Raw genomic sequence first — 57003 nt, forward strand, 5'->3', positions numbered from 1 at the left:
GGCTTTCGGGTCCCGCGCCCCGTCGCCTTGACCGCGCGACCTCGCGCGAGCACCGCCTTGAGAAACCCGCCCGTGGCCGACGTGGCGCTCTGCGCGAGCTGTTCCGGTGTGCCCTGGGCGAGCACGTAGCCGCCCGCGTCGCCGCCCTCGGGGCCGAGGTCGACCACCCAGTCGGCGCACTTCACCACGTCGAGGTGGTGCTCGATCACGATCACCGTCGCGCCGCGATCGACGAGGCGCGAGAGCACCCCGAGGAGCTTTCGCACGTCGTCCATGTGGAGCCCCGTGGTGGGCTCGTCGAGCACGTACAGGCTCCGCGCGGCCTGCGCCTTGCCGAGCTCGCGCGAGAGCTTCACGCGCTGCGCCTCGCCGCCGCTCAGGGTGGGCGCCGGCTGGCCCAAGAGCATGTACCCGAGCCCTACCTCCGACAGAGTGCGCAGCACGCGAAGGAGCGCGGGGTAGGCCGCGAACAGCGCGATCGCGTCGTCGACGCTCATCGCCAGCACGTCGGAGATGCTCTTCCCCTTGTATTTTACATCCAACGTCGCCTGGTTGTAGCGCACGCCCGCGCACACCTCGCAGGTCACGAACACGTCGGCGAGGAAGTGCATCTCGACGCGCACGGTGCCGTCGCCCTGACAGGCCTCGCAGCGCCCGCCCTTCACGTTGAACGAGAATCGCCCGGCCTCGAAGCCCCGGGCCCGCGCGTCGGGGAGCTGCGCGAAGATCTCGCGAATGAGGTCGAACGCCTTCGTGTACGTGGCCGGGTTCGAGCGCGGCGTCCGGCCGATCGGCTGCTGATCGATCGCCACCACCCGGTCGAAGTGCTCGAGCCCCTCGATGGCGTCGTGAGCGCCCACGCGCCCGTCGCTCCCGTGGAGAGCGCGCGCGAGCGCCGGCAGCAAGATCTGCCCAACGAGGGAGCTCTTGCCCGCGCCGCTGACCCCGGTGACGCACGTCATGGCGCCGAGCGGGAAGCGCGCGGTGACGCCCTTCAGGTTGTTCTCGCGAGCGCCCGCCACGACGAGCGCTTCTTTGCTCTCCCGCCGCACCGACGGCACCTCGATCGCGAGACGCCCGGAGAGGTAGCCGCCGGTGAGGCTCGCCAGGTTCGACTCGAGCGCCGCGGCGGTGCCCTCCGCCACGACGCGCCCCCCCAAGTGGCCCGCGCCTGGGCCGAAATCGACCACGCGATCGGCGGCGCGGAGGGTCTCTTCGTCGTGCTCCACCACGAGCACGCTGTTGCCGAGATCGCGGAGGCGGTGGAGCGTGCGGATGAGGCGCGCGTTGTCGCGCGGGTGGAGGCCGATGCTGGGCTCGTCGAGGACGTACATCACCCCCGAGAGCTCGCACCCGAGCTGGCTCGCGAGTCGAATGCGCTGGGCCTCGCCGCCGCTCAGGGTGGGCCCCTTGCGCTCGAGCGAGACGTAGTCGAGGCCGACGTCGAGGAGGAACCCGAGGCGCGAGAGCACCTCCACCAGCGCGGGGCCTGCGACCTTGCGCCCCGCGGCGTCGAGCTCGAGGGCGCGGAGGTGCGCCGCGGCGTCGCGCACCGACAATCGCCCCACGTCGGCGATCGAGCGGCCGCCGAGCTCCACCGCGAGGCTCTCGGGGCGCAGGCGCCGGCCGCCGCACGCGTGGCACTCGCGCTCGCGGAAGAAGCGCCGGTAGCTCTCACGCTGCGACTCGCTCTTCGTCTCGTGATACAGCCGCTCGAGGTGGCGGACCGCGCCCTCGAAGCGCACCCCGAAGGTGCCGTGGCTGCCGGAGCCCTCCTTGCCCCACGAGACCATCAGCTTGTCGCCGTCGAGGCCATAGAGCAGGGTCTTCTTCTGGGCCGCCGTGAGCCGCTTGTAGGGCGTGTCGAGAGACACCTTCGCGGCCTTCGTGGCGGCCTGGAGGATGCGATAGACCCACCCCTCCTTGCGGCTCATCGCGCTCGCCCACGGCACGATCGCGCCCTCGGCGAGGGTGAGCGTGGGGTCGGGCACGACGAGCTCGGGGTCGACCTCGAGCCGCACGCCGAGCCCCGCGCACGCAGGGCACATGCCCAGCGGGCCGTTGAACGAGAACGCCTGCGGGGTGAGCTCAGGATAGCTCCGCCCGCAGCACGCGCGGAGCGCGGAGTAGCGGCGGGGGGCCTCCTCGCCCGGCACCGCGAGGAGCACCTCGCCCTGGCCCTCGCGGAGCCCGGCCTCGAGCGCCTCGGCGAGCCGGGCGCGATCGGCCTCGGACACCTGCACGCGATCGAGCACGAGGTCTACGGTGTGCTTCTCGTTCTTCTTCAGCGACGGCAGCTCGCCGTCGAGCCGCAGCGCGGCGCCATCGATCACGACGCGCACGAAGCCGCGCTTCACGAGCCCCTCGAGCACGTCGCGGTGCTCGCCCTTGCGGTGCTCGACGAGCCTCGCGCGGACATCGACGCGCTGGCCGGCGAGCGACGAGAGCACCTCGCGCGTGACGTCGTCGGCCGAGCGCGCGCGCACCGGCTGGCCGCACTCCACGCAGCGCTGCGTGCCCGCCCGCGCATAGAGCACGCGCAGGTAGTCGTACACCTCGGTGATGGTCCCCACGGTCGAGCGGGGGTTGTGGCTCGCGCTCTTCTGCTCGATGGCGATGGTGGGGGAGAGCCCCCGGATGCGGTCGACGTCAGGGCGATCGAGCTGCCCGAGGAACTGCCGCGCGTACGACGACAGCGTCTCGATGTAGCGACGCTGGCCCTCCGCGTAGATGGTGTCGAACGCGAGGCTCGACTTGCCCGAGCCGCTCGGTCCGGAGAACACCACCACGGCGCGCTTCGGGACGGCGAGGTACGGCACGTCGAGGTTGTGCTGCCGGGCGCCCTCGACCACCAGGCTGTCGAGCTCGAGGGCCGCGCGCGGCTGCTTCTTCACGGACATGCGGCGCGAATAGCGGACCCCGGCGGCCATAGGAAGCGCGAAGCAGCGACGGGCGCGCGGCGCGCCTCGGATGGGGTAGTCTGGAGACGCGCATGCATCCGTTCTTCGACCCCCTGGCCAAAGACAAGGTGAAGGCCGCGGTGAAGGCGGTCGAGGCCCAGAGCTCCGTCGAGATCGTGGTCGCGGTCCGCGATCGCTCCGACACCTACCGCGACGTCGACTACCTCGTCGGGTTCGTGGCCTCGGCGCTGACGCTCACGGTCGTCATCTTCCACCCCGCCGAGCTCGACGAGCACCTCTTCCCGCTCGAGGTCGTCTTCGCGTTCGCGTTCGCGGCGCTCGTCACCTCGCAGCTGTGGACCGTGAAGTCCCGCCTCGTGCGCGAGCCCCGCCGGCGGGCCGCGGTCGAGGCGGGCGCGGCATCACAGTTTTACCGCGGTAAAATTTCCGCGACTCGGGGACGCACGGGCATCCTCGTGTACGTCTCGGCCTTCGAGCGCATGGTGGCGCTGCTGCCCGACGTCGGCGTCCCCGACGCGCTCGAGGCCACCCTCACGGAGGCCCGGCGCGCCCTCGAGGCCGCGCTCATCCGGGGCGACGTCGACGGCTTCACGCGGCAGCTCGAGGCCCTCGGGCCAGGGCTCGCCGCGGCCCTGCCCCCTCCCGCCCGCGCCGCCGATAACGTGAACGAGCTGCCCGACGAGGTCGTATGAGACGCCGACTGCCGGGCGTCGCGCGCCTCGCAAAGCTCCCCACGTACCTGGCCGTGCTCGCGTGCCTCGCGCTGGTCGCGCCGCCCGCCCTCGCCCTCGGCCGACCCGGCGGCGGGCAGAGCTTTGGCGGCTCGCGCAGCTCCGGCGGCTCACGCAGCTCCGGCAGCTCGGGCTCGCGCAGCTCCGGGAGCTCCGGCGGCTCGCGCAGCTCGGGAGGCAGCTCGGGGGGCTCGCTCTCGCCCGCAGGCATCGTCGTGCTCTTGATCGTGATCGGCGTCATCGTGGTGGTGCAGGCCGCGAGCCGCCGCGGGCAGAGCAACTGGACGAGCGGAACCGGACCGCGGGTCCCGATGCCCCCGCCCCAGTGGCACCCGCCGCCGACGCGGCGACGACGCTCGCTGCGCGACGCGCTGCGCGGCCTCGAGGCCCACGATCCGACCTTCTCGGTCATCGTCTTCGAGGACTTCTTGTCTGCACTCTACACGGACGTCGTGCTCGCCGTCGGCCGGGGCAACCTCGGCGGGCTCGAGGCGTACGTGATGCCTGAAGCCGCGGCGGCGCTCACGGCTCGAGGCCTCGCCGGCACGACCACGGCGCTCATCGGCGCCCTCCGCATCGACGAGGTCGACAGCCTCGAAGACGCGGCCGCGCGCTCCGTCTCCGTGGCGGTCGTCGTCGAGGCCAACCTCTCGCGACGGGACGCCGCGGGTCGAGAAGAGGCGATCTACACCCGCGAGCGCTGGGTGCTGCGCCGGGCGAAGGGCGCGAAATCGCGCTCCCCAGACAAGGCCCGCGTGTTCACGTGCCCGAGCTGCTCGGCGCCGCTCGACGCGATCCTCGCCGGCCGCTGCAAGTACTGCAGCCAGGAGGTCGCCACCGGCGCGTTCGACTGGGTGGTGCAGCGGATCGACGTGCTCGAGACCGAGCGGCGAGGCCCCATGCTCACCGGCGACAGCCCCGAGGAGGGCACCGACTGGCCCACCGTCGTCGACCCGCAGGCGGTCGCGCGCCTCGACGCCCTCCGCGCCCGCGATCCGTCGTTCGCGTGGCCGGCGTTCACTGCCCGAATTCAGCACATTTTCCTCACGTTCCAGGGGGCGTGGTCGGGGCGCGATCTCGCCGGCATGCGCCCCTTCCTGAGCGACGCGCTGTTCACCACGCAGACCTATTGGGTCACCGAGTACGTGAAGCAGCACCTGCGCAACGTCACGGAGAACCCGCGGCTCCTCCACGTCGAGCTCGCGCGCGTCACCTCCGACACCTACTTCGACGCCGTCACCGTGCGCATTTACGCAGCGAGCCTCGACTACACCCTCGCCGACGCGACCGGCGCGGTCGTCGCCGGCGACCGGCAGACCGAGCGCCGCTACTCGGAGTACTGGACGTTCATTCGGAGCGCCCAGGCCAGGGAGCGCCTCGCACCGATCCGCACTGCCCACGGTGCGGCGCGCCGCTGGCGATCAGCATGGCGGGCGACTGCACGCACTGCCAGACGAAGGTCACCGCGGGGCAGTTCGACTGGGTCCTGTCCCGCATCGAGCAGGACGAGGTCTACGAGGGCTGACCTCGGGCGCTGAGCTCGAGCGTTGACCTCGGTCGTTGCGCCGAGGCCGACGAGCGGGCACATTCCACCGAAATGACTCGCCTTCGTCCGATTCGCCGCACCCTGCTCGTCCTGCTCTCGCTCGTGTCGGCCGGCGTCGCCGCCCAGGCGGGCTGCGGCAGCGCCGAGCCCGACTCGCAGTTCGACAGCGGCCTCGGCGAAGCGGGAAGCGTCCCCGTCCTCCCGCCGCCGGGCACGTTCGACCCGACGGGTGACAGCCAGCCGCCTCCGCGCGACTCCGACCCGGACGCGCTGGGGCGGCTCGTGGTCAGCCCGGCCTCGGCCACCATCAACGTCACTCTCGTCGACGGCGTCGCCACGTTGAACGCGCCGGTCGCCTTCACGGCCTCGTACAGCGGTCAGCCCGTCACCGCGACGTGGCTCTTCGACCGCGGCGAGCTCGGCGCGGTGAGCGCGAGCGGCGCATTCCAAGCGAACGGGCGCAACGTGGGCGAGGGCACGATCACGGCGCGCTTCGGCGCGCGCGAGGGCTCCGCGAAGGTCAAGGTAGTTGTCAATGCCACGCAGAACGGCGCACCGACCGGGGTCGACGCCGGCGGCGGCTCGGGCGGGCTCGGAGGCGTGGGCGGAGAGCCGCTCGGCCCGGCGGTCACGGCCGCGGTGCGGAACAAGCTGAAGACCGAGTCGAACGCGCCCGCGAGCCCCGCGGAGCTCGGCTACCTCTACCCGTACGACAAGACCGTCTGGCCCCGCGGGCTCCTGGCGCCGCTCCTCATGTGGCAGACCACGCGCGAAGCGGCGGCGGTCTACGTGAAGCTCTCGCAGGGCAACTACAGCTTCGAGGGCACGTACTCGTTCGCGGGGCTGCCGGTGGGGAGCGCGGCGCGCAAGCGCGTGCGCCTCGAGGACATCCCCTGGAAGACCGCCACCGGCGGCAACCAGGGCGACGACCTCGTGGTCGAGGTGAAGATCTACTCCGCCGCGGAGGACAAGGTATACGGCCCGATCCGCGAGACCTGGCGCGTCGCCTCGGGCGTGCTGAAGGGCATCGTCTACTACAACTCCTACGACTCGAGCCTCACCGGGGGCGGCACCGGCGAGAACGGCGGCGTCATCGCCATCAAGCCGCGCTCGCCCGATCCGGTGCTCGCGATCCCCGGCGCCGCGGGCAAGTGCCACGTCTGCCACACCGTGTCGGCCGATGGATCCACCCTCTGGGCCCAGGACGGCAAGCTCGTGTACCCGAGCGGCCCCGACGACTACCGGCGCGGCGCCTCGTACGATCTCCGCTCGTCGAGCTCGTACGCCACACGCACCGTGTACGACGGCGCCTCGACGCCCGCGCTCGATCGCCGCTTCAACTGGTCGGCGCCCTATCCGGACGGCTCGTTCGCGCTCGCGGGGTCCCGCTTTGCGCGCGAGGCGTTCCTGCAGTCCGACGCGGCGCTGTTCGCGCGCGCGGGCGGCGGCGTCGTCGCCAGCACTGGCCTCACCGGCGTCGTAAACAGCGCCGTGACCCCCACGTTCTCGCCCGATGGCCGCAAGGTCGCGTTCAACTTCTGGGAGGGCACCGGCGCCGGCGGCGTCACGGCCGGCGCAGGCCGCTCGCTCACGATCATGGACTTCAACTGCGGCGCGGCCGCAGGCTCCACGGCGTGCGCAGCCGGCGGCCCGCGCGCGTTCTCGGGCCTCCGCGAGGTCTACCGCGATCCGGCGCGCTACCCGTCGTGGCCTTCCTTCCTCCCGGACGGCAAGGCGGTGGTGTTCAACAACCAGGTGCTCGCCGGTGACTGCGGACCGGGCACCGCGGGCAACCGCACGCTGGACCGAACCAGCCTCAACAACTGCCAGATCTCCACGTGGTTCGGCGCGAAGGCCGAGCTGTGGGCCGCCCGCGACGGCGCTGCGCCGAGCGCTCGCAGACTCGACGCCGCCAACGGCGTGGGCTTCGCGCCGACGAGCCCCGACCACCCCAACGACTCGCAGCTGAACTACCAACCGACCGTCAACCCCGTGCCCTCGGGCGGCTACTACTGGGTCGTGTTCACCTCGCGTCGCCTCTACGGCAACCTGCTGACGGACAAGCCGTGGGGCCCGTCCGGCGACGGTGGCGGACCGCAGAAGAAGCTGTGGGTCGCGGCCATCGACATCAACGCTCCCGCGGGGAACGCCGATCCCAGCCACCCGGCGTTCTACATGCCAGGGCAGGAGCTCTCGGCGGGCAACACCCGCGGCTTCTGGGTGGTCGACCCGTGCAAGCCCAACGGCACCTCGTGCGAGACCGGCGACGAATGCTGCAACGGCTTCTGCCGCCAGGCCGGCGACGCGGGCGGGCTCGTGTGTGGAGACAAGCCGCCGGGCACCACGTGCGTCGAAGAGTTCGAGAAGTGCTCGGTCGATGCGGACTGCTGCGATCCGAAGCAGCGCTGCATCCTCGGCAAGTGCGCGCAGGAGTCGCCCGTCATTCGCTGAGCATTCACCAATCTTTTCGCGCTGTTGAGTGCATGCCAGGCGCAAGACCCGCGGCGCGCGAGCACGTGGTACCATGCCCGTCATGGTGGGTGTGCGTGCACGAGCCGTCCGAGCGATCGCGCTCTCGGCGCTGACGGCGGCGGTCCTCGTCCCTGCGGGGTCGAGCGCCCTCGCCGCGCCCAAGGCGCCGGTGGCCGAGCGGGTCCCCTCGGCGGCCGACGTCGCCGCCGTCGAGCAGCAGTACGCGAAGCTCGACTACGAACAGGCCAACGTCGGGGCCGAGCGCATCGCGCAGAAGGGGCGGGGCCTCTCGCACGACGAGCTCGTGCGCACGTACAAGGTGCTCGCCGTCACCCACGCCGTGCTGGACCACGCCGAGCAGGCCAAGGACGCCTTCATCGCGCTCCTCAGCTTCGACCCGAGCTACGCGGTCGACCCAAACCTCGGCCCCAAGGTGCAGACGCCGTTCCTCGAGGCGCGGGGCTTCTGGCGCGCGCAGGGCGCGAGGCCCGGGATCGAGATCACCGCCGTCGTGCGGGGCACCGAGCCGGGCACGCTGCGGGTGACGACGCGCGATCCAACGAGGGTCGTTCGCGCGGTCAGCGTCGGCTTTCGCTGGGGCTCGACGGGCGCCTTCACGCTCGGCTCCGTCGCCGTGGGCGACGGCGTCGCGGTCGAGGTGCCGACGGCGCCCCCGGGCAAGGCGCGGCTCGACTACTACGCCCAGGCGGTCGACGAGCGCGACAACGTCCTCTTCGAGGTCGGACGCGCCGCGGTGCCACGGAGCGCGTTCGTGGAGGCCCGCCCCGCCGCCGCCCCCGCAAAGGTCGAGGAGAGCTCGTCGCTGTTCGCGAGCCCCATCTTCTGGCTCGCCACCGCGGCCGTCCTCGCGGGCGGCGCGACCGCCGGGTACTTCGCGTTTCGGCCGGGTCCCCCGGTCGCGGCGACCTACCAGCCCTCGCTCGAGTGTGGCAACTCGCGGTGCCCATGAGGCGACGAGCGGCTTGAACGCCCGCGGCGGCGTGCCCCGTCGCCAGCGGGGCCCGCCGGCGGCCCAGCAGCCGAGGCTGACGCGTGGGGGCTCCGCGGCTACTCTGCGCGAGATGACCCGTCACGTCCCCGCGAAGCGCCTCGAGTTCTTCTTCGACTACTCCTGCCCGTACGCGTACGTCGCGTCACGGCAGCTGCCCGCGATCGCGGCCCGCATGGGCGTCACGCCCGAGTACCGGCCCTTCCTGCTTGGAGGCGTCTTCCAGGCCCGAGGGACTCCCCAGAACTTGATGAACCAGCTCTCGCCCCAGAAGAGCGCGCACAACCTCGCCGACATGGCGCGCGCCGCCGCCCGCATCGGCGAGCCCCTCGTCGTCCCCGCCGAGCATCCGCGCAAGACCGTCGCGGCGCTCCGAGCCACGATCGCCTGCGACGTGGACGTGCGCGTGGTCGACGGGTTCTTCCGCGCCTACTGGGTCGAGGGGCGTGATCCGAGCGCGAAGGAGACCATCGCCGACGTGGTCTCCGCGGCCGGGTACGACGCCAGCGACGTGCTCGCCCGCATCGAGTCGCAGGCCGTGAAGGACGCTCTCCGCGCCGCCACCGACGAGGCGGTGAGCCGCGGGGTGTTCGGCGCGCCGACGTTCTTCGTCAATGGCACCGAGCTCTACTGGGGCCAGGACCGGCTCCACTTCGTCGAGGGGGCGCCGTTCGTGCCCGGCGAGGACCGCTCGGGCTCGCCGAGCGGCCGGGTGGTGGAGGCGTACTGGGACTACTCCTCGCCCTTCGCGTACCTCGGCATGTCGAAGGTGGACGAGGTCGCGCGGCGCGCCGGCGCGACGGTCGTGAGCCGCCCCATGTTGCTCGGCGGGCTCTTCAAGACGATAGGTCAGGTGAATGTGCCGATGGCCTCGTGGAGCGCCGAGCGCCAGGCCTACGTCATGGCGGACATGCCGCGCTGGGCCGAGTACTGGGGAGTCCCCTTCACGTTCCCCACGCGCTTCCCCATGAACACGATCAAGGCGCTGCGGGCCACGCTCGCCGCGCCCCCGGCGCTGCACCGCGCAATCCGCGACGCGATCTTCCGCGCCTACTGGGCCGAGGACAGGGACATCTCGGACGACGCGGTGCTCGCGGCGCTCCTCGCGGGCGTGGGCGCCGACGCGGACGAGGTGCTCGCGGCGACGCAGGCGCCCGAGGTGAAGGCCGAGCTCATCGCCGCGACCCAGGCCGCCGTGGAGCGCGGCGTGTTCGGAGCTCCGACCTTCTTCGTCGACGGCGAGCTCTATTGGGGTCAGGACCGCCTCGACCTCGTCGACGGGCAGCTCCGCGCCAGCGCTGACGCGCGCTGATGGGCGCGCGGCCAGGGCAGGCGCTCACGCGCGGCGCACGCGGTACTCGCTCTGCACGAGCCCGCTCGGGAACCCGGCGCTGCCTACGAGATCGAGGCGCACGTCGCGCTCGCGAGAGCCGAAGAGCCGCACCCCACCGCCGAGGAGCACGGGCACGACCGAGAGCGTGAGCTCGGACACGAGGCCCGCGTCGAGGAACTGCCCAATCACGACGCCACCGTCCACGTAGACACGGCGCGCTCCCTCCGTCGAGAGCCGCTCCGCGAGGGCCTCGGCGGTGCCCGAGAAGGCCTCTTCGCCGTGGCGCGACGTGAGGGCGCCGTGGGTCAGGACCACGCACCGCTTTCCCGCGTACGGCCACTGCCCAAACCCGAGGACCGCGTCGTAGGTCGCGCGGCCGAGCACCAGCGTGTCGACCCCCTCGAGGAACGCATGAAAGCCGTAGTCCTCGCCGGGCGCCTCGACGAGCGAGAGCCAGTCGAGACCACCGTCGGCGCGGGCGATGAAGCCGTCGAGGCTCGTCGCGATGTACACGCAGAACCTGGTCATTCCACGCTCGTAGCTGGCGGTGTGCGCGCCGGCAAGAACCCTCGCAACGCGAGCGCGAACGCGCGCTCCCCGCGCGCTACGCTCTCTCGAATGAGCTCCGATCGTCTCCGCTCGCGTGTCCTCCTCGCCGTCGGCCTCTCCGCGCTCCCGACCGTCGCGTGCTCGCGCGACGCGACGCCCGCACCCGGCGACACGGGGCCGCTCGCCACCGCCCCCTTCACTGCCACGCCGACACCCACGCCGAGCGGCGTCGCGACGCCGACGAGCCCCGACGCGGCCGATCTCGGCGGGCTCATCGGTCGGCCTCCCGGCGGAGGGTGCGGCTTCACCGTGATGTGCGTGCCCGCGCCGACGGGGACCCCGAAGCACCCCGCGCCGGCCCCGTACGGGCACTGCGAGCAAGATGCACCAGGGCTGTCGACCGGCTCGTTGCCCCACCGCGGGGGGGTGTTTTCGTCCGAACAGACCGCGCTTCGCTCCGGAACGGCGCGAAAGGCGCGCCAGTGCTGCTACCAAGAGCCTCGCGCCTTCTGCGGCGGCGGGCGCCCCCTCCCGGGCGCCGAGGGGCCGCTCCTCGCGCCGCGCACCCCGCGGGACGACTGGCACGACGCAGCGCTCAGCGCCACGCGGACGCCCCCACCCGATGCGGCCCTCGCGGAGCGCTTCCTCGTCGACGCCGCGTTCGAGCACGCGTCGATCGCCGCCTTCGGGCGCGCGTCGCTGCAGCTCGTGGCCCTCGGGGCCCCCGCCGACCTCGTCCGGGACACCCACGCCGCCGCGATCGACGAGGTGCATCATGCACGCTTGTGCCTCGCGCTCGCTCGACGACGCGGCGCTCCCGCGGTGGGGCCAGGTCCGCTCCCGCTGGACACGGCGCCCATCGACTGGTCCGTCACGGCGCTCGTCACCGAGACGTTCCACGGCGGCTGCGTCGGAGAGACACGGGCCGCGCTCGAGCTCCGCGAGCGCGCCGAGCGCGGCGACGCGGTCGAGCGCGAGGTGCTCTCGCGCATCGCGGAGGACGAGGAGCGTCACGCCGAGCTCGCGTTCCGTACCGTCGCGTGGGCGCTCGACGCGCTCGGGCCCGAGGCGCACGACGCGCTCCGCGACGCCGTCGGCCAGGTGCACGGCGCGCGCGACGAGGCGGTGATCGCCGTCGCGCTCCCCTGCGTCTACGCGCTCCTCGCGTCTACGAGGTCGGCGCGCGCGACGTCGTGACGCTCCGCCGCGAGGCCTCGACTTCGACGGTCTAGAAGAGCCGGCGGCGCGCGCGCCGCGCCACGGCGACCGCGAGACCCATCACGCCCGCGAGCGCGCAGAGCCGGCCGCCCGCCTCGCGATTGGACGTAGGCGCGACCGCGCAGCCGCCCTCGTCGGAGCTGCCCCCGCCCGAGGCGCCCGGATCGGTCCCACCGGCGCCGCCACCCGGAAGACCCGGGAGGCCCGGGAGACCCGGAACACCGCCATCGGTCGTCGGATCGACGCCCCCGTCGGCGCCCGGTCCCGGGCCGGGACCCGGGCCAGGCGGCGCGCCGCCCGCGATCACGCCCGAGACCGCGAAGACGATGATACGCGGCCCCGGAGTGTCGAGCGCGGCCTGGAGCGAGCCGGCGTGCGGTTCAGCGTGGTCACCTTGATGACCCTGCCTCCGCGCCCGCCCGTGGCGACCGCGCCGAAGCCTTCCGCGCCTGGAAACGCGGGGACGGCGGCGCGCGCGACTCCGGAGAGCGAGAGCAGGGCGAGGGCTGTGGCCAGGGCCGGCGTGTGCTTCATTCGCGGACCATACATCGCTCCAACGATGCGGCAATCCAGGGAGCGGGCACTCCCGTTACGCCCCCGAGGTCCGCTTCGTTTGGCGATAGCGCGGGTTTCCGCTATGCCGTGGGCACCATGGCCAAGCCAGCCCAACCCGCGAAGCGTGTGCTGTTCTCCGGGGCTCGCGCGGCGCGCGCCGGCACCGCGGCGTTCGTTGGCGCCGCGCTGCTGCTGGCGGCCTCTGCTTCGGTCGCTGAAGGGCCCCACGCCGGCGGCCACAGGCCAGGCCACAAGCCGGGCCCCACCGCGCAGGCCTCCGCCGCCGCCGCGCCCAAGCCGCGACCCACCCTCGCGCCCGATCCCCCGGCCGAAGAGAGCCCTCGCCCGCTCCCGCCGCTCACCGTACAGGTCGACGGCAAGCCGATGCGCTGCCTCGAGCAGCCGCCACAGGCGTTCCTCATCCGTGGCAATTGGTTCAAGAAGGGCACCGACTCCAACAAGGCGCTCGCCGAAGCCATCAAGTACCGCACTGAGCACTATGGCTATTTCCCCGGCTTCGGCAGCCCCTCGGGGAACGCCCACCCGCCCCGGTTCTACGCCGAGCCCGTCTCGTTCATGGGCATGACGGCCACCGTGAACAAGCACGTGGGCGTCGCGCTCCGCTGCGTCGAAGCGGCCCTGCAAGCCACGCCCGCGAAGGACGAATATCACCCTCACTCGATGGGTGGCATTCGCTTCTCGAACACCTACCGAGGCAGCGAGATCTCGAACCACGTGTATGGCATCGCCATCGACATCGAGCCGCACCTCAACACCTGCTGCGGGTGCGTGGCCCCCTGGACCGAGCACCCCCTCTGCCAGCGCCGGGTGAGCAGCATCTACGAGCGCATGGCGATGCCCAAGAGCTGGGTGGCCATCTTCGAGCGCTTTGGCTTCTACTGGCTCGGTCACGACGTGCTCCAGGACACCATGCACTTCGAGTTCCTGGGCGATCCCACGAAGATCGTCGAGCCCGCGCCGGCCGCCCCCGCGAGCGCGCCGACCGCCTCTGCCTCGTCGTCCTCGAGCGCGCCCTCGAGCCCGCCCTCCGGCGCGGCCGCTCCCGGGCCGACCGCCGCGCCAGCCGCGCACGCGCCGCCCCGCCCACGCTGAGCGCCGCGCGCCACGCGCCACGCGACGCGCTCGCTCGACGCCGAGCGCAACGAAGCGGTGATAGTCTGCGGGCATGGGAACGCCCGCGACCCGCCTCGTGTTCTTCGGTCTGGCCTCGCTCCTGGTCGCCTGCGGCGGCTGTCGAGAGCGCTTCCCGCCGCCCTTCGGCACGAAGACGCCCGCGGCCGACGGCGAGGACGACCCCGGCCCCGGCTCGGGCACCCCGCGCGACGACAGCCGGGTGGTCCCCGTCGCCAACCCAGAGGGGCCGTGGCCCCACCCGCGCGTGCTCCTCTCGGCCGATCGCATCACCAAGCTGAAGGGCGCGGTCAAGGAGGACAACCCCGCCTGGGCGCGCCTCCAACAGGGCTGCGACGCCGCGCTGCGCGAGAACATCGAGGCGGGCTACGAGGCCGAAGACTGGGGCCACGCCGCCGCGGATCTCGCCCTCTGCGCCACCATGACAGGCAAAGAGACCTACGCGAAGGGCGCGGTGAAGTACGCCGTCGCGCTCGTGGAGGACAAGGAGAAGGTCGGCGACAAGAAGGGCGGCGACAACATCGTCAAGCACAACGAGGGCTACACGATCCGCAACCGCGGCGTGTTCCCCGCGCTCGTGTACGACTGGCTCCACGAAAATCCCGCCCTCACGGCGGCGGCGAAGAAGGTCATCGTCCAGCGCGTGTACACGTATCTGAAATGGTATCGGAAAGACGGTTATCGAAACGGCGACGCGATAGGCAACCATTACATGGGCCACTTCGCGACGGTGGCAGTCGCGGGGCCGGCGTTCTCGGGAGACGACCCCAAGGGCAACGAGCTCCGCGGCATCGCGCGCAAGATGTGGCAAGAGGAGGTCATCCCCGGGTACAAGAAGCACGCGGGCGGCGACTTCGCCGAGGGCTGGCAGTACGCGCGCACCATCGCGCCCTCGATCGCGCTCCACGTCGACGCCGAGTCGCGCGCCCCAGGCGGCAACCCCCGCCTCGCCGACGAGCTCCCGTGGCTCCGAGAGACCATCGCCTTCCAGGCGCACGCGCTGCACCCCGACGGCCTCACCATGTTCGACAACGGCGACTGGAACCACAAGCCCGCGAGGCCTAGCCCGGGGCCATTCCTCGCCCTCTCGGTCGCCCTGCCCGACGCCGACTCCCAGAAGCGCGCGCTCTTCCTCGCCCGCCTGACCGAGAAGCCCGACGATCCGCTCTGGCATTGGCTCGAGTTCATTGCCAACGACCCAAGCCGCCCGGACGAAGATCCGCGAAAGGGCAAGACAAGCCACTTCGCGCCAGGTACCGGCACCATCCTCGCGCGCACCGACTGGGGAAAAGAGGCCTCGTGGGCCACCCTCACCTCTTCTCCCTTCTACTCCGACCACCAACATTTGGATCAGGGTCACTTCGAGGTGGTGCGCGGCAAGGACCTGCTCATCACCGATCCCGGCGACTACGACTCGTACTCCACCATGAGCCACAACAGCCTCCTCGTCGACGACGCGAAGGAGCTCATGAAGAAGACCCCGAACCAGTCGATCTACGGGGCCACCGCCGGGGTCCCTCGCTTCGAGGACGCGCAGCGCTACGTGTACGGAATGGCCAGCTTCGGATCGGCCTACGACAACGACCCCGACGACAAGCGCGCCAAGGCCGTCCCTCGTGCCGAGCGCGAGTGGTTCTTCTCGCGCGGCGCGTTCTCGGTGCGCTCGCCTGGCGCGTCGCGCCTCGTGGTGTACGACCGCGTGACCGTGGCCAAGGGCAGCTACGGCGTCACATGGACTGGGCACGCCGGCGCGCAGCCCAAGGGCACCGGCGCGAGCCTCCGCATCGACGTGGGCGCCTCGAGCGCGCAGCTCACGGCGCTGCTGCCGAGCGGGAGCGCGTTCAAGCTCGTGAAGGAGCCGTCGCTCAAGACCGACGACATCTTCATGAAGAACGATCCGGCCGAGGGCGTGTTCGGGCTGCGGCTCGAGACCGCCTCTCCGAAGGGGGCCACCGAGCGACGCTTCCTGCACACCGTGGTCGTCGGCGCGAGCGGCGACGCGATGCCGGGCGCGGAGGCCGTGGCCGGCGAGGGGGTCGAGGGCGCGCGCGTCGACAACGAGGTCGTGGTGTTCACGAAGTCGGGGCCGTCTCGAGCAGGAGCGGCGCCCGAGAAGCTCTCCTACAAGGCGCCCTCGGGCCCCACCACACACTACGTGGTGGGCCTCGTCCCCCAGGGGAAATACTCGGCCGCGGGCGCGCCCGACGGCGGCGCGTGCAAGATCACCGTGACCCCCGGGGGCGCCCTCACGGCGAGCGCGGCCGGAGTGCTCTCGCTGGCCGCGCAGGGCTGCGCGGTCAAGTAGCGCCGCGCGCCTCCGCGTCGCCGCGCCTGCTGCGCCTACTGGGCACGCGCGAGCTCGCCGACCAGGTAGTCCACGACCCGCTCGAACGGATCGAAGCCGAAGGCCTGCGCGATCGCGGGCCGCAGGTTCGAGTTCGCGTTGATGTCGTAGAAGATGCGGCGGCCGTCCTTGGCTTCCAGGTATTCGATCCCCGCGACGTCGAGGCCACCGGCGGCGACGATGGCCCGGCCCTCTTCCACGGCGGCGGCGGGCACCTCCTGGAAGGGGAAGAACTCCACGGGCTTCACGGGCCGCTGCTCGGGGATGTGGCACGCGGCGTCGCCGCCGTCGCTCGGGTTGCATAGCTCCGAGGGGCACAGGTTGAACGCGCCGTGCGAGACGACGCGCATCGCGTAGAGCAGCTCGCCCCCCAAGAACTCCATGCGCACGATGCCGCGCGACGGCTCAACCTCGAAGTGCTCCTGCATCAACAGCAGGTGGTCGGGCTCCCAGAGCCCAGGCGTTAGCTCGAGCGTCTTCTCGAGCTCGGCCTGGCTCTCGAGCAGGAACATGCGCGCGCCGCTGCCGCCTTGCTCGGGCTTCAGGAGCGCGGGGAACAGATTCCACGCCCGGGCCACCGCGCTCACGTCGTTGAACGCGAGGGAGCGGGGGTGCGCGATCCCGAGCTTCTTCAGGAGGGCGCCCTGCGCGCTCTTGCTGAGCTCGAGGGAGAACGCGCGCGAGCCGTTGAGCACGCGCGCTCCAGCGATTTCGAGGGCGCGCATGAACGAGAGCGCGAACGGCACCGCCCGCGTGTTGCCACGCACGTAGGCGCTCGGGCTCGCTTGGTTGAAGTAGAGCTTGGCCGAAGGCGCGAGGTCGACGTCGAACGTCGCGGCCTTCAAGTCGAAGGCCGTGAACGGCACCCCCCGGCGCTCGAGCGCGGCAAAGAGAGGTTTCTGCCATTCGGGGTGCTCGTAGAGGACGCAGAGGTCGGTCGCCATGCGCTGCGGTATGCGATCGGGCGCTCAAAATAGCAATCGCGACGTCGCACGGGCGGGCGCGGCGCGCGGAGCGTCAAGTAAGTAATTAACGTTGAAACCCCTTTGCGGATGGGTAAGGGTTCCCGCATGGCAAGGCTCGGTACGTTCATCCTGTGCGGCGCGGCGCTCTCGTTCCCATGGCTCAGCTCGGCGTGCACCTCCGAGGTCATCGTGGAGGGCCCGGGCGCCCCCACCCCGCCGGCGAGCAGCGCGCCGCCGAAGGCCCCTATGCTCGGGAAGGGCGACGGCTCCCCAGGCTCGGTCACGCTGACCGAGATCGCCAACGCCGACGCGGGCCTGAAGGACCCCACCGACCTCGACTGGAACCCCATGAAGCCCACGGAGCTGTGGGTGGTGAACCGCGGCGACGACAGCATCGTCACCGTGAGCGAAGCGCCCACCGACGCGCGCGCCACCGTTCGTCGGCGCGATCCCGCCGCCGTTCACTTCATGCCCAACCCGACCGGCATCGCCTTCGGGGGGAACGAGACCACGTTCGGCGTGCCAGGCACGTTCGCGGCCTGCGGCGAGTCGCGCAACGAGCGCGCGAACGGCTCTGCCAACGACTTCATGGGCCCCGCGCTCTGGTCTTCGGACCCCACCATCTTCGCGAAGAAGGACCCCATCGGGCTCGGCTCGCACCTCGACATGCTCCACAACACGCCGCTGTGCATGGGCATCACCCACGAGACGGCGAACCGGTACTGGGTCACGGGCGGATTCAACAAGAGCATCGACCTCTACGACTTCAAGCGCGACCACAACGTGGGCCAAGACGACCACTCCGACGGAGAGTCGTTCCAGTACGCGCGCGGCGAGCTTGGCTACGTCGAGGGGGTGCCGAGCCACCTCGCGTACAAGGTCGACACCAAGATGGTGTACGTCGCCGACACGGGCAACAAGCGCATCCTCTCACTCGACGCCAAGACCGGCACGGAGGCCAAGAAGGTGCGCGCGAAGGAGAAGATGGCGGTCGCGGTGGAGATGGACGGCGCCACGCTGGCCGACGTCGTGCCCGCCACCTTCGGCCTCCAGGAGCCCTCGGGCATCACGCTGAACGCCGACATTCTCTACGTGACCGACCACGCCACGTCGAGAATCCACGCCTTCTCGCTCGACGGGAAGGAGCTGCAGCGCCTCGACACGGGCCTCGCGCCCGGCTCGCTCGGGGGCATCCGCGTGGGACCGGACAAGAAGATCTACATCGTCGACAGGGTGGAGAGCCGAGTCCTCCGAATCGATCCCAAGTAGCGCGCGATGAGCTCCAGACCGAGCTCCGAACGCCCGTCGGCAACCACGCGGTGGCGCGCGATCTCCGCGGGCCTCCTCGTGGCGGGCGCGGCGCTCTACGGCGCGTGCTCGCCCGAGCCGCTCGGCCAAGAGCTCGACGCGGGCAAAGACGCGACCGCGGCCGACGGGGCAGGAAAGACGCGGCGAAGCCCTCGCTCTGCGTCGACGGCAAGCCCTCGCCTTACCCGGCCGCCACCAAAATCGACCTGTTCGCGACGGTGCCGGCGCTCGAGCTCCCCAAGCTGGGGGGCGGGACCTTCTCGCTCGCGAGCCGGTACAATCCCTGCGCGCCGCGCTCGAAGATCCTGCTCTTCCGCACCACGGCGGCGTTCTGCGGGACCTGCCTCTGGTCGCAGCGGCACACCCAAGACGTGATCCCGAAGGGCCTCGAGGACCGCGTCGAGCTGGTCGACCTCGTGGTCTCCGACAAGAACAACGTGCTCGTGCACACGAGCGACGATCTCGCGCGCATGGAGGCGGAGCTCGGGCCCCACGCGCCCACGGTCGTCGCCGATCCCGCCTACCGCTTCCAGTCCGTCGGCCTCGGCGACAGGCGGCTCCCGTTCTTCGTGCTCGTGGACTCGCGCACCATGCTCGCGCGGCGGTTCGTCCCCGATCCGGAGCCCGAGATGCTCGACAGCATGGTGCGGCGCGAGCTCGCCCTGCTGGACGGCCAGACGCCGCCGCTGTTCGCCGACGTGAAGTACGTCGACCAGATCTTCCCCACGAACCACTTCGATCTGCTGAAAGAGATGACGCTCCCGGGGCCCCCGCCGAAGGACCCGACGAACGCGGTCGCCGACTCGCCGGTCGCCGCCGCTCTCGGCAAGGAGCTCTTCTCCGACACGCGGCTGTCCCCGACCGGGACCGTCGCGTGCGCGACCTGCCACGCACCGGACAAGGGCTTCGCCGACGCGAGGCCGCGCGGCCGCGGCGTCGCGGAGGGCGATCGCAACACCCCGAGCGTGCTCTACGCCTCCCACGCGCGATTTCAGTTCTGGGACGGGCGCGCCGACACCCTCTGGCTCCAGGCCACGGGCCCCTTCGAGGACGCGGGCGAGATCGGCTCCAATCGGCTCTTCATCGCACACGCGATCGAGGCCTTCTACAAAGCACGCTACGACGCGGTATTCCCCACGAGCCCGCTGCCACCGCTCGGCGACCGCGCGCGCTTCCCCGCGAACGGCAAACCAGGAGACCCGGCGTGGGACGCGATGGCGCCGGCCGACAAGGCCGCGGTCAATCAGGTGTTCGTGCGAGTCGCCAAAGCCATCGAGGCGTTCGAGCGCACTCTGTCTGCGAGGGGGAATGCCATCGACCGCTATGTCGCCGGCGACCTGTCGGCCCTCACCCCGGACCAGAAGCAGGGACTCCATATCTTCTTCACCGCGGGCTGCGCGCAATGCCACTACGGCCCGCGCCTCACGGATGACGCGTTCCACAATCTTCGAGCGCCCACGGGGCGCCGCGACGGAGAGCCCGACCCGGGCGCCTCCGTGGGGCTCACCCGGCTCCTCGCCCACGAGTTTCGCAAGCCCGAGTACGCCGACGGCCCGTTTCAGGCCCTGACCCTGCCGAAAGACCTCAGGGAGCTCGAGGGTGCGTTCCGCACGCCGCCGCTCCGGGGCGTGACGGCCACGGCGCCCTACGGCCACGGCGGCAGCTTCGCGACCCTGGACGAGGTGGCGAAGCACTACGGCCTCGCGGGGCTCGAGCGCGCCGATCCGCGCGCGGTCGGCGACGTGGAGCCGTGGGTACCGAACTTCGTCGACGAGCACCGCCGGGAGCTCGTACCGCTCCTCGACCTGCTGAAGGGTGAGCTGGTCGTCCCCTGAGGTCGCCCGCCGCGCGACCCCTCCCCGAGCCGGCGCGGTTCTGCTCGTGTCCGGGCGCCCGCCCGACTACACCGTCGCCGTGCCCTCGTCGCGCCGTGAGCCCGCCCTCGCAACGCCCCCGCCCGGCCCAACCCCCGGCGACGCGAGCGCCCCCCTCGCCAGCGCAAAGCGGCTCGCGCAGGTGGTGGTCCCGCTCGTCGCGGTGTTCGCGGGCGTGAGCGTGGGCGCTGCGTTCTTTCGCCCCGAGCTCCGCGCCCTGGGGGAGGCGTTCGTGCGGCGGTTCGGCTACGGCGGGATGGCCCTCGGCGCGTTCCTATCGGACGCGTTCATGTCCCCGATTCCTCCGCAGTTCTACATACTTACGTCAGTGGCTGCCGGCGCGCCCCAGGGGCCGTCGGTCGCCGTAATCTGCCTCTCGTCGGTGGTCGCGGCGAACGTGGCCTACCACGTGGCCGGCTCGCTCGCCCGCGTGCCCCTCGTTCGGCACCGCATCGAGCGCTCGCGGGGCCTCATCGATCCGCTCTTCGCGCGGTACGGCTACTACGCCGTCGCCGTCGGCGCGGTGCTGCCCGTCCCCTTCTCGCTGCTCTGTTATCTCGCGGGCCTCTACCGCGTGCCCTACCGCCTCTACGCGGTGCTCGTGCTCCTCCGCGTGCCCCGGCTGCTGGTGTTCTACGCGCTGATCCGCCTCGGCTGGGCTCCCTGAGGGCGCGCGAGAGCCCCGGCTGAGAGTCTCCTGCGAAGCTCGTAGGGCGCGCCTCGGACCTGCGGAGTACGGACAGTACGCCTCGCGCGCGCTGGGGCGCGAGGTCGACGCTGGAGCGGGACACGCCGCCCAGGTTCGTGTGCACCGGACGCCGCCGATGAAGCCGTCACCGCGTCGCGCTCTTTGTGCCTACGCGCTCAGAAGGTCGCGCCCACGCGCCAGGCTTCCCAGGCCTACCCGACACGGCGAAACGCGCGCGGCTTGCGCGCGAGCGGACCTGAGGGTACACGGTTCGGCCCGCACCGCGGGTCACGCCATGTCCCCTCACGAGTTCTCCGTCCCCATCTCCTCGCTCGACGCCGGCGGCAAGAGCTTCACCTTCCCCATTCGCCCCGCGTGGATCCGCGGCGCGATGGAGGGGTGTGAGGTCACGCCCTCGGAGCGCGACGGCACCCTCGAGGTGCGCCTGTCACCGAGCGGCGCCGACGTCGTCGCCCAAGGTACGCTCGAGGCCGACCTCGTCGTGCCGTGCGCGCGCTGCCTCGGCCCTGCCAACATCTCGATTTCAAACAGCTTCTCGGTCATCTTCGTGCCAAACGCGTCCACGGCGCGCGGCGACGACGAGGAGATCGTGGGCAGTGAAGAGGGCGACACGCTGCCCTACGATGGCGAGACCGTCGTGCTCGACGACTTCGTCCGCGACGAGCTGTTGCTCGAGTCGCCGATGATTCCCTTGTGTTCCGAGGGCTGCCCGGGTATGAGCCCTTCCCTCGTTTCCAACGGTCCCGAGGCCGACCCGCCGAGTGACCCGATTGACCCTCGCCTTCTCCCGCTCCTGCGGTGGAAGACCCCCCAGAAGTCCTGAAGAGACCTGACGAAGGAGCATCCCCGTGGCCGTCCCCAAGAGGCGAACCAGCCGATCCAAGCGCAACATGCGGCGCGCGAACCACGACAAGGTCGTCCCGGTGCAGCTCATCGCCTGCTCCAACTGTGGCGAGCCCTCGGTCCCCCACCGCGCCTGCGGCGCGTGCGGCTTCTACGGCGGACGCTCCGTCAAGAAGACCGAGGCCGCCGGCTGAGCGCACCCGCAGACCGCGCACTCCAACGGCACGGGCAGGAAGATCCCTTCTTGCCCGTGCTCGGTTTTGTGCGAGCCAGCAATTGACTTTTTTGTTAGTCAGTAGGCCAGCGCGCCCCGCACCCTCGAGAGTCCCATGCTGCAGCCCGCCTCCCGCATCCTCGGCACCGGCCACTTCCTGCCGCCGAACGTCCGGACGAACCACGACATCGAGCGGATGGTCGACACCTCCGACCAGTGGATCATGGAGCGCACGGGTATCCGCGAGCGGCGCATCGCCAGCCCCGAGATGGTCACGAGCGACATGGCGGCCGAGGCCGCTCGGGCCGCGCTCACGATGGCCGGCCTGAAGGCGTCCGACCTCGACATGATCATCGTGGGCACCGTCACGCCGGACATGCCCATGCCCGCGACCGCGGTCTTCGTTCAGCAGAAAATCGGCGCCGGCCACTGCCCCGCCTTCGACATCTCCGCCGCGTGCGCAGGCTTTCTGTTCGGCCTCACGCTGGCCGACGGTGTGATTCGCACCGGGGTCGCCAAGCACGTCCTCGTCATCGGCGTCGAGCTGCTCTCGCGCGTGGTCGACTGGGAGGACCGCACGACGTGCGTGCTCTTCGGCGACGGCGCCGGCGCCGCCGTGTTCGGCCCTTCGGAGGGTAAGGTCGACAGCCTCGGCCGCCCCCGCGGCGTGCTCGCGTCCAGTATCCACTCGGACGGCGAGCTCGCCGCCTCGCTGTGGATCCCGGGCGGCGGCAGCCGCACGCCGGCCTCGGCCGACATGCTCGCGACGAAGGCCCACAAGGTCCACATGCGCGGCCAGGACATCTTCAAGGTGGCCATCAAGAGCCTGTATTCTGCAAGTAAAGCCGCCGTGGAGAAGGCCGGCATGACCCCCGACGAGGTCGACTGGGTCTGTCCTCACCAGGCGAACCTCCGCATCATCGACCAGGCCACGACCCGCCTCGGCGTCCCGAAGGAGAAGATCCTCGTGAACCTCGAGCGAGTGGGCAACACCTCGAGCGCGAGCATCCCCATCCTCCTCGACGAGAGCCTGCGCTCCGGCAAGGTGAAGGAGGGCGACAGCGTCGTCATGTGCGCGCTCGGCGCCGGCGTCTCCTGGGGCGGCGCGGTCGTCCGCGTTTAGACGGTGCCCTCGGCGCAGGCGGGCGCCTGCGACGGCTCGCGTCCGCCGGACGCCTGCGTCTTGCGCGGGCTGCGCGGCCCCGCGCTGGGCATCTGAACGATTGTGAAGGTCACGCTTCCCCGAGGCCGGCAACCCCAGCTAAGCTGCACCCAATGGCGCGCAAACTCCGCGTAGGCATGACACTCACGTTCCTCGCCGCGGGGGCCGCGGCGACAGCCTCGCTCACGGCGTGCCCCATCGCGACCGCCGGCATCTTCGAGTCGTACATGTCGATCGACGGCGAGCGGCGGCGGAACGAGTTCTTCAGCGACACGACGAACATCGTCTGCGCGGTCGAGGTGCGCGGCGCGCGCACCAACGTGACCACCGAGATGTTGATCCGGCAGACCCAGATCCTCACGCTGGACCCGCCGGTGCGGGCGACCGACACGAACGTGATCCTCGCCTACGCCGACTTCCAAGGCGCCGGCAAACAGGTCCTCGAGCTCAAGCCCGCCGACCCGAAGGACGCGGGCGAGGCGCCGCAGGTGAAGCCGTTCCCGGTGGGTCGCTTCCAGTGCGAAATCTACCTCGACGGCAAGCTCGAGGAGACCCTGCCCTTCAACGTGAACTTCGCACCCTGCCCGCCCCAGCGCATCGAGCCCGGCGCGCGGTGCGGCGGCTTCTACGAGAAGAACCGCTCGTGCCCCGCGGGTGGCGCGGGCATCCCCGAAGCCGGGCCGCCGCAGGTCACGGCCGGCACCTGCACCTGCGACGGCAGCATTACGGCGGTCTGGGTATGCAAATGACCTCGCGGGAGAGCCTCATGGTGCAGCGTACGGCACGACGAACCTCGCAGTCTTCCGCTCCGCGGCGTGGCCTCGCCTGGCTGGCGGTCGTGGCGCTCGGCGCCTCGGTCGTCGCGTGCGTCTTCGACTCGGGTGGCGGCTACCAGGGCGGCGGGCGCGAGTCTCCCGTCAAGAAGGAAGAGAACTCGACCACGCCCACCGAGCCCACCACCACGACGACCACGACCACGCCCCCGCCCGACTCCGCGCCTCCTCCCCCGGTCGACGCTGGCGGCGGCTGACCGCGCCACGCTCGCGCGTCCGCGGTCGCGTTGGAGAGCTCCCTCGAAACGGAGGTGGGCCAGCGAGGCGCGCGAGGGCGTTGAACAGCGCGCGCGAGGGCTGCTAGGTTCCGCGCTCGGCGAGGCGAGGTGCTCCGCCGAGGAGACGAAGGAACGTGAAGACCGCGTGGCTCTTCCCCGGCCAGGGGGCACAAACCGTCGGCATGGGGCGTCGCCTGCACGAGGCTTCGGCGGCCGCGCGCGAGGTGTTCGCGGCGGCAGACGCGGCGCTAGATGAGCCGCTCTCGGCGATGATCTTCGAGGGCCCGGAGGAGGCGCTCACGCGCACCGCCAACGCGCAGCCCGCGATCGTCACGACGAGCATCGCCACGCTGGCCGCGGTGCGCGAGCGGTGGCCTGCCCTGCCGAGCCCGAGCTACGCCGCGGGGCACTCGCTCGGCGAGTACTCCGCCCTCGTCGCGGCCGAGGCGCTCGCCCTGCCCGACGCCGTGCGCCTCGTGCGCGCGCGCGGCCGCGCGATGCAGGAGGCCGTCCCCGAGGGCGCCGGCGCGATGGCGGCGATCATGGGCCTCGACGGCGAGACGCTCGAGGGCCTCTGCAAGCGAGCCGCCGCCGACACCGGCGAGACCGTCTCGTGCGCCAACTTCAACGCGCCAGGGCAGGTCGTCATCGCGGGCACCCAGCGCGCGGTAGCGCGCGCGTCGGCCCTCGCGTCCGAGGCCAAGGGCAAGGCGATCCCGCTCAAGGTGAGCGCCCCCTTCCACTGCGCCCTCATGGCGCCCGCGGCCACCTCGGTCGCGAGCGAGCTCGATCGCGTAGTGGTCAACAATCTTGTCTTTCCGGTGGTGGCGAACGTCGACGCGAAGGCGAACCGCGAGGCCTCGCGGGTGAAGGAGCTGCTCGTTCGCCAGGTCGACGGCGCGGTGCGCTGGGAGCAGGCCGTCCGGCTGATGCACGCCGAGGGCGTCACCCACGCCGTCGAGCTCGGGCCGGGCAAGGTGCTCGCCGGGCTCCTGAAGCGCATCGCGAAGGACGTGACCGTCCTCAGCGTGAGCGATCCGGAGGGCGTGGAGGCGGTCGGCCCGTTCCTCGGGCTCGCGTGAGAACGAGTAGGCCAGCAGCGAAGGAGACAGGATGTTTCGACTCGACGGAAAGGTTGCGATCGTCACCGGCGGCTCGCGCGGCATCGGGCGCGCGTGCTGTGAGGCGCTCGCGGCGCAGGGCGCGACCGTGGTGGTCAACTACGTCCGCGGCGAGGCCGCGGCGAACGAGGTCGTCGAGGGCATCGTCGCCCGGGGCGGCAAGGCCGAGGCGGCCGCGTTCGACATCGCCGACACGAAGGCCTCGGAGGCCGCCATCGACGCTATCGCCAAGCGGCTCGGGCGCCTCGACATTCTCGTCGCGAACGCGGGCATCGCCATCGACGGGCTGCTCCTGCGCCTGAAAGACGAGGACGTGAGCCGCATGTTCGACGTGAACGTGAAGGGCTCGCTCGCGTGCGCGAAGGCCGCGACGAAGGTCATGATGCGCGCGAAGACCGGGCGCATCATCTTCGTCTCCAGCGTCATCGCCGAGATGGGGAACGTAGGGCAGACCGCCTACGCCGCCACGAAAGCCGCCCTCCTCGGCGTCACCAAGTCGATCGCGCGCGAGTTCGCGTCGCGTCAGATCACGGTGAACGCGATCACGCCCGGCTTCATCGAGACCGACATGACCCACGCCATGCCGGAGGCCATGAAGGAGCAGGTGCTGAAGGCCATCCCGCTCGGGCGCATCGGCGCCGCCAACGACGTCGCCGCCGCCTGCGCCTTCCTCGCGAGCGACGAGGCCGCCTACATGACCGGCCAGGTGCTCAGGGTCAACGGCGGCATGTACGTCTAGCTAGCGATCCCCCCGGCGTGCGTCTCATCGGCGTCTAAAAAACGAGGTTCCCAGGCGACCGAATTGAGGTAGAACGCCCACGTTCACTTGGTGCACGCCCCCGACGGCGTCCGCACCGGCGCTCCGCGAGCCTGGCGCCTCGAGGGCTCCTCTCGCAGCAGGCGCCCAACCGACTCCCCGTTCTTTCCCACCTCTTCGTAAGAAGCATCGACCCCCGAGGGCACGAAATGGCTCAGGACATTCCCAGCGAAGTCAAGCGCATCATCAAGGAGCAGCTCGACGTCGACGACAAGGACATCAAGCCCGAATCGACGTTCATCGAAGATCTCGGCGCAGACTCTCTCGGCCTCGTGGAGCTCGTGCTGGCGTTCGAGGAGGCCTTCGAGATCGACATCCCCGACGAGGACACCGAGAAGATCCGCACCGTGCAGGACGCGATCGACTACATCGAGAAGAACGCCAAGAAGTAGCCTCTCGCGCGAGCGAGCGACATCCACTTGGTCCCTCCGCGGGCGCACGACGGCAGAGCGCCGCGTGCGCCCGTCGCGCATTCGGTCGCTTGCCTTCGAGTGCGGCTGGACGTATCTGGCAGCGAAGCGCCTCCACCTCACCGCGTCACCGTCGTCTTCACGCCTCCGGGCCCGAGGGAGCACATGGAAAGAGTCGTCATCACCGGGGTCGGCCTCATCAGCCCCGTCGGCATCGGCACCGAGCCCACCTGGAACGCCCTCCTCGAGGGCCAGAGCGGCGCCGGCCCCATCACGCTCTTCGACGCCTCCCAGTTTCGCGTGCGCATCGCAGCCGAGGTCAAGGGCTGGGACCCCCTTGGGGCGGGCTTCATCGAGAAGAAGAAGCTGAAGGAGATGGACCGCTTCATCGAGTTCGCGGTCGCGGCGGGCAAGCTCGCCATCGCCGACGCCGCCCTCGAGCTCGCCGAGGAAGAGCGCGATCGCGCCGGGTGTTTCGTGGGCGTGGGCCTCGGCGGCCTCGCGACCCTCGAGCGCACCAAGACCACGCTCATCGAGAAGGGGCCTACGCGCATCAGCCCCTACAGCATCCCGGGCATCATCGCGAACCTCGCCGCAGGCCACTTGTCGATGCTCTACGGCCTCCGCGGCCCGTCGTTCTGCACAACGAGCGCGTGCTCGAGCGGCGCCCACGCCATCGGAGAGGCCCTCCTGTGGATGCGTCACCGCCGCATGGAGGTCATGGTCGTGGGCGGCGCCGAGGCCACCATCACGGGGGTCGGCATCGGCGGATTCGAGGCCATGATGGCCCTCTCGAAGCGCAACGACGACCCAACCGCGGCGAGCCGCCCGTTCGACCGCGGTCGCGACGGCTTCCTCTGCGGGGAGGGCGCAGGCGTGCTGGTGCTCGAGACCCTGAGCCGTGCCCGCAAGCGCGGCGCCAAGATCTACGCGGAGGTCAGCGGGTACGGCGCGTCGAGCGACGCCCACCACCTGACGGCCATCGCCCCCGGGGGTGCAGGCGCGGTGCGCTCCATGCGCATGGCCCTGGAGGACGCGGGCCTCGCGCCCGACGCGATCGACTACGTAAACGCGCACGGCACCTCCACACCGATCGGTGACATCGCGGAGTCGCAGGCCATCACCACCACGTTCGGCGCGCGCGCCACGGACCGCAAAGCCGACGGGCTCTGGGTGAGCTCCACGAAGTCGATGACCGGCCACCTGCTCGGCGCCGCGGGCGCCTTGGAGAGCGCCGTGTGCGCGCTGGCCCTCGCGCGCGGGCGGGTCCCGCCAACCATCAACTTAGTTGACCAAGACCCCGAGTGTCGCCTCGACTACGTCGCGAACACGGCGCGCGAGCGCCCGATCCGGCACGCCCTCAACAACTCGTTCGGGTTCGGCGGCACCAACTGTTCGCTCGTGCTCTCTCGCGTCGGGGCCGAGTCATGAGCGCCGACACGCCCGCGCCGGCGCTCGCCCTCGCCGCCGACCACGGCGGCCTCGCCCTCAAGGAGGCCCTCAAGGCCGCGCTGCTCGCCAAGGGCGTCGCGCTCGTCGACCTCGGCACGCACACCCCGGAGTCGGTCGACTACCCCGACCTCGCCCACCGCGCGGCGCGCGGCATCGTCGCGGGCGAATTCCCGCGCGCGATCCTCGTGTGTGGCACGGGCGTCGGCATGGCGATCGCCGCCAACCGCCACCCCGGCGTCCGCGCCGTAAACTGCTCGGACACGTACACCGCCTCGATGAGCCGGTCGCACAACGACTCGAACGTCCTCACGCTGGGCGAGCGGGTCGTGGGCCCGGGGCTCGCCTTGGCGATCGCCGAGGCGTGGCTCGCTGCGCCCCACTCCGACGACGCGCGCCACCACCGGCGCGTCGGGAAGATCGAGCCGGCGTGAGCGCCACGCGACGCGCCGCGTGCCACGCGCCCTCGGGCGTGGTATCTCGCGCGAACGTGAAGATCCCCGCAGAACCGTGGCGACCGCGGCCCGCCTCCGGGGCCGCCTCGGAGCGTGCGCGATGAAGTGCCCCTTCTGCGCGAACGGCGAGAGTCGGGTGACCGACACGCGCGCCTCCGTACAGGGCGACGTCGTGCGCCGCCGCCGCGAGTGCGAGTCATGCGCCCGCCGCTTCACCACGTACGAGCGCGTCGAGGAGGTCCTGCCCCTCGTGGTCAAGAAGGACATGCGGCGCGAGGCGTTCGATCGCCAGAAGCTGCTCGGCGGGCTCCGCCGCGCCTGCGAGAAGCGCCCGGTCTCACTGGAGGCTCTCGAGGCGATGGCCGACGCCACCGAGCGCGAGCTGATGGACTCGGGCGAGAAGGAGATCACCTCGCGCGCGCTCGGCGAGTCCGTGATGCGCCGCCTGCGCACCGCCGATGGCGTGGCCTACGTCCGTTTCGCGAGCGTTTACCGGCAGTTTCGTGACATCGACGAGTTCCGCACCGAGCTCGAGACCCTCGCCCGGGACGGCGGGCCACGCGCCGCCGAAGCGCCTCACCCTGACCCGAGCGCAGCGCTGGCGCTCGCGCCCGAGGCGACGCCTTGACCGCGGTCGACCACGAGGCGTGGATGACCCTGGCCATCGGGGAGGGCCGCTCCGGGCGCCCCTCGCCGAACCCCCACGTGGGCGCGCTCGTCGTGAAGGACGGCAAGATCCTCGCGCGGGCCCACCACGCGCGCGCCGGCGGGGAGCACGCGGAGCTCGCCGCCCTCCGGCTCGCCGGCAGCGAGGCGCGCGGGGCGACGGTCTACGTCTCGCTCGAACCCTGCAACCACCACGGCAAGACCCCGCCCTGCACCGACGCGCTCATCGCCGCGGGGGTCGCGTGTGTGGTGGTCGGCGTGCTCGACCCGAACCCGCACGTGCGCGGCGGCGGCGTCGACGCCCTCCAGAAGGCCGGCATCCAGGTGGTCACCGGCGTGTCCCAGGCCGCGGCACACGCGCTCGCGGCGCCCTGGCTGAAGCACATCACGCTCGGTCTGCCTTACGTTTCGCTCAAGCTCGCGCTCACCCTCGACGGGCGCATCGCGACGCGGAGCGGGGCGAGCAAGTGGGTCACCGGCCCCGAAGCGCGGGCGAAGGTGCACGCGCTGCGCTCCTCACACGACGCCGTGGCCGTCGGCGTGGGCACGGTCGTGGCCGACGACCCGCGCCTCACCGTGCGCGACAGCCCGGGGACGAGCCCGGTGCGGGTCGTCTTCGACACCACGCTGCGCCTGCCGCTCGACGGCCAGCTCGTCGCCTCCGCGCGCGAAATCCCCCTCGTGGTGCTCTGCTCGCTCGACGCCTCCCCCAAGGCCGAGGCCGAGCTCCAGAGCCACGGCGCCGTCGTGCTGCGGGCGCCCGAGTCCACCGCAGGCCGGGTCGACATCGAGAGCGCGCTGCGCCTGCTCGGCGAGCGCGGCATCGTCTCCATGATGGTCGAGGGCGGCGCCGAGCTCGCGGGCAGCTTCCTCGCCGGGCGACTCGCGGACGAGCTCCACGCGTTCATCGCGCCGTCGCTGTTCGGTCCGCGCGGTCGGCCAGGCGCGGTCGACTGGAAGGGCCCCGCGACCCCCACCGAGGCGCCCCGCATCACGCGGCCCGTGTGGGAGTGCTGCGGCGACGACGCCTACGTGCACGGCCCCGTCGCCTACCCCGACGAAGAGTAGTCCGCCGCGCATGAGCTCGCGACGCGGCGCATGAGCTTGGGGGGAGCGGAGGGTGCATGCATTCTGCACATTCACCAAGGTCCCCGCCCGCACCTTGCGAGAGCGCTGCGCTGTGGCCATTTTTGCGCTAAAGGGCCTCTCCCATCATGATCCTCACGATCCTGCATTACCCCGACGAGCGACTGCGTCAGCCCGGCAAGAAGATCGACGCGGTCACCCCCGAGCTGCTCCGGCTCATCGACGACATGGCCGAGACCATGTACGCGGCGCCGGGCGTGGGGCTCGCCGCGCCGCAGGTGGGCGAGGCGCTGCAGCTCTTTCTCATCGACGTCGCGACCGAGGAAGAGCCGAGTGATCTGCGGGTGTTCATCAACCCCGAGATCGTGGCGAAGGACGGCGAGACCACCTTCGGCGAGGGGTGCCTCAGCTTCCCGGGCGCGCAGGAGGACATCGTGCGGGCCGAGCGCGTGACCGTGAACGCCCTGGGACGGGACGGCGAGCCCTTCACTCTCGAGGCCGAGGGCCTCCTCGCGATCGCCGTCCAGCACGAGCTCGACCATCTCCATGGCGTGCTCATGATCGACAAGCTCGGCCCGCTGAAGAAGCGGCTCCTCCACCGCAAGATGACCAAGCGCGGAGAGCGTTAGCAGCCTGCCGCGGGTCCGACCGACCCGCCCGTCGTTCACGCCGCCTCGGCGGTCTCTCGAGCCCCGCCGTCGCCTTCACCACCGCCGCGTCAGTCGATGCACGACTCCCAGACGTTGGGGTTTGGCGCCGCCATCGCGCACCGGTGCTCCTTCTTGGTGATCTCGGCCTCGCACTGCTCGAACACCTTCCGGTAGGAGGGCTGCGCCTTCCGCACGGCGCGCTTCATGTCGCGCGCGATCTGCTTCTGGGCAGGCGGCAGCTTCGCGAGCTCGGGGTCGTCGGCGATCACCATGTCGAGGTACTTGTCGAGCATCTGCTCGCAGTCGGCCTTGGTCGCGCGGCCGTTGCACCCGAGCACCGACACCGCGAAGGGCGCGAGCGCGAGGTGACGGGCCAGCGCGGCACGAGCCAGGGTGCGGAGAACGCGCATTCCTCGGTGTATAGCCCATCTGCGGCCGCTCCGTCCCCCTCGCTCGCCTTGACGCGGGATCCCGGGTGTGAGAGCACCGCGGGCGCGCGCGGCGTCCGCGCCCACTCTCGCGCCCATCCCGCGCCTCCGCTCGCGCCCACCTCTCGCGCCACCTCGCGTAAACCATGTCGGACCTCGCCCTCCTGCGCTCGCACATCTCCAAGCGCCGCACCTTCGCCATCATCTCGCACCCGGACGCGGGCAAGACCACGCTCACCGAGAAGCTGCTGCTGTACGGCGGCGCGATCCACCTCGCGGGGTCGGTCAAGTCGCGGAGGGCGGCGCGCCACGCGACGAGCGACTGGATGGCCCTCGAGAAGGAGCGCGGCATCTCGATCAGCACGAGCGTGCTCCAGTTCGACTACGCCGGCTGTCACTTCAACCTGCTCGACACGCCCGGCCACAACGACTTCAGCGAGGACACCTACCGCACGCTCGCCGCCGCCGACTGCGCGGTCATGCTCATCGACTGCGTGAAGGGCGTCGAGCCCCAGACCATCAAGCTCTTCGAGGTGTGCCGCATGCGCGGCATCCCGATCGTCACGTTCATCAACAAGGTTGACCGCCCCGGGAAGCTGCCGCTCGATCTCCTCGACGAGATCGAGCAGGTGCTCGGCATCCCCTGCGCGCCGATGACCTGGCCCGTGGGCATGGGCCCGTCGTTCCGCGGGGTGTACGACCGCGAGACCACCACCTTCTATCGCTTCGAGGAGGGCGACGACATCGGGCACAAGGCCGCGATGGAGGTCGGCAGCCTCGACGATCCGACGCTGAGGGAGGAGATGGGCGAGACCCAGCACGCGCAGCTGCGAGACGAGCTCGAGCTGCTCGACGCCGCGGGGAACGCCTTCGATCGCGAGGCCTTCCTTCGGGGCCGAATCACCCCCGTGTTCTTCGGCAGCGCGATGAACAACTTCGGCGTGGAGCCGTTCCTGGCCCGGTTCATGGGGCTCTGTCCGTCGCCGACCACGCGCATCGCCGGCGACGTCGAGATCCCGGCGGACGCCGAGTACTTCACCGGCTTCGTGTTCAAGATCCAGGCGAACATGGACCCGCAGCACCGCGATCGCATCGCGTTCGTGCGAATCTGCTCCGGCAAGTTCGAGCGCGGCATGGACGTGCGCCACGTGCGCACGAAGAAGAAGCTCACGCTGTCGCGCTCGCTGAACTTCCTCGCCCAGGAGCGGGTCACCGTCGACGAGGCGTACTCGGGCGATATCGTCGGCGTGTGGGACCCCGGCGTGCTCCGCATCGGCGACGCGCTGAGCACCGGCCCCGACGTGGAGTTCGACGGCATCCCGCGCTTCTCGCCGGAGCACTTCGTGCGGGTGCGCTCGGCCGATCCGATGAAGCGCAAGCAGCTGAAGAAGGGCCTCGAGGAGCTCTCGGACGAGGGCGCTGTGCTCCTCCTCTTCGACCGGGACGAGAACGACGCCGAGCCGATCCTCGGCACCGTCGGCCCCCTCCAGTTCGACGTCGTGCAATACCGGCTGAAGGCCGAGTACGGCGTGCCCGCGCTCTTCGATCGAATGCCGTACAACTACGCGCGCTGGATCGAGGAGACCCCCACGGCGAAGTTCACCGCCGAAGAGATCGTGCGGCGCGGCTCGATCGCGTGCGTGTACGACGTGGAGCGCCGCCCGCTGCTCCTCTTCGACACCGAGTGGGTCATGCACCGCACGCAGGAGAAGCTCTCCGGCCTCAAGTTCATCGCCGCGGCGCAGCCGGGGCGACGAGCCCACGGCAAGCGCTGACCGACGCGGGGCGCCGCGGCGCCGGCGAGTGGCGCACGAGCTCGTAGGCCGCGAACGGCGCGTCGCCGAGGGTCTCGCTCGACGGCGCGCCACCGGCCGCGACTCGGCGACACATTTCGCCTTGACCCCCCCTTCGGCGGGTCGTACGCCACCTCGATGATCTGGCGCCCCGCCGACCCCCGCCTCTCGCGTCTCCCGCTCGCCGCCCTCACCCTCCTGGCCGTCGCAGCCGCCGGCGCGGCGTGCGGCGGCGGCGCCCCCGACGAGAGCCCCGGGGCCGACGCCCCCGCGACCAGCGCGCAGGTTCCGCCCGGCGCGACGGGATCCGGCGCGCCGTCCACGCCCTCTACGGCGTCCACGCCGCCGCCTTCGCCGTCCACGCCGCCGTCGGCGACCCCCGACGCGAGCCCGCCGCGTGACGGCGGCCCCGACTCCAGCGTCGACGCCGCTCCGCCGGACGCTGGGCCGCCGCCGGTGCTCCGCTTCGCTGCGCTCGGCGACACGGGGAAGGCCAACACGGGCCAGCGCGCCGTCGGCGCCGCGATCGCGGCGAAGTGTGCGGCGGACGGCTGCGACTTCGTGCAGCTCCTCGGCGACAACTTCTACGACAGCGGCGTCTCTTCGCCCACCGATCCGCTCTTCCAGAGCCATTTCGAGGTGCCCTACGCGAGCGTGGCGGCGCCCTTCTGGGTGGTGCTCGGCAACCACGACTACGGCGCGGGCGGCGCGGGCACCGACTTCACGCGGGGTCAGCACCAGGTCGATTACACCGCGCGCTCCACCAAGTGGAAGCTGCCCTCGAAGTACTGGCACCGAACGGCGGCGCACGCGGAGCTCATCGGCCTCGACACGAACATGATGATGTTCAGCCTCGCGTCCGACCAAGCGCGCGACGTGCCCCGCTGGATCGCCGCGGCCACGTCGACCTGGAAGATCGCGTTCGGTCACCACCCGTACCTGTCGAACGGCCCGCACGGGAACGCAGGCTCCTACGACAACCTGCCCATCGTGCCCGTCGCGAACGGCAAGGGCGTGAAGGACTTCCTCGAAGACAACATCTGCGGCCGGGTCGACGTCTACATCTGCGGGCATGATCACTCGAGCCAGTGGATCACGCCCAAATGCGGCGCGAACACGGAGCTCCTCGTGGCCGGCGCGGGCGCGTCTGCCACGACGCTAACCTCTCGAAACGCCTCGTATTTCCAGACCGAGACGTTGAGCTTCCTCTACGTGGTCATCGAAGGCAGGAAGCTCACCGCGTCGTTCATCTCGGACACCGGCGCGACCCTCTTCACTCGCTCGTATACGAAGTAGGCGGAGGGCTCGTGGGCCTCTCCGCGCATCCTCCGTCGCCTCGCTCCGAGCTCATCCTCGCCTCCACGTCGCGCTACCGGATCGAGCTCATGGACCGCCTCGGGGTGACGTACCGCGCGGTGGCGCACGGGTGCGACGAGCGCGCGGTCGAGGGCGCGGTCCCGCGTGAGCCCGCGACTGCGCACGAGGGCGCGCGTGGCTACGACGAGCGCATCGCCCTCACGCTCGCCATGGCGAAGGCCGAGAGCCTCGCCGCCGCCCACCCCGACGCGTTCGTGCTGGGCTCCGATCAGGTCGTGAGCCTCGACGGGAAAATCTTCGGCAAGCCCGGCGGGCACGAGGGCGCACGCGCCCAGCTCGCGCGCCTCTCCGGGCGCGAGCACCGCATCGTCACCGCGGTGAGCTTGCGCGCCCCCGACGGCGTGCACCGCTCCCACGTCGACGTGCACCGCATGCGCATGCGCACGCTCACCCCCGACGCCATCGCGCGCTACGTGGAGCGCGATCGGCCGTTCGACTGCGCTGGCTCGTACCGCATCGAGGCGCTCGGCATCGCGCTCTTCGAGCGCATCGAGGGCGCCGACCACACGGCGATCATGGGGCTCCCGCTCACCGCCGTGGTGCCGCTGCTGATCGGCGTCGGCTTCGCGATCCCGTAGTGGGCGGGGCGTCGCTACGAGCTCGCGGCGCCGCCGCCGACCGGCAGCCACGCGCGGGTGAGGTTCTCCGGGGCGCCGCCGTCGGGCCCCACGAAGAGGTCGTCCTCGATGCGCACGCCGCCGAGCGCGCCGAGCGCTTCGACCAGAGCGAAGCTCACCGCGCCCGCGCTCGCCCCCTCGCGCAGCTCCGCGAGCTTCTGATCGATGAAATACACGCCCGGCTCGACGGTGAAGGCCTGCCCCGGGGCGATGACCGCCGTATTTCGCAGAAACGGGTTGTCGCCGCGAGGGCGCTCGATCGCGCACCCCACGTCGTGGGTCTGGAGGCCGAGCGAGTGCCCGAGCCCGTGCGGGTAAAAGAGGCGGCTTATGCCGCGGGCGCAGATCTCGTCGGGCGAGAGGCGCACGAGCCCCACATCGGCGAGCACCGTCGACACGCGCCGGTGCGACTCGTCGTGCAGCTCCTCGTAGCGGAGCCCTGCGACCGCGCCGAGGCACAAATCACGCTGGAGGGCCTCGACGCCCTGGACGAGCCCGAGGAACGCCGAGGCCGCGGCGCTCGCGCCCTTCACCCAGGTGCGCGTGATGTCGGAGCAGTAGCCCTGAAACGTCGCGCCCGCGTCGAGCAGCAGGGACTCCTCGCCCTTGCCCTCTCTCAAGTACGCGATATGATGAAGAATTGCGCCATTTCGCCCCTTGGCGACGATGTTCTTGTAGGGCGTCTCGGGGTCGTCCTGCGCGGTCGCCCCGAGGAACGCGAGGTGAAGCTCGAGCTCCGAGGCGTCACCGGACGCGAACGCGCGGCGGACCGCCTCGTGCCCGAGCGCGGCCACGCGGTTCGCCTCGACCAGGCAGGCGCGCTCGTACGCGGACTTGGTGACGCGGAGCGCGTCGAGGTCGCGCAGGAGGGTCGCGGGGTTCTCCGCGGTCGCGTCGAGGCCCCAGTCGGCTGCGGCCTCCGGGTCCTCGCCCACGAAGGCGATCGCGCCCGTGGGCGCGAGGTCGCGGAGCAGGTCCTTACCGGCAGCGTACGCCCGGGGCCGCTCGACGCGCAGCGAGCGGTCGAACGCGGTGGTCAGCGGCGCGCGTGGGCGCTCCCAGAAATCGAGGCCGCTCGGCCACACGAGGGTCGGCGTGTGCCCGGGCGCGACGATGAGCGCGCAGTCGGGCTCGTTCAGGGCGAGCCAGTGCTGGAAGTGCGGGGTGGAGCGCAGCGCGAACGACTGGTCGTCGAAGCGCGAGCGGGACTTCGGGCGACCGCCGTGCACCACGATGGCGGCGAGCCCGTGCCGCTCGGCGATGCGCCCGTACGCGGCGGTGAGGGCGCGGAGGTGGTCGGACTGGAGGGCGTCGAGGGCGGCGAGGGTCGTCGAATCCACGCGCCGACCGTAGCACCTCCGCGGACGCGCGCGACCCGATGCCGCCGGCGCGGGAACGCCACCGCAAGCGAGCGGCAGCCTTGGGCCGCCGCGAGCTCGGGTGCTAGCCTGAGGACGCCGTGCGAGCCGTCTGCCCTCGGTGCCAGAGCGTGGGTGATGCGGGGGCCCCCGCGCCCGCGCCACACACCGCGTGCCGCGAGTGCGGCGAGGCGCAGATCGCCGCGCCCCGGGCCGACCCGACGGGCCTCGTGAAGCGCGACGAGCTGTTGCCCGACGGCACCCTCGTGCTCCGCCTGACCCGGCCACGCGAGCCAGCGGTCCGCGTGCTCGTCGTCGCCATGGCGTGGAACGCGCTCGTGGCGAGCGCGCTCGTGATCGCGTGGGAGAACGATGGCGGCACCATCTTCGTCGTACTGGCCCTCCTGCTCTCGGCGGGCCTCGGGGCCACGTACCTCGCCGTCCGAGGCCTCGTGAACCATGTGCACGTCGAGGTGGGGCCACGAGGACTCTGCGTGGAAGAGCGCCCCCTGCCCCCGTGGACCACCGCGTCGCAGCGGTCGCATCCGCGCCCCGCGCTGCTCGGGTTCGCCTTGGACGCGAACGCCGACGCCTGGGCCGGCGAGCGGGTCCACGTGCTCTTGCGCGATGGCCGCGCGGTGCCCCTGCCCTACGCGTTCGCGCGGCGCGAGCACGCGGCCTGGGTCGCGGAAGCGCTCCAGCGGCGGATCGACGAGACGAGCGCCGAGACCCCCTACCGCTGAAGGAGCCATCCCGCGCGCCCCTCGCCGTCAAGGCGCCGCGGCCCCACCCCCGGCTCGCCTCGGCTCCGCGACGCCGATCCACTCGAGCCCGGAGCGCCCGATGGCGGGCGCGTCGGCGATGTGCCCGCGCTCTTTGAACGTGTACCCCATGCCCTCGAGGCGGGCGCGCGCGGGCGGTAAGAGACCACCGGTCTCGTAGGTGACCTGGTCGGGCAGGTGCTGCATGTGGAACCGGGGCGCCCCCACCGCCGCGCCCACGTCGACGCCGTGATCGATCACCGCGGTGAGCTGCTGGAGCACGGCCGTGATGATGGTGGGCCCTCCGGCGGCGCCGGCGATGAGCAAGACCTTGCCGTCGGGGCCGGTGACGATGGTCGGCGCCATCGACGAGAGCATGCGCTTGCCCGGCGCGACCGCGTTCGGCTCCCCCTGCACGAGGCCAAACCCGTTGGCTGTGCCGGGCACGGCGGCGAAGTCGTCCATCTCGTTGTTGAGCACGAAGCCGGCGCCCTTGACCGTGACGCCCGATCCGAACCACCAGTTGATGGTCGTCGTGAGCGCGACCACGTCGCCCTGCCCGTCGACGACGGAGAAGTGGGTGGTGTGCGGCCCCGTGCCCGACGCGGGTCCGTCCACCGCGATCGCGCTCGACGGCGTGGCGCGGTCGGTGGCGATGCCCGCGCGCTGCTCCTTCGCCCACGCGTCGGAGAGCAGGCGCTCCACCGGGAGCTTCACGAAATCGGGATCGCCGAGCCGGGCGTTGCGGGCGGCGTAGGAGCGGCGCATCGCCTCGAAGACGTAGTGGAGCTCCTCCGGTGACTGCCAGGGCAGCTTGCCGAGCTCGTAGCCCTCGAGGATGTGGCAGATCATCGCGAGCGTGAGCCCGCCGGACGACGGAGGCGGCATCGAGGCGACGCGGTGGCCGCGGTAGGTGAACTCGATCGGCGCGCGCCACTTGGGCTTGTATTTCGCGAGGTCCGCGGCCGTCATGATGCCCTTGTCGGCCTTCATCTGCGCCACGATCGCGGCCGCCGTGGGGCCCTCGTAGAAGCCCTTCGGGCCCCTCGCGGCGACGCGCTCGAGCACGGCCGCGAGCTCGGGGTTCTTCCACGTGGAGCCGAGCGCGGGTGGCTTTCCGCCCGGCAAAAAGAGCGCCGCGGAGGCGGGGTACTTCTTCAGGCGCTCGGCCGCCTGCTCGATGGTCTGGACGAACGCCGCGTCCACGACAAACCCGTCGCGGGCCAGCGCGATCGCGGGCGCCACGACCTCGGCCCAGGTCAGCTTCTTGGAGCCGAGGACCCTGTGGAGCTCGGCGAGGCCGGCCACGCTGCCCGGGACGCCGGCGGACAGGATGCCCTCGCCCGAGGCCCGGGTGGGCTTGCCGCTCGCGTCGAGGTACATGTCGCGGCGCGCGGCCTCCGGCGCGGTCTCTCGAAAATCCAACGATTTCAGGTGTTTGTCACCGAATCGCGTCACCGCGAAGCCCCCGCCGCCGAGGTTCCCGGCGGTGGGGTACGTGACCGCGAGCGCGAACGCCGTCGCGACCGCGGCGTCGGCCGCGTTGCCTCCGCGAGCGAGCACGTCGCGCCCGACCTTCGTGGCCAGCGCGTTGTCCGACACGACCATCCCCTTGGCGCTCCGCACGGTGGCGGGTGACGCGTGAGGCCACGCGGGCGCGGGGGGAGTGGACGCGTCGGCGAGCGAGGCGTCGGCCGGCGAGGCGTCGGCCGGCGTCGCGGTGGGGAGCGCCGTGCGCGCCGGGGCCGCCGGGGCCGGCGTGGGCGCCGGCGTCGGGGAGCAAGCGAGGCTCCACGCGAGGAGCAGCGCGGACGAGAGCGCGCCGCGAGGGCTAGGTCGGAGGCGAGGTCGCATCGCGCCACTCTACGCGAACCCAGCAGCCTGTTGATAAACGGACCGAGCCCGCGCGTCGTCCGCGCGGCATCGGGGAAGGCGCGATCCGAGGAGCCGGCGGAGCCTACTCTTGTAGGTGAGCAGGCACCGGAGGATCGCAACGAAGCCCGTGCCGATGCGGCGGCGCGCGGGCGACGGGAGTTTATCAACGGGCTGCTCGGCCGCTCGGCGCGGCGGCGCGTGGTTCAGGACGTCGGCGGGAGCGTCGGCCGGCGCGACGCGAGCAGCTCGATGAGATCCATCTTCGTGAGGATGCCAAGCACCGCCCGGTCGTCGTCGGTCACGAGGGCCACCTCGCCACGCTCGAAGATGCGCGGGAGCTCCCCTGCGCTGGCGCCGAGGCCGATCGAGGACACCCGCCGCACCATGACCTCGGCCACCTTGGTGTCGCCCGTCACGCGCCCGTCGACGAGGTGCGACAGGAGGTCGGTCTCCGTGAGAATGCCCGCGAGCTTGCCCGCGTCGAGCACGGGCAGCTGAGAGATGCCGTGCTCCTTGAACAGCGCCATCGCCTCCTTCAGAGGGGAGTCCACGCGCGTCGCGACGACGGCGCGCTTCGGCATCGCGCGGAGCAGATCGCCGATCGTGCCGAGCTCCCAGTCGGACTCGGAGAGCCCGTGCTGCCGCATCCACGCGTCGCTCACGAACTTGGAGAGGTAATTGCGGATCGAGTCGGGCAACACGACCACCACGCGCTGGCCGGCGGACATGCCGCGCGCCACCTGGAGGGCGGCCCACACGGCCGCGCCCGACGAGCCGCCGACGAGCAAGCCCTCCTGGCGAATGAGCTGCCGCGCGACCCGGAACGAGTCGCGATCGTTCGACTTGATCCAGCGGTCGATCACGCCACCGTCGAGCACGTCGGGGATGAAGTCGTAGCCGATGCCCTCGACCTTGTAGCTCTTGATCTCGCTCGGACCGGCGAGCAGCGAGCCCTCAGGATCGACGCCGATGATCTGGCAGCTGGGGAGCACCTTCTTGATGCCTCGGGCGACGCCGGTGATGGTGCCGCCGGTGCCCGCGGTCATGACCACCGCGTCGAGCCGGCCTCCGCATTGCGAGAGGATCTCGGTGGCGGTGCCCTCCTCGTGGGCGAGGGGGTTCGACGGGTTGCCGTACTGATCGAGGATGTGCGAGTTCGGGATGACCTCGCGGAGCCGCCGCGCCACGCTGATGTGGCTCTCGGGCGCGTCCCACGCGGCCTCGGTGGGGGTGCGGATGATCTCGGCGCCGAGCGCCTCGAGGACCACCTGCTTCTCCTGGCTCATCTTCTCGGGCATCGTGATGATGACCCGGTAGCCACGCACGGCCGCCGCGAGGGCGAGCCCGATGCCCGTGTTGCCCGAGGTGGGCTCGATGAGCGTGTCGCCCGCCTGGATGCGGCCTTCGCGCTCGGCGTCGAGCAGCATGCGCACGCCGATGCGGTCCTTCACGGAGCCGCCGGGGTTCATGAACTCGCACTTTGCGAGCAGCTCGCAGGGGAGCCCCTGCCCGACGCGCGCGAGGCGCACCATCGGCGTGTCGCCGACGGCATCGCAGATGGAGTCGAGAATGCCCTGGCGCGTCTTGCCGATCATGCGCACGGGATCGCACGAAAAGCGGGGGTTTGCTAGCTCTTCCGCGCGAAAAACGGTCAGGCGACGGTGACGCCCGCCGCGGCCTCCCGCAAGCGGGAGGCTTCCTCGGGGCGCGACATCATCGCGTAGAGCCGCCCAAGGAACGTGAGGCAGGCGTGCTCGCCGCGAGGGTGCCCCGCCTCCCTGGCCCGCGCGAGCGCGGTCAAGCCCTCGAGGAGGGCCTCCTCGAATCGCGAGGCCGCGGCGTACGCGATGGCCAGCGCCAGGGCTGACTGGCTGCGCGTGCCGGCCCCCACCTCTGGGCCGTGTCGCACGCGCCGCAGACCTCGGAGCGCCTCGCCGGTCTCTCCGCGACGCAGGCGGGCGATGGCGCGGACGCGCTCCGCCAGGACGTCGCCGACGCCCGCCGACGAAAGCAGCCGCTCGAGTTGGTCTTGCTGATTGGCCTGGAGGGCCGCGCGGAGCTGCTCGGCCAGCGTCGGCGGCGCCAGGGCGGCCTTGGCGCGGGGGTGCGGCGTGAGCGTGCGCTGGAGCTGCGCGAGGCTCGTGAGAACGGGGGCCGCGTCGGCGATGGTGGGCGGCTCAGAGTCCGCTGGAGGCAGCGCCTGCGGGTTCTGCTGGGTGGGGATCTTCGACTCGATCCCGTCGCTGAGCGGAGAGGGGACCGAGGCCGACATGTGGGCGGAGGCAGGACCTCCCTTCAGGAGCACGAAGGTGGGCTCGCTGGCGGGCGGGGGCGCGGGCTCCTCGACGCGCTCGGCGGCGGTCGCCTCGGCGAGCGGCTCGCGCTCGACCGCGGTGTGCTCGTCCGTGCTCTCGATGACGGACGAGACGGGCGCGAGATCCACCATGGCGCGGAGGCGCGTCGCGGCCCCGGTGTGGCGCGCCTGGCCGAGGCCGAGCTGCTGCACCGTCACGATGCGCTGCGCGCGCGCCAGGTCGCCGGCCGCGACCGCGTGAGCGACGGCGTCGAGCCTGGCGAAGCCCGTCTCGGTCTCTTCGATCACCTCCGCGGCGGCGCGGTGGAGCGCGGCCGCGAGCGGCGCCTCGAGGAGCTGCCCGAGCGCCGTGACGTGGGTGCGCGACGGCAGCGCCACCCACCCGGGCTCGGGCGCCAGGAGCCACCGGGACCGGAGCAGCTCGGAGACGCAGGCTTCGACGCCGAGCGACTGGCCCGCGGCCTCGATGATCTTGCCGAGCGGCTCGACCCTCGCCTCACCTCCGAGGAGCGCGACGGCCGCGAGGACCGTGCGGGCGGCGGGCGAGCACTCGTGCGCGCGCAGCGTGATGAAGTGGCTCGTCGGTCGGGCCTTCCCGCGCCCCGACGACTTGCGGCGCGGCGAAGCGCGATCGCCGATCCACGCGAGCTCGGCGCTCTGCAGCCCGTGCGCGAGCGCCTCGTGGAGTCCGAGCGGCGTCCCGTCGCTGAGCGTGGCCCAGCGCTTGCGCGCGTCGTCGGTGAGCGCGCCCCCCGTGAACGCGCCCGCGAGCGCCATCGCGGCCTCGGGCGAGAGCGGCGCGACCTCGACGGTCGCCTCGGGTGCGCGTCGCGCGATGAACTGGGCGGGGATGTTGGCGGCGGCCGCGATGCGCAGCACCACGGGGAGCCCTGGCGCGCTCACCATGGCGGCCGCGACCACCTGGAGCGACTCCGGATCGACGAGCTCCGCGTCGTCGATGAGCACGACGCCCTGGGAGCCGCCTGGGCTCCGCGGGCCCATCAACGCCACCACGAGGTCCTCCGCCACGTCGGCCGCGAGCGGCTCCGCGGAGAGCAGCGACTCGAGCGCGGCGGCGTGCGGCGCGAGCGCCGGCGGCATGTCGTCGCGGATGGCCCGAGAGACCGCGCGCCGGAGCGCGCCCAGCGGCTCGAGGGAAGCGCCCGCAGGCGTCATGAGGAGCGCGCGGTCGCCGAAGCTCGCGGCGAGGGCGCCGAGGCGCCGGGTTCCCCCCGCGCCCCGCGGCGCGACGAGCACGCCGTAGTTGCCCGGACGCACGGCGAGCGCGCGGTCGGCCTCGGCGCCGACGAGCGACGGGTCAGCGAGACGATTGACGGAGGCCGCGGCGTCGCGCTTCCACGGCTGCTGCACGTCGAGCGCGAGCCCCCGGAGGCGTAGGCCGGCCTCTTCCGCGAACCTGCCACCGTTCAGCACGAGCTCGCCCCTGCGTACGGCCTTCACGCGGTCCGCGAAGTGCACCTGGCCGGCGCGGCCGGCCATCGCGAGGGCCCCCGCAGCGACCAGCGCGGGGCCCCACGCGAGGTTCGCCTGGAGGCCGTCGTTCGCCACCTGCTCGATGGTCCCCTGGGCGACGCCGAAGGCGAACCGCTCTTCGCCCTCCAGGGTCTCCTCGCCGGGCTTCGTCACGAGCGCGATCACGTCGTCGATGGTGGTGGGCTCGAAGGCGAAGTAGATGCGCGCCGCGCCCCACGCCACCAGCGTGCCGCCACGGGCCTCCGCACGCACGAGGAGGGAGCGCGCGCGCTCGAGGTAGCCCCTTCCGCGGGCGGGCACGCCAGCGCTCGGGAATCGGCAACAGAGGATAAGCTTGTCGCTCACGGGATCCCCCACCGTAGCGTGCGCTTGGGCCGGGCGTCGACGAGAACGTGGCCCAGCGCCCCGCCAACGCCAACGCCGCCTGCGCGTGCCCCCGGCACGATCAGATCCGAACCCGCTTCTTCAGGGCCGCGATCTCCGCGTCGATGTCGGCGTCGCCGCCCGACTTGCCGTCCTTACCGATCGAGTGCTCGAGGTCCCGGAACTTCGCCTCCAGATCGTCGCGCTTGCCGGTGCCGAGGGCGTCCTCGACCTCCGCCATCGCCGAGCCCTGCGCCGCGCGGTCCTCGATGCGCTCTTCCATCTCGCGGAAGTTCGCGAAGGCGCTCGAGCCGCCCCTCGCGCCGAGGCCATCCTCCGAGGAGCTCGCCGCGCGCGCTTGCTGCGCCTTGCTCACGATGGAGCCCTTGCGCAGCTTCAGCTCCTCGAGCTTCTGCTCCATGCGCTCCAGCTCCGCCTTCATCTTCAACGCCGCGTCGCGCTGCTCGACGCGCGCCTTGTCCACCGTCTCGACCTCGCCGGACACGCGCTTCTTCTGCTTGATGGCTTCGCGTGCGAGCGCCTCGTCGTCGCTCTTCATCGCCAGCTCGGCGCGCTTGTCCCACTTCTCGACCTCGCTCACGAGGTCGTCGTGCTTCTTGCGGAGCTGCTTCTCGGCGGCGACCGCGCTGACCACGTCCTGGCGCCCGCGCTTCAGCTGCTCGGCCATCTCCTCGAGGTTCAGCTCGAGCAGCTTCTCGTCGTCCTCGGCCTTCTCGAGGAACGAGTTGACGTTGCTGGAGATCACCTTGCCCATGCGATCGAAGATGCCCATGAGAGATCCTTTCCGGGCGCCTCGCGAGGGTGCGCGCGAGCGTCCGAGCGGTCGGCCGCGGGCCGAGCCGCGGTGCAAAGGGAGCTTAGGGCAAGTGCGCCCCGAAGCGCGAGAGGAGTCGCGTGGAACATGCTACCCTTCGAGCAGTCGCGGCGCAGCTGCGCCCCGTGGGCGCGCGCGTCGCCCCCCCGCTCGCACCCGCTAGGCAAAAACCGGAGACGAATCGCATGGATGAATGGCGCAGCCGCCTGGCCAACAAGCTCCTCGGTGACAAGGGCACTCCGTCCTTGGCCCTCGACGCGCGCACCACCCTTGAAATCGCCTTTGGCCGCGCTCGGAGCGAGATCACGTACGTGCTCGAGCTCGGCCGCGCCCACGCGCTCCCCATGGCGGGAAGCGTCACGGGCGACGACGTGTGGCTGCGGCTCGGCGAGGCGGTCCTCCGCTTCCGCCTCGATCGCCAGGCCCTCGCGATCGTGGCGTTCGTCCCCGCGGAGCGCGACACGACGTTCTCGTTCGACCCCGAGCTCCGCACGATCGTCCGGAACGGGCGGCAGCCGGTCGATTTCGAGCAGTTCGTGAAGAGCTCGGTCGAGGGGATCGTGCAGGGGTGGCAGCGCTCGATGCGCGCGCCGAGCGAGACGCTCCCCGACGTGCCCAGCGTGCCCCCGCCGCCCAACCTGCAGACGACCTCGCCCGAGACGCCGAGCTCGATCGGTACCCCGGAAGAGGAGCGATAGCTTGGCCGTCTGCAAGGCGTGCGGCGACGAGGTCGACGCCCTCGTCAGCGTGAAGGTCGACGGCAAGACCAAGAAGCTCTGCGAAGACTGCGCCGACCGCGCCCGCGAGGCCTCGGAGATCGCCGAGGCCAGCGAGTCGGTCGTCCAGGGGATGATGGGCTTCAAGGGCCGCCGCTGAATCAGCCGTGATGAGCGTCCTGGCGCCTCCCGGCGGCCCTCGAGCAGCGGGCCCGGGCCGACGGGGGAGCGTCGCCGACCCCGGCGCGCGCCGCTCTGCGCTCAGCGATTGAGCACGTGGATCGCGTGACCGAGGCCGTGCATGCTGGCCTCCATGAGCCCCTCGCCCAGCGTGGGGTGCGGGTGGATGGTGAGCCCGAGGTCCTCGAGGAACGCGTGCATCTCGAGGGCGAGCGCGCCCTCGCTGATGAGGTCGGTCGCGGAGGGGCCGACGATGTGGACGCCGAGCACCTTGTGGCTCTCTTGCTCCGCCACCACCTTGAAGAAGCCCTCGGTCTCGTTCACCGCCATCGCGCGCCCGAGCGCGGCGAACGGGAACTTGCCGATGCGCACCGCGACGCCCTGCTCCTTCGCCTGGGTCTCGGTCATGCCCACGGTGGCGATCTCGGGATCGGTGAAGATGGCGCCGGGGATGCCGACCCAGTCCTTCGCCGCCTTGTGGCCGGCGATCACCTCGGCGACGACCTCGCCCTCCTTGCTCGCCTTGTGGGCGAGCATCGGCGCGCCCGAGACGTCGCCGATGGAGTAAATGCTGGGCACGTTCGTGCGCCCGAACTTGTCGGAGGGGACGAAGCCGCGCTCGACCTTCACGCCGAGCTCTTCGAGGCCGAGCCCCGCGCCATTGGGACGCATCCCCACCGCGACGAGGACCACATCGGCCTGCACCGTCTCGGGCGTGCCGCCCACGTCGATTTTCACGGAGAGCGAGCCGTCCGCGTTGCGCTCGTACCCCATGGCCTTGGCGCCCTTCATGATCTTCGCGCCGTGCTTGACGAGCCTCTTCTCGACCACCGCCGTGACGTCGGGATCGACGCCCGGGAGCAGGCCCGGAGTGGCCTCCACCACGGTGAGTGCCGCGCCGAACTTCTGGTAGACGCAGCCGAGCTCGAGGCCGATGACGCCGCCACCGATGACGAGCAGGCGCTTCGGCACCTCTTGAAGGCTCACGGCCTCCTTGGCGCCGATGACCTGCGAACCGTCGAACTTGAACGTGGGGATCTCGATCGTCGACGAGCCCGTGGCGACGACGATGGCCTTCGCCTCGAGCGTCTCGACGGTGCCGTCCTTCGCCGTGACCTCGACCGTGTTCGGTCCCGTCACGCGCGCGGTGCCCATCACGAGCTCGACGCCGTTGCCGCGGAAGAGCCCGCGGATGCCGCCGGTGAGCTTCTTCACGATGCCGCTCTTCCACGCCTGCATCTTCGCGACGTCCACGCGGACGTTGTCGATGATGAGGCCCATGTGCCCGCCATCCTTGGCCTTTTCGAAGTTGTGGCTCGCGGAGATGAGGGCCTTCGAGGGGACGCAGCCCCAGTTCAGGCACACGCCGCCGACCTCCTCCTTCTCGACGCAGACGACCTTCTGCTTCAGCTGGCCGAGGCGGATCGCGCACACGTAGCCGCCCGGCCCGCCACCAATCACCACCGTATCGACTTCTCTCTTCGCCATGTTGGAGCCTCTCGCGCAGTGTTCTTCGGCTTTGGGGTCTGTCCGGTCGCGCGACCAGCCGTGGAGCGGCCGAGAGCGCGCGTCGCGCCCCCGTTCTTACAAGAGTTTCCACTCCGGGGATCGCGCAAAGTCGGGCGTGGAGCGCGGGCTCAGGCGCCGTGGGCGGGCGCCGGCGGCAGCGACTCGAGCTCGGCGCGCTGCTCGCGCAGGTGCCACGGCAGCTCCGCGTAGACGTCGTCGAACAGCGACGTACGCGCAGGTGGCGGGAGCTCCTCCACGGCCCGCACGGCCACGGCGATCTCCTCGGTGAGCTCTGCCTCGAGGCGCGCGTCGCTCGCGTCGTCGACGAGGCCCAGGTAGGTGAGGTGCTCGCGGAGGCGCTTCAGGGGGTCTCTCCTGCGCCACGCCTCGACCTCCTCCTCCGCGCGGTAGCGCGTCGGGTCGTCGCTCGTCGAGTGCGCGCCGATGCGGTAGGTGAGCGCCTCGATGAACGTGGGTCCGCCCCCGGCGCGCGCGCGCTCCGCGGCGCGGGAGAGGACCGTGTAGACCGCAAGCAGATCGTTGCCGTCGACGCGCACCGAAGGCACCCCGTAGGCGCGCCCCTTGATCGCGAGCGTCTTGGCCGCGGTCTGCTTGGCGGTGGGCACGCTGATCGACCAGTGGTTGTTCTGGCAGACGAGCAACGCGGGCACCTTGAAGAGGCCGGCGAAGTTCATCGCGTCGTGGAAGTCGGCCTCGCTGGTCGCGCCGTCGCCGAAGAAGCCTACGGAGACGGGCCGCGCGTCCCCGCCCTTGCCCGCTCGCTGGCGCAGCTTCATGGCCCACGCCGCGCCCACCGCCTGGGGGATCTGAGGCCCAATGACCGACGACCAGCTCACTTGGTTGACCGACCTGCCGGAGTGGTGGCTAGGCATCTGGCGGCCCTTCTGGACGTCGCCCGAGTTGCCGAAGACCTGCGCGATGAACTGCGTGAGCGGGAACCCGCGCACCAGCATCACGCTCTGCTCGCGCAGCGCCGGGAACACCCAGTCTTGCTTCTGGAGGACGAGCCCCGTCGCGATGGGCACGGCCTCTTGGCCGGTACACGCACCGTAAAAGCCCACCCGCCCCTGGCGCTGCAGCAAGATCATCTTGGCGTCGATGAGCCTGAGGCGGGTCATCTCGCGGTAGCCGTGGAGGATGGCCTCGATGGGCACGCGCTCCACGTCTTCGCGAGCCGAGCCGTCGTCCTGCAGCACGCGAAAGAGGCCGAGATCGGGCGCGAGTTCGGAGCTCATGACCCGGTCGTAGCGCATCCCGCGGCGCTGAGGGTGCGCAAAGTCGCGGAGCCCTGCCCCTGAAACTCCGACGCGGGCTCACCCCCCGGAGGAGTAGGCCCGCGTCGTCACGTTCACCGAGCGCTCGCGCCGATCAGCCGCCGCCGCCCGCGTCGGTGGGCGTACCGCTGCCGCCGCACATGTACGCCGCGACCTTCCTGTAGGCCGCGTCGAAGTCGGCGCCGTCACAGATGGGCTCCCATTGGGCCTTGGCGTCGTCGACCGCCTTGGTGCACGCCGCGTCCACCTCGGACTTGCAGACCTTGGCCGAGGCCTCCGTGCGGCACGCGTCGTAGGAGGAGTCGTCGGGGTCGCAGGACGCGCAGGCCGACTCGAGGCAGACCTCTTGCTTGGAGAGCTTCTGCGCGCAGTCGGGGCGACCGATCACGAGCGCCGCGCAGGCGAGGACGTTCGGCGCGATGAGGTCCTCGCTGACGAAGATGACCGCCGGCATGGGCGTGTTCTTCTCTTCCTCGCCTTCGAGGACGCCGAAGATGCAGCGCCCGCAGTCCTTGTTCGCGTTGACGAACGCGGTGCAGTTCGCCTCCGTTGAAGTGGACGCGATGCACTTCGCCTCGGCCTCGGTGAGCTGCGCGGCCGAGCACTTGCCGGAGTTCTTGACCGGGGGCGTGCCCTCCTGCAGAAACGCGTCGTTCTCCGAGTAGCAGGCGCCGCCGCCGCCGTCGCCGCCGTCGGGCTTGGGCTTGCCGCTGTCGACCGGCGGCGTGGGGCCTGCCTCGGCCGTCGGCGTGCCGCCGTCTGCCGCGGATGGGGTCGAGGTGGACGAGCAGCCCACGCCCACGACGAGCGCGAGCGCCCCCGCGACCCCGAACGAACCGATGATCTTCTTCACCATTGTCGAGCCTCCATTGAGCGGGCCGTGAGGACCGCGCCCGAGTTGTTCATGGCCTTCGAGGCCCGCACCGCCCGCGCAGTTTGCACAACGCGTGCCCACTGGCAAGCCTCAGACGAAACTCACTTGCCTCCGTCGCGTGCCAGCGCCCGCTTCAGGGCGGGCGCGCGGATCTTCGGCCCGACCAGCGAGGCCGACGTCGATGAGGGTGCCGGCTCGGCCTGGGCGGCTTGCGGCGTACTCTCTACGGTGGGCTCGCGGTCACCGCACGAGCTGCAGCCCGCGGTCGTGATCATCGTCACGAGGCCACCCACGACCATCCCCACAGCGCTTGTCATTTTCATGGCGACTGGCCTCAGGGAGAGGTCGAGCCCGCCTCTACGGGAGCGCCGGCGTCGAAGGACCGCACGAACCCCACCAAGCCCGGCCGCGTGGCGGTGGCCGTGAGCCCAACCGCGGGCAGGGAAGGCTCGAGCGCCGAGGGGGCCGGCGCGGGCGTGCTCGTCGTCTCGGTACCGCAGCCTCGGCATCCAGGAAGGGCGACCGCCGCGAGTCCCGCCGCGAGAACCATCGCCCAGCGCCCATACGAACTCACCATGAACGGCTCACCCTTCCGCTGGTGCCCCAGCGCTCTCTGGAAAAAGACACGCGCTCCCGGCCTGCGGCCCGAGCCCTCTCGTAGAAACGGAAAAGGACAGCCGTGGCTGTCCCTTCCCTCACGACTCCGTCACACGTCGGGACGGATCAGCCGCCGCCGCCCGCGTCGCCCGAGGCCGTGCCGCCGCAGGCGCCGGTGATCAGGTTGATGATCGCGGGCTTCCCCGCGACTTCGCAGACGTCGCCGGCCGCCTCGAAGCGCGCGTCCTTGCCGCACTCGGAGGCGATGCCGGGACCGAACTCGGTCGCGCACTGGCCGCCGTTGGCGTAGGTGTCCTTCTCGCACGCGTCGGCCTCTGCGCCCTCGGCGCAGGTTCCGCAGGTGACCGCCGAGCACTTGTCGAAGAAGTGGATCGCCTCGGCGCACGCCTTGCTCACGCCCTGGGCCTCGAAGCAGCCGGCGGTGTTCGAGAACGCGCCGAGCCCGGTGGAGGTCTGCACGGTCACGTAGGGACCCCAGGTCGCACCAGCCTGCGCCTTGAACGCGCAAGCGCCGCAGGCGGCGTTGATGGTGTTCAGCTTGGCGATGACCTCGGCGTAGGTCGCGGTGGCCGAGAGGGTCTTGAGGTAGGCCTCGAAGTCCACCATGTTCTGGGCGCTGCACTGGCCACCCGCCGCGGGGGTCGACTTGTAGGGGCCGAAGCCCTTGGCGGCGTCGGCGATCGCGGCGCGAACCTCGGCGGCCTTGCCCTTGATGTCCTGCTCGCAGGTCTTGACCGGCGGCTTGGACGTGTCGGGGCGCCCGCCATCCGTCGGGGCGGTGGTGGTGGTGGTGGTGGTGGCGCTCGCGTCGCCGCCTGCGCCGCCGTCGGTGGTGGTGGTCGAGGTGACCGTACAGCCGATGCCCGTGACCATGAGAGTGACGCCCGCGAGCGCCGCGAGACCGATGACCTTCTTGAACATTCTATGCCTCCTACCTTGAATGCGTTCGCGGACCGGGTCCGCAAGCCAACTCGATGATTCTGTGGAACACCCAACCGGAACAGCCGGAGTTTTCCTGGAACATGACCCCCGGCCGAACGGTTGTCCGCAGGCAGGGCCCTTGGGGTTCGACGTTGAGCTCGCGAATTGCTTCACGGTTCCTGAGCGGGGGCGTATTAGCTCTGAGCTTGGACCTCGTCAACTAGGGAGCGATTCGCTCCGTCGCGCCGCCCCGAGCCACCATGGCGCCGGCTGCATGCGCGACAACTTCCTAACGCCACCCGAACCCCGCCGCGGGCCACGAAAGTGAGGCGACCGCGCCCCCTTCGCGAGCGCGCCGGCCCTGGGGGAGGGACCAAGCGCTGGCGGGCGCCGTCCCGGCCCACCGCTCGGAGGCAAAGCACGTCGCGTGCCAGGCGGTTCATGGCGAGACCTCGCCGCGGCCCGCGGCCTTGGTCGCCTTCGTGACTCGCTCGCTCAAGGCTCAGGTCGGCGGGCGTGGCGCGCCTTCGCTTTCGCGCTCGTCCTCCCGCTTCGTCGACGCGCCCACGCCCGCGCCGGCGGGCGGCGGCGCCACGAGGAGGCCGAAGAAGGCGACCCCGAGCGCGAACTGGAGCTTCCCGGAGGCCGAGGCGCGCGCGTGCACGACCTCGAGGCGCTGCCCCAAGGGGCCCGACCCGCGCACCGCGCCGCGGCGGTGCAAGTCGGCAATTTCGGGAGAGAACACGGCACCTTGCAGGATGACGAGCCCGGCCATCACGACGAGCAAGCCGGCGCGCAGCAGGTCGGCGCGCTCGACCCGCGGGCGGAGCTTGGCCCCCGCGACCTCGCAGAGCAGCGCCAGGGTCGCCGCCGTCATCGCGACCCGGTCGAAGCGCTGAAACACGGCCGTCATGGTGTCGGCCGAGGTGGGGGCGGGCACCATGCCGAAGACGAGAGGCGCCACGATGGCGCCGAGAGTGAGCAGGCCGCCGACCCAGAGGGCGACGCAGAGAGCCTCGATCGCGAGCACGAACCGGAGGATGCGCATCGCGAGGGCTTACCACCTCTCGCGCACTCCTCTCGCGCACTTCTCGCGCACTTGTCGCGCGCTCCTCGCGCCGCGCGCGCCCCCCCCGCGACGGCTACCGGAGGCGCTCGAGCGCCTCGCGGGCGAGCGTTCGCGTTGCGTCTCGCTCGGCCAGGGCCTCGAGCGCGGGGATCGCGGCCCGGAGGCGGGCGCGCCCCGCGGCCATGATCGCCTTGTCGCGCCTCGAGGCCTTGGAGGAGCTGAGGTCGCCCAGCAGCTCGCTCACCGCGCGCTCGTGGCCCAGCGCGGCGAGCGCGACCTTCGCCGAGAGGGCTCCGGTGTCGGATACGAGCCGCGCGAGCCCGTAGGCGCGCCGCTCGAGCGCCGGGATGGCCGCGGTGAGCCCGAGCTCGCCGCACGCCTCGAGCGCGCCGTGCTCCTCTTCGGTGGACACGCCGCGCACGCCGCCGCGAGCGACCTCGAGGAGCCGCGGGTGCCCGCGGGGATCGCCGAGCCTCGCGACGAGGATCGCGGCCGCGACCCGCACGTCGGGGTGGGCGTCGCCGAGGAGCCTCACCGCGGCCTCGCCCGCGCGCGATCCGGGCCCGCGCGCGGCCGGCGGCGTCTTCTCGAGGCGCTCCTCCACAACGCGGAGCGCGATGTGACGGACCGCGTCGTCGTCGTCGGCGAACGCGCGCACCAGCGCCTCCTCGGCGTCGTCGGGGCACACCCGCGAGAAGGCGATGACCGCCTGGTAGCGGACCTCGGGTCGAGAGTCCGTGAGCGCGCGACGCAGCTTGGAGCCCGCGCGTGGGTCGCCGAGCTCGCCGAGGGCCGAGAGGGCCATCTGGCGCACGTACCCATCCGGGTCTTCGACGGCCACGAGCAGCGACGCGAGCGCGGTCGTCGCCCGGGCGTCTGCCAAGGCCGTGGCCGCGCGACCTCGCACGCCCGGGTGGTCGTCGCGGAGCGCGTGGGCGAGGGCCTCGACGCCACGCGCGTAGGGTCGCCCGTCGCGCTCGTCGTGGCGGTCCCCGCGCTCCGCGCGCTCACCGCGTTCAGGGCTCCCGCCGCGCTCGGCCCCCTCGTCCATCGCCGCGAGATGCCGCCCGAGCTCCTCGCAGGCCTCGGCGCGGACCTCGGGCCGCTGGCTGGCGACGTCCCGGAAGCACGCCTCGAGGGTACGTGGGAGCGGGGGCGGCGCGAGCATTCTCTCGGGGTATCCCCCGAACGGGCCGCTGTCCACCGCGGCGGCGGCGCCGGGCTCGCGTCCGGGGCCGGCGTACGTATACTGGGGGGGCCCATGTCCAGCGCCGCAAGCCCGTCCCCCTCGCCGTCCTCCGCCGACCCCGCAGCCCCTGCTCGTCCGTACATAGGGGGGCAGGCCGTCCTCGAGGGCGTGATGATGCGCGCGCCGACCTCGTTCGCGATCGTGGTGCGCCGCCGCGACGGGAGCCTCCACGTCCGCGAGCGCGCCGCCACCGTCCCCACCGGTGTCGCGCGATGGCCGCTCGTCCGCGGCGTCATGTCTCTCGTCGAGTCGCTCCGGCTGGGAGGCGAGGCCCTGCGCTTCTCCGCCGAGCAAGCCGAGGCCGACGTCACCGCGGCGGAGGCTGAAGCCGTGGCGGGCACCAGCGCCAAGACCGGCGCGCTGTCGGCGCTCACGGCGCTTGGCTACACGCTCTTTCTCCTCGCGACCCAGGACGCGGAGGCGGCTCCCGCGCCGCCCGCGCCGGCCACTCCCGCCGCGCCGCCCGCGCCGACCACCGCTCCAGCGCCCGCACCGGCCGCCGCCGCGAGCGCGACGAACCGCACCGGCCCGGCGATCATGCTCGCGGTCATGGTGTTGTTCATGATCGCGCTGCCGCAGCTGGTCGCGGCCATCATGAACCGCGTGTTGCACTTCGATCTCAAGGTGCAGTCGCCGCAATTTCAGGCGATGACGGGCGTGTTCAAGCTCGCGATCGTGATCGGCTACATGCTGCTCATCCGCCGCGTGCCAGAGATTCGCCGGGTGTTCCAGTACCACGGGGCGGAGCACAAGACGATCAGCACCTACGAGGCGGGCGAGGCCCTCACGGTCGAGAACGCCCGCAAGAAGACCACGCTCCACCCGCGGTGCGGGACCACGTTCCTGGTCATGGTCGCCATCGTCTCGGTGCTCGTCTTCACGGTGCTCGGTGGCCTCCTTCCGCAGATCGATACCGGCAGCAAGATCATCGACAACGTTCTCTTTTTTGTCGCGAAGCTGCCCTTCGTGCCGGTGCTCGCCGCCATCACCTTCGAGATCCAGCGCGTGTTCGCGCGGTACTTTACGAAGGGCCCGCTCCGTGTCGTGCTCGTGCCGGGGTTCCTCGTCCAGAAGATCACCACGATCGAGCCCGACGACGAGCAGCTCGAGATCGCCCTCGCGTCGCTCCGCGCCACCCTGTTTCGTGAGCGGGCGGCGGCGGGGGCGGCGGAGACCCCCGCCGAGGTCGACGACGCGCGCTTCGACGACTACGCCGCGTTCTACGCGACCGACTCGCTGCGAAGCCCCGCCTCCTGACCTCGCTTGGTGGCTTCGTTACAGGCAATTGCCGCGGCGAGCCGAGCGTTGGCCCTCGAATATCCGTCGACTTGATTGAAGCGAGCGACTAGACCCGCCGAGCGTTCGCATGTTGCCCCTCGATAAACTGGCCGATCTCTCGCGGCGTTTCCGCGACATGGACGAGCTGCTCTGCCAGCCCGACGTGCTCGCCGACCGCGCGCGCCTCGCCAACTTGAACCGCGAGCGCGGTGAGCTCGAGCCCATCGCCAACGCCTTCGCGCGCTACCAAGAGGCGCAGCGCCGGCTCGAGGAAGACCGCGAGGCCCTCGCGGATCCGGAGCTGCGGGAGCTCGTCGACGAGCACGAGATCCCCGCCCTCGAGGAGAAGGTCCTCGCGCTCGAGCTCGAGCTGCAGTTCCTGCTGCTACCCCAAGACCCGGACGACAAGAAGAACACGATCATCGAGATCCGCTCGGGCGAGGGCGGCGAAGAGGCCGCGCTCTTCGCGGCCGATCTGTTCCGCCTCTACTCGCGGTACTCCGAGGCGCGGGGCTGGCAGCTCGAGGTGCTCTCCCTCTCCGAGAGCGCCACGGGCGGCTACAAGGAGTGCATCTTCCTGCTCTCGGGCAAGGACGTCTACGCCCACATGCGCTTCGAGGGAGGCGTGCACCGCGTGCAGCGCGTCCCCGCCACCGAGAGCCAGGGGCGCATCCACACCTCGACGGCCACCGTGGCGGTGCTTCCCGAGGCGGACGAGGTCGAGGTGCAGATCGACGACAAGGACCTCGAGATCTCCATCGCCGCCAGCGGCGGTCCCGGCGGCCAGGGCGTCAACACCACGAACAGCGCGGTGCAGATCCTCCACAAGCCGTCCGGCCTCATCGTGAAGTGCCAAGACGAGCGCTCCCAGCTGAAGAACAAGGCGAAGGCGCTGAAGGTGCTGAAGAGCCGCCTGCTCGACATCGAGAAGGCGAAGCGAGACGCCGAGGTCAGCGCCGAGCGGCGCGGTATGGTCGGCACCGCCGAGCGCAGCCAGAAGATCCGCACCTACAATTTCCCCCAGAACCGCGTGAGCGATCACCGCATCCAGCTGACGCTCCACAAGCTCGATCGCGTGATGATGGGCGATCTTGAGGAGCTCATGACGGCGCTCCGCACCCACCGGCAGGCCACGATGCTCGAGGCGCAGAACGGCGCTGACGGCGGGGCTCACAAGGCGTGAGCTCGTGAGCGCGTGAACCGCGAGAGCCAGCCCTCCCTTCTTCGCGACGGCGCCCTCGAGGGCGCCGCGCTGACCGAAGCGCTCGCCGTGGCGATGACCGTGGCCCCGGGGCTCTACTCCCGCAATCGGTTCTTCGACCTGCACCGTCGCCCGGAGGTGCGGGCCGCGCGGCGACGCTCGGCGCTCCTCCGCGGCGCCCTCCGTCACCTCGAGCGAGCCGTGGAGCCCGCGCTCACGGCGCGGGGCGACGGGCTGTTCGAGCTCACCTACCGGCTCCCCGACGTCGACTTCAGGCGCCGCGTGACCGTGTCGGGGCTGGAGGTCGCGTGCCTCCGCTACCTGCTCGGGCGGCAGCGGCGCGCTCCATTCGGCGACACGCGCGACGCGCCCGAGGGCGAGGATCCCCGCGCGAGCGTGGAGGCCGCCATCGCGCGCCTCGGCCCGCCGCCGGCGACGCGCGCCGCGCGATAGCTACGTGCATTCTACATGCACGCGCGTGGCCCGCTTCAGCCGGGCGGCCAGCTGAGCGCGCGGCCGCCGAGCACGTGCACGTGCAGGTGGAACACGGTCTGTCCGCCGTCGTCACCGTTGTTGATTACGAGCCGGTAACCCGAGCCGCCGAGGCCGAGCCGCTCGGCCACCTCTCGCGCGCCGAGGACTACCGCGCCGAGGAGCGCGGCGTGCTCGCCCGTGGCCTCGTGCACTCTCTCGAGGTGCACCTTCGGGATGACGAGCGCGTGCGAGGGGGCGACCGGCCGAACGTCACGAAAGGCGAGCACGTGGTCGTCCTCGTACACGATGTCGGCGGGGATCTTCTTCGAGACGATGTTGCAAAAGAGGCAGCCCATGCTGGCAGGGTACCTCCCGAGCGCACATCTGTCGCGCCGCGCGGGCGCGCGCGGGACGTACGCCCAGCGTGACTGGGCTGGTAGGCTCGACGCATGGTGAAGCACGATCTTGGCGGCGGACGCGCGATCTCGGCGGAGCGCGCGGCGGAGAAGCTGAACCTCCGCGCGGGGCTCCCTGGCGCGTTCCTCTTCGACCAAGCCGCGCACGCGCTGCGGCGCGCTCGACCCACGCTCCCGCTCGAGGCGCGACTCGATCTCGCCCTCGCGTCGAGCTGGCTCGTGAACTCGCCCGCGCCCTCCCCCGCCCTCCGCGCGCTGGCGACGCCCCCATGGCGCGAGGTGCTGCTCGCGCTCGCCTTGGCCCTCGAGGCGCTCCCGGACGAGCCGGTCGCCGGTTCGCCCGAGCTCGCCGAGATCGCGGCGGCGGTCGACCAGCTCTCCGAGGCGCTCGGAACGCGGCGCGCGCAGGGCACCGAGGCGCTCTCCAAGCTGCTCGCGCTCCTCGTCCCCGAGTGCGTGCCGCTCCTGCCCGAGCCGGCGTGCCGGCACTTGCTGGGCGAGCCGCCGCTAGCGCAAGGCGCGCGCTTCATCGGCGCGTTGCTGGTGTTTCGACGCGCGACGAACGCGCTCTACGGCGAGCTCGTCGCGGTGGCGCGCGACCACGACGCGGCCGTGCTGGACGCGGCCCAGGTGCTCGATCGGGTGCTGTGGTTCGACTCCGAGGGTCACGCCCACTTCCCGCCGCTCGAGTGACGACCGAGGACTCGACGCCGCAGCCCACTGCACGCGGTGGGCTCAGTCGAACGCGGCGAGCCCGGCCGCGGTGAGCACCTCGACCGCGCGGAGCAGCTCGGGGGCGGCGGCGCCCGACTGCGCGCCGAGGCGCAGCACCTCGCGAAGCGCGAGGGGAGGATCGAGGAGCGCGCGGAGCGCCGACACGCTCGCGGGCCACGTGACCCCGACGAGCTCGCGCGGCGTCGGGCGGCTCCGCAAGGTACGGCTCAAGTGGCCGCGGTAGCGGTCGAGCGGCACGTTCCCGGGCATCTCCGCTTCGAGGCCGGCGACCAGCAGCTGCGGCAGGTCGAGGTCGAGCGGGAACTCGACGTGGGCCGCGGTGCGGTCGCGATAGAACGACACCTTGCCGAAGCGCCACGTGAAGAGGTCGGCGACGCGATCGCGCCCTTGCTCGCGGATCGCGCGGAAGATCTCGACGGCGTCGACGAGGCCGAGCGAGATGAGCGTGTCGCCCATGCGGCCCTGGTACCGAGGGAGGATGCCGAGGGCGAGATCGAGCTCTTCGCGCGCGAGCTTGCCGCGGCGCACGAGGTACTCGCCGAGCAGCTCGGTCGCGTTCGTCGAGGCGACGTGATGCAGCCGGCCGGCCTGGAAATAGAGCTCTTTGCGCATGGGCGCCGCGCCGCCCCCGGCGCCGCGCTCG

General features: G+C 71.5%; 52 protein-coding genes and 1 pseudogene (1 of these 53 only partly in view). 33 read left to right on the plus strand and 20 right to left on the minus strand.

Features of this window, described 5'->3' with window-relative positions; all coding sequences use genetic code 11:
* On the minus strand, positions 1-2930 hold a 2930-nt coding region (uvrA, locus tag IPQ09_00005), incomplete at its 3' end, for an excinuclease ABC subunit UvrA (GenBank protein MBL0192604.1).
* Between the two features lie 62 nt (positions 2931-2992).
* On the opposite strand from uvrA, the gene IPQ09_00010 reads away from it, so the two are divergent.
* From IPQ09_00010 to IPQ09_00030, 5 genes are all read left to right on the plus strand, one after another.
* Entirely contained in the window at positions 2993-3613 is a 621-nt protein-coding gene (locus IPQ09_00010; GenBank protein MBL0192605.1) for a hypothetical protein, read from the plus strand.
* Complete coding sequence (locus IPQ09_00015) at positions 3610-5190, plus strand: Tim44 domain-containing protein (GenBank protein MBL0192606.1); 1581 nt, start codon at positions 3610-3612, stop codon at positions 5188-5190. The genes IPQ09_00010 and IPQ09_00015 overlap by 4 nt, the downstream gene beginning before the upstream one ends.
* Before the next feature lie 59 nt (positions 5191-5249).
* Positions 5250-7649, plus strand: coding sequence for a PD40 domain-containing protein (locus tag IPQ09_00020; protein ID MBL0192607.1), 2400 nt, complete (start codon positions 5250-5252; stop codon positions 7647-7649).
* Positions 7650-7731: 82 nt separating this feature from the next.
* A complete protein-coding gene (locus IPQ09_00025) occupies positions 7732-8640 on the plus strand; it encodes a hypothetical protein (GenBank protein MBL0192608.1) in 909 nt (302 codons plus the stop codon).
* Positions 8641-8752: 112 nt separating this feature from the next.
* On the plus strand, positions 8753-9991 hold the full coding sequence (locus tag IPQ09_00030) for a 2-hydroxychromene-2-carboxylate isomerase (protein MBL0192609.1): 1239 nt from the start codon (positions 8753-8755) through the stop codon (positions 9989-9991).
* A gap of 24 nt (positions 9992-10015) precedes the next feature.
* Here IPQ09_00030 and IPQ09_00035 read toward each other — a convergent pair whose 3' ends face one another.
* The gene (locus tag IPQ09_00035; GenBank protein ID MBL0192610.1) at positions 10016-10540 is read right to left on the minus strand and encodes a dihydrofolate reductase; all 525 of its coding nucleotides are present in this window, start codon (positions 10538-10540) and stop codon (positions 10016-10018) included.
* 90 nt (positions 10541-10630) lie between these two features.
* Between IPQ09_00035 and IPQ09_00040 the strand changes: the two genes are divergently transcribed.
* Positions 10631-11758: a ferritin-like domain-containing protein gene (locus tag IPQ09_00040; protein MBL0192611.1), complete on the plus strand. Its 1128-nt coding sequence runs from the start codon at positions 10631-10633 to the stop codon at positions 11756-11758.
* Between the two features lie 31 nt (positions 11759-11789).
* Here IPQ09_00040 and IPQ09_00045 read toward each other — a convergent pair whose 3' ends face one another.
* Positions 11790-12086 (minus strand): hypothetical protein, encoded by a 297-nt coding sequence (locus tag IPQ09_00045; GenBank protein MBL0192612.1) that lies wholly within the window; start codon positions 12084-12086, stop codon positions 11790-11792.
* A pseudogene (locus IPQ09_00050) lies at positions 12075-12277 on the minus strand (pectate lyase). The gene IPQ09_00045 and the pseudogene IPQ09_00050 overlap by 12 nt, the downstream one beginning before the upstream one ends.
* Positions 12278-12430: 153 nt before the next feature.
* On the opposite strand from IPQ09_00050, the gene IPQ09_00055 reads away from it, so the two are divergent.
* Positions 12431-13447: a M15 family metallopeptidase gene (locus IPQ09_00055; GenBank protein MBL0192613.1), complete on the plus strand. Its 1017-nt coding sequence runs from the start codon at positions 12431-12433 to the stop codon at positions 13445-13447.
* Positions 13448-13520: 73 nt separating this feature from the next.
* Positions 13521-15791, plus strand: a complete 2271-nt coding sequence (locus IPQ09_00060; GenBank protein ID MBL0192614.1) for a heparinase II/III family protein — start codon at positions 13521-13523, stop codon at positions 15789-15791.
* Between the two features lie 35 nt (positions 15792-15826).
* Here IPQ09_00060 and IPQ09_00065 read toward each other — a convergent pair whose 3' ends face one another.
* Positions 15827-16774, minus strand: coding sequence for a hypothetical protein (locus IPQ09_00065; GenBank protein ID MBL0192615.1), 948 nt, complete (start codon positions 16772-16774; stop codon positions 15827-15829).
* A 126-nt stretch (positions 16775-16900) separates the two neighbouring features.
* Here IPQ09_00065 and IPQ09_00070 point away from each other — a divergent pair, with 126 nt between their 5' ends.
* The 16 genes from IPQ09_00070 (at position 16901) to def (ending at position 30589) form a co-directional block, all read left to right on the plus strand.
* Positions 16901-18064 carry a hypothetical protein gene (locus IPQ09_00070; protein MBL0192616.1) on the plus strand — a complete coding sequence of 388 codons (1164 nt, stop codon included), beginning with the start codon at positions 16901-16903 and terminating at the stop codon, positions 18062-18064.
* 104 nt (positions 18065-18168) lie between these two features.
* Positions 18169-19938, plus strand: a complete 1770-nt coding sequence (locus IPQ09_00075; GenBank protein MBL0192617.1) for a hypothetical protein — start codon at positions 18169-18171, stop codon at positions 19936-19938.
* A 184-nt stretch (positions 19939-20122) separates the two neighbouring features.
* Positions 20123-20644 (plus strand): VTT domain-containing protein, encoded by a 522-nt coding sequence (locus IPQ09_00080; protein ID MBL0192618.1) that lies wholly within the window; start codon positions 20123-20125, stop codon positions 20642-20644.
* Positions 20645-20960: 316 nt separating this feature from the next.
* On the plus strand, positions 20961-21509 hold the full coding sequence (locus tag IPQ09_00085; GenBank protein ID MBL0192619.1) for a DUF177 domain-containing protein: 549 nt from the start codon (positions 20961-20963) through the stop codon (positions 21507-21509).
* Positions 21510-21534: 25 nt separating this feature from the next.
* Positions 21535-21723 carry a 50S ribosomal protein L32 gene (gene rpmF, locus IPQ09_00090; protein MBL0192620.1) on the plus strand — a complete coding sequence of 63 codons (189 nt, stop codon included), beginning with the start codon at positions 21535-21537 and terminating at the stop codon, positions 21721-21723.
* Positions 21724-21858: 135 nt separating this feature from the next.
* Complete coding sequence (locus IPQ09_00095) at positions 21859-22866, plus strand: ketoacyl-ACP synthase III (GenBank protein ID MBL0192621.1); 1008 nt, start codon at positions 21859-21861, stop codon at positions 22864-22866.
* 152 nt (positions 22867-23018) lie between these two features.
* Entirely contained in the window at positions 23019-23654 is a 636-nt protein-coding gene (locus tag IPQ09_00100) for a hypothetical protein (protein MBL0192622.1), read from the plus strand.
* A gap of 17 nt (positions 23655-23671) precedes the next feature.
* The gene (locus IPQ09_00105) at positions 23672-23935 is read left to right on the plus strand and encodes a hypothetical protein (protein MBL0192623.1); all 264 of its coding nucleotides are present in this window, start codon (positions 23672-23674) and stop codon (positions 23933-23935) included.
* A 155-nt stretch (positions 23936-24090) separates the two neighbouring features.
* The gene (gene fabD, locus IPQ09_00110; GenBank protein MBL0192624.1) at positions 24091-25038 is read left to right on the plus strand and encodes an ACP S-malonyltransferase; all 948 of its coding nucleotides are present in this window, start codon (positions 24091-24093) and stop codon (positions 25036-25038) included.
* 31 nt (positions 25039-25069) lie between these two features.
* Positions 25070-25816, plus strand: a complete 747-nt coding sequence (locus tag IPQ09_00115; GenBank protein ID MBL0192625.1) for a 3-oxoacyl-ACP reductase FabG — start codon at positions 25070-25072, stop codon at positions 25814-25816.
* A gap of 227 nt (positions 25817-26043) precedes the next feature.
* A complete protein-coding gene (acpP, locus tag IPQ09_00120) occupies positions 26044-26286 on the plus strand; it encodes an acyl carrier protein (GenBank protein MBL0192626.1) in 243 nt (80 codons plus the stop codon).
* 183 nt (positions 26287-26469) lie between these two features.
* Positions 26470-27735 carry a beta-ketoacyl-ACP synthase II gene (gene fabF, locus IPQ09_00125; GenBank protein MBL0192627.1) on the plus strand — a complete coding sequence of 422 codons (1266 nt, stop codon included), beginning with the start codon at positions 26470-26472 and terminating at the stop codon, positions 27733-27735.
* On the plus strand, positions 27732-28187 hold the full coding sequence (rpiB, locus tag IPQ09_00130; GenBank protein ID MBL0192628.1) for a ribose 5-phosphate isomerase B: 456 nt from the start codon (positions 27732-27734) through the stop codon (positions 28185-28187). Before fabF ends, rpiB begins: the two co-directional genes overlap by 4 nt.
* Positions 28188-28308: 121 nt before the next feature.
* A complete protein-coding gene (gene nrdR, locus IPQ09_00135; GenBank protein MBL0192629.1) occupies positions 28309-28836 on the plus strand; it encodes a transcriptional repressor NrdR in 528 nt (175 codons plus the stop codon).
* A 23-nt stretch (positions 28837-28859) separates the two neighbouring features.
* Entirely contained in the window at positions 28860-29942 is a 1083-nt protein-coding gene (ribD, locus tag IPQ09_00140) for a bifunctional diaminohydroxyphosphoribosylaminopyrimidine deaminase/5-amino-6-(5-phosphoribosylamino)uracil reductase RibD (protein ID MBL0192630.1), read from the plus strand.
* Between the two features lie 143 nt (positions 29943-30085).
* Complete coding sequence (gene def / locus IPQ09_00145; protein ID MBL0192631.1) at positions 30086-30589, plus strand: peptide deformylase; 504 nt, start codon at positions 30086-30088, stop codon at positions 30587-30589.
* Between the two features lie 89 nt (positions 30590-30678).
* Here the strand turns inward: def and IPQ09_00150 are convergent, their stop codons facing one another.
* Positions 30679-31020 (minus strand): hypothetical protein, encoded by a 342-nt coding sequence (locus tag IPQ09_00150; protein MBL0192632.1) that lies wholly within the window; start codon positions 31018-31020, stop codon positions 30679-30681.
* 164 nt (positions 31021-31184) lie between these two features.
* Between IPQ09_00150 and IPQ09_00155 the strand changes: the two genes are divergently transcribed.
* Together IPQ09_00155 and maf are read left to right on the plus strand one after the other, a co-directional pair.
* Entirely contained in the window at positions 31185-32813 is a 1629-nt protein-coding gene (locus tag IPQ09_00155; GenBank protein ID MBL0192633.1) for a peptide chain release factor 3, read from the plus strand.
* Between the two features lie 1121 nt (positions 32814-33934).
* Positions 33935-34786, plus strand: coding sequence for a septum formation protein Maf (gene maf / locus IPQ09_00160; protein MBL0192634.1), 852 nt, complete (start codon positions 33935-33937; stop codon positions 34784-34786).
* A gap of 14 nt (positions 34787-34800) precedes the next feature.
* Here the strand turns inward: maf and pepQ are convergent, their stop codons facing one another.
* Positions 34801-36165: a Xaa-Pro dipeptidase gene (gene pepQ / locus IPQ09_00165; protein MBL0192635.1), complete on the minus strand. Its 1365-nt coding sequence runs from the start codon at positions 36163-36165 to the stop codon at positions 34801-34803.
* Positions 36166-36284: 119 nt separating this feature from the next.
* Between pepQ and IPQ09_00170 the strand changes: the two genes are divergently transcribed.
* On the plus strand, positions 36285-36926 hold the full coding sequence (locus IPQ09_00170; GenBank protein MBL0192636.1) for a hypothetical protein: 642 nt from the start codon (positions 36285-36287) through the stop codon (positions 36924-36926).
* A 27-nt stretch (positions 36927-36953) separates the two neighbouring features.
* Here the strand turns inward: IPQ09_00170 and ggt are convergent, their stop codons facing one another.
* From ggt to IPQ09_00190, 4 genes are all read right to left on the minus strand, one after another.
* Positions 36954-38798, minus strand: coding sequence for a gamma-glutamyltransferase (ggt, locus tag IPQ09_00175; GenBank protein ID MBL0192637.1), 1845 nt, complete (start codon positions 38796-38798; stop codon positions 36954-36956).
* A 224-nt stretch (positions 38799-39022) separates the two neighbouring features.
* A complete protein-coding gene (locus IPQ09_00180) occupies positions 39023-40414 on the minus strand; it encodes a cystathionine beta-synthase (GenBank protein ID MBL0192638.1) in 1392 nt (463 codons plus the stop codon).
* 56 nt (positions 40415-40470) lie between these two features.
* Positions 40471-42972, minus strand: a complete 2502-nt coding sequence (locus IPQ09_00185) for a hypothetical protein (protein ID MBL0192639.1) — start codon at positions 42970-42972, stop codon at positions 40471-40473.
* Positions 42973-43072: 100 nt separating this feature from the next.
* Positions 43073-43783, minus strand: a complete 711-nt coding sequence (locus IPQ09_00190; protein ID MBL0192640.1) for a PspA/IM30 family protein — start codon at positions 43781-43783, stop codon at positions 43073-43075.
* Positions 43784-44010: 227 nt separating this feature from the next.
* Between IPQ09_00190 and IPQ09_00195 the strand changes: the two genes are divergently transcribed.
* Both IPQ09_00195 and IPQ09_00200 read left to right on the plus strand, forming a co-directional pair.
* Positions 44011-44523: a hypothetical protein gene (locus IPQ09_00195; protein MBL0192641.1), complete on the plus strand. Its 513-nt coding sequence runs from the start codon at positions 44011-44013 to the stop codon at positions 44521-44523.
* Position 44524: 1 nt separating this feature from the next.
* Positions 44525-44701, plus strand: a complete 177-nt coding sequence (locus IPQ09_00200; GenBank protein ID MBL0192642.1) for a hypothetical protein — start codon at positions 44525-44527, stop codon at positions 44699-44701.
* A 101-nt stretch (positions 44702-44802) separates the two neighbouring features.
* On the opposite strand, the gene lpdA is transcribed toward IPQ09_00200, so the two are convergent.
* From lpdA to IPQ09_00235, 7 genes are all read right to left on the minus strand, one after another.
* Positions 44803-46209 carry a dihydrolipoyl dehydrogenase gene (gene lpdA, locus IPQ09_00205; GenBank protein MBL0192643.1) on the minus strand — a complete coding sequence of 469 codons (1407 nt, stop codon included), beginning with the start codon at positions 46207-46209 and terminating at the stop codon, positions 44803-44805.
* A 149-nt stretch (positions 46210-46358) separates the two neighbouring features.
* Entirely contained in the window at positions 46359-47486 is a 1128-nt protein-coding gene (locus tag IPQ09_00210) for a thiamine pyrophosphate-dependent dehydrogenase E1 component subunit alpha (protein MBL0192644.1), read from the minus strand.
* A gap of 133 nt (positions 47487-47619) precedes the next feature.
* Complete coding sequence (locus tag IPQ09_00215) at positions 47620-48381, minus strand: hypothetical protein (protein ID MBL0192645.1); 762 nt, start codon at positions 48379-48381, stop codon at positions 47620-47622.
* A gap of 119 nt (positions 48382-48500) precedes the next feature.
* The gene (locus IPQ09_00220) at positions 48501-48722 is read right to left on the minus strand and encodes a hypothetical protein (GenBank protein ID MBL0192646.1); all 222 of its coding nucleotides are present in this window, start codon (positions 48720-48722) and stop codon (positions 48501-48503) included.
* Positions 48723-49122: 400 nt separating this feature from the next.
* On the minus strand, positions 49123-49938 hold the full coding sequence (locus IPQ09_00225; GenBank protein MBL0192647.1) for a hypothetical protein: 816 nt from the start codon (positions 49936-49938) through the stop codon (positions 49123-49125).
* Positions 49939-50440: 502 nt separating this feature from the next.
* On the minus strand, positions 50441-50986 hold the full coding sequence (locus IPQ09_00230; GenBank protein ID MBL0192648.1) for a DUF4149 domain-containing protein: 546 nt from the start codon (positions 50984-50986) through the stop codon (positions 50441-50443).
* A 94-nt stretch (positions 50987-51080) separates the two neighbouring features.
* Positions 51081-52175 (minus strand): HEAT repeat domain-containing protein, encoded by a 1095-nt coding sequence (locus IPQ09_00235; GenBank protein ID MBL0192649.1) that lies wholly within the window; start codon positions 52173-52175, stop codon positions 51081-51083.
* Between the two features lie 93 nt (positions 52176-52268).
* Here IPQ09_00235 and IPQ09_00240 point away from each other — a divergent pair, with 93 nt between their 5' ends.
* The 3 genes from IPQ09_00240 to IPQ09_00250 all read left to right on the plus strand — a co-directional run bounded on the left by IPQ09_00240 (position 52269) and on the right by IPQ09_00250 (position 55188).
* The gene (locus tag IPQ09_00240) at positions 52269-53513 is read left to right on the plus strand and encodes a DUF1385 domain-containing protein (GenBank protein ID MBL0192650.1); all 1245 of its coding nucleotides are present in this window, start codon (positions 52269-52271) and stop codon (positions 53511-53513) included.
* 109 nt (positions 53514-53622) lie between these two features.
* Positions 53623-54717, plus strand: coding sequence for a peptide chain release factor 1 (gene prfA / locus IPQ09_00245; GenBank protein ID MBL0192651.1), 1095 nt, complete (start codon positions 53623-53625; stop codon positions 54715-54717).
* 12 nt (positions 54718-54729) lie between these two features.
* The gene (locus tag IPQ09_00250; GenBank protein ID MBL0192652.1) at positions 54730-55188 is read left to right on the plus strand and encodes a hypothetical protein; all 459 of its coding nucleotides are present in this window, start codon (positions 54730-54732) and stop codon (positions 55186-55188) included.
* A 35-nt stretch (positions 55189-55223) separates the two neighbouring features.
* On the opposite strand, the gene IPQ09_00255 is transcribed toward IPQ09_00250, so the two are convergent.
* Positions 55224-55565 carry a histidine triad nucleotide-binding protein gene (locus IPQ09_00255; GenBank protein ID MBL0192653.1) on the minus strand — a complete coding sequence of 114 codons (342 nt, stop codon included), beginning with the start codon at positions 55563-55565 and terminating at the stop codon, positions 55224-55226.
* Positions 55566-55658: 93 nt separating this feature from the next.
* Between IPQ09_00255 and IPQ09_00260 the strand changes: the two genes are divergently transcribed.
* Complete coding sequence (locus IPQ09_00260; protein ID MBL0192654.1) at positions 55659-56318, plus strand: hypothetical protein; 660 nt, start codon at positions 55659-55661, stop codon at positions 56316-56318.
* 42 nt (positions 56319-56360) lie between these two features.
* Here IPQ09_00260 and IPQ09_00265 read toward each other — a convergent pair whose 3' ends face one another.
* A protein-coding gene (locus IPQ09_00265) for a serine/threonine protein kinase (GenBank protein MBL0192655.1) crosses the window boundary here: on the minus strand, positions 56361-57003 show its final stretch. The gene runs 1334 nt beyond the window's last position; only the last 643 of its 1977 coding nucleotides appear in the window; the start codon falls outside the window, past its right edge — the gene reads right to left on this strand; it ends in the stop codon at positions 56361-56363.

It is taken from the genome of Myxococcales bacterium (assembly GCA_016720545.1).
GTDB lineage: Bacteria > Myxococcota_A > Polyangia > Polyangiales > Polyangiaceae > JAAFHV01.

What these genes read in the sequence shown, in the direction of transcription:
- IPQ09_00070 (MBL0192616.1), top strand. Translation starts at nt 16,901, where the DNA reads ATGGCAAGGCTCGGTACGTTCATCCTGTGCGGCGCGGCGCTCTCGTTC.
- ribD (MBL0192630.1), top strand. Translation starts at nt 28,860, where the DNA reads ATGACCCTGGCCATCGGGGAGGGCCGCTCCGGGCGCCCCTCGCCGAAC.
- IPQ09_00010 (MBL0192605.1), top strand. Translation starts at nt 2,993, where the DNA reads ATGCATCCGTTCTTCGACCCCCTGGCCAAAGACAAGGTGAAGGCCGCG.
- IPQ09_00030 (MBL0192609.1), top strand. Translation starts at nt 8,753, where the DNA reads ATGACCCGTCACGTCCCCGCGAAGCGCCTCGAGTTCTTCTTCGACTAC.
- IPQ09_00085 (MBL0192619.1), top strand. Translation starts at nt 20,961, where the DNA reads ATGTCCCCTCACGAGTTCTCCGTCCCCATCTCCTCGCTCGACGCCGGC.
- IPQ09_00195 (MBL0192641.1), top strand. Translation starts at nt 44,011, where the DNA reads ATGGATGAATGGCGCAGCCGCCTGGCCAACAAGCTCCTCGGTGACAAG.
- IPQ09_00235 (MBL0192649.1), bottom strand. Translation starts at nt 52,175, where the DNA reads ATGCTCGCGCCGCCCCCGCTCCCACGTACCCTCGAGGCGTGCTTCCGG.
- maf (MBL0192634.1), top strand. Translation starts at nt 33,935, where the DNA reads ATGCGGCGCGAACACGGAGCTCCTCGTGGCCGGCGCGGGCGCGTCTGC.
- fabF (MBL0192627.1), top strand. Translation starts at nt 26,470, where the DNA reads ATGGAAAGAGTCGTCATCACCGGGGTCGGCCTCATCAGCCCCGTCGGC.
- IPQ09_00025 (MBL0192608.1), top strand. Translation starts at nt 7,732, where the DNA reads ATGGTGGGTGTGCGTGCACGAGCCGTCCGAGCGATCGCGCTCTCGGCG.
- IPQ09_00180 (MBL0192638.1), bottom strand. Translation starts at nt 40,414, where the DNA reads ATGATCGGCAAGACGCGCCAGGGCATTCTCGACTCCATCTGCGATGCC.
- nrdR (MBL0192629.1), top strand. Translation starts at nt 28,309, where the DNA reads ATGAAGTGCCCCTTCTGCGCGAACGGCGAGAGTCGGGTGACCGACACG.
- IPQ09_00020 (MBL0192607.1), top strand. Translation starts at nt 5,250, where the DNA reads ATGACTCGCCTTCGTCCGATTCGCCGCACCCTGCTCGTCCTGCTCTCG.
- IPQ09_00225 (MBL0192647.1), bottom strand. Translation starts at nt 49,938, where the DNA reads ATGTTCAAGAAGGTCATCGGTCTCGCGGCGCTCGCGGGCGTCACTCTC.
- IPQ09_00040 (MBL0192611.1), top strand. Translation starts at nt 10,631, where the DNA reads ATGAGCTCCGATCGTCTCCGCTCGCGTGTCCTCCTCGCCGTCGGCCTC.
- IPQ09_00240 (MBL0192650.1), top strand. Translation starts at nt 52,269, where the DNA reads ATGTCCAGCGCCGCAAGCCCGTCCCCCTCGCCGTCCTCCGCCGACCCC.
- IPQ09_00060 (MBL0192614.1), top strand. Translation starts at nt 13,521, where the DNA reads ATGGGAACGCCCGCGACCCGCCTCGTGTTCTTCGGTCTGGCCTCGCTC.
- IPQ09_00230 (MBL0192648.1), bottom strand. Translation starts at nt 50,986, where the DNA reads ATGCGCATCCTCCGGTTCGTGCTCGCGATCGAGGCTCTCTGCGTCGCC.
- IPQ09_00065 (MBL0192615.1), bottom strand. Translation starts at nt 16,774, where the DNA reads ATGGCGACCGACCTCTGCGTCCTCTACGAGCACCCCGAATGGCAGAAA.
- IPQ09_00115 (MBL0192625.1), top strand. Translation starts at nt 25,070, where the DNA reads ATGTTTCGACTCGACGGAAAGGTTGCGATCGTCACCGGCGGCTCGCGC.
- IPQ09_00095 (MBL0192621.1), top strand. Translation starts at nt 21,859, where the DNA reads ATGCTGCAGCCCGCCTCCCGCATCCTCGGCACCGGCCACTTCCTGCCG.
- acpP (MBL0192626.1), top strand. Translation starts at nt 26,044, where the DNA reads ATGGCTCAGGACATTCCCAGCGAAGTCAAGCGCATCATCAAGGAGCAG.
- IPQ09_00150 (MBL0192632.1), bottom strand. Translation starts at nt 31,020, where the DNA reads ATGCGCGTTCTCCGCACCCTGGCTCGTGCCGCGCTGGCCCGTCACCTC.
- IPQ09_00220 (MBL0192646.1), bottom strand. Translation starts at nt 48,722, where the DNA reads ATGAAAATGACAAGCGCTGTGGGGATGGTCGTGGGTGGCCTCGTGACG.
- IPQ09_00055 (MBL0192613.1), top strand. Translation starts at nt 12,431, where the DNA reads ATGGCCAAGCCAGCCCAACCCGCGAAGCGTGTGCTGTTCTCCGGGGCT.
- IPQ09_00190 (MBL0192640.1), bottom strand. Translation starts at nt 43,783, where the DNA reads ATGGGCATCTTCGATCGCATGGGCAAGGTGATCTCCAGCAACGTCAAC.
- IPQ09_00105 (MBL0192623.1), top strand. Translation starts at nt 23,672, where the DNA reads ATGGTGCAGCGTACGGCACGACGAACCTCGCAGTCTTCCGCTCCGCGG.
- ggt (MBL0192637.1), bottom strand. Translation starts at nt 38,798, where the DNA reads ATGCGACCTCGCCTCCGACCTAGCCCTCGCGGCGCGCTCTCGTCCGCG.
- prfA (MBL0192651.1), top strand. Translation starts at nt 53,623, where the DNA reads ATGTTGCCCCTCGATAAACTGGCCGATCTCTCGCGGCGTTTCCGCGAC.
- rpiB (MBL0192628.1), top strand. Translation starts at nt 27,732, where the DNA reads ATGAGCGCCGACACGCCCGCGCCGGCGCTCGCCCTCGCCGCCGACCAC.
- lpdA (MBL0192643.1), bottom strand. Translation starts at nt 46,209, where the DNA reads ATGGCGAAGAGAGAAGTCGATACGGTGGTGATTGGTGGCGGGCCGGGC.
- IPQ09_00015 (MBL0192606.1), top strand. Translation starts at nt 3,610, where the DNA reads ATGAGACGCCGACTGCCGGGCGTCGCGCGCCTCGCAAAGCTCCCCACG.
- IPQ09_00215 (MBL0192645.1), bottom strand. Translation starts at nt 48,381, where the DNA reads ATGGTGAAGAAGATCATCGGTTCGTTCGGGGTCGCGGGGGCGCTCGCG.
- IPQ09_00035 (MBL0192610.1), bottom strand. Translation starts at nt 10,540, where the DNA reads ATGACCAGGTTCTGCGTGTACATCGCGACGAGCCTCGACGGCTTCATC.
- IPQ09_00210 (MBL0192644.1), bottom strand. Translation starts at nt 47,486, where the DNA reads ATGAGCTCCGAACTCGCGCCCGATCTCGGCCTCTTTCGCGTGCTGCAG.
- IPQ09_00260 (MBL0192654.1), top strand. Translation starts at nt 55,659, where the DNA reads ATGGTGAAGCACGATCTTGGCGGCGGACGCGCGATCTCGGCGGAGCGC.
- IPQ09_00155 (MBL0192633.1), top strand. Translation starts at nt 31,185, where the DNA reads ATGTCGGACCTCGCCCTCCTGCGCTCGCACATCTCCAAGCGCCGCACC.
- IPQ09_00255 (MBL0192653.1), bottom strand. Translation starts at nt 55,565, where the DNA reads ATGGGCTGCCTCTTTTGCAACATCGTCTCGAAGAAGATCCCCGCCGAC.
- IPQ09_00100 (MBL0192622.1), top strand. Translation starts at nt 23,019, where the DNA reads ATGGCGCGCAAACTCCGCGTAGGCATGACACTCACGTTCCTCGCCGCG.